Source organism: Sulfitobacter aestuariivivens (assembly GCF_014763045.1).
Lineage (GTDB): Bacteria > Pseudomonadota > Alphaproteobacteria > Rhodobacterales > Rhodobacteraceae > Sulfitobacter > Sulfitobacter aestuariivivens.
The window spans coordinates 55,636-110,370 of sequence record NZ_JACTAG010000003.1 but is presented as its reverse complement, the minus strand read 5'-3'; the positions used below and the strand labels follow the sequence as shown (position 1 = coordinate 110,370).

The 54,735-nt window shown below is 59.4% G+C and carries 59 protein-coding genes and 1 tRNA gene (2 of these 60 cut by a window edge); 28 read left to right on the top strand and 32 right to left on the bottom strand.

Features of this window, described 5'->3' with window-relative positions:
• The 5 genes from H9Q16_RS18445 to H9Q16_RS18425 all read left to right on the top strand — a co-directional run.
• Positions 1–342: the 3' portion of a hypothetical protein gene (locus tag H9Q16_RS18445; protein WP_191076951.1), read on the top strand. 153 nt of this gene lie to the left of the window's left edge; 342 of the gene's 495 nt are visible here — the last part of the coding sequence; its start codon lies beyond the left edge, outside the window; the stop codon is at positions 340–342.
• Complete coding sequence (locus H9Q16_RS18440; protein WP_191076950.1) at positions 335–730, top strand: phage holin family protein; 396 nt, start codon at positions 335–337, stop codon at positions 728–730. The genes H9Q16_RS18445 and H9Q16_RS18440 overlap by 8 nt, the downstream gene beginning before the upstream one ends.
• Positions 723–1,997, top strand: a complete 1,275-nt coding sequence (locus tag H9Q16_RS18435; protein ID WP_191076949.1) for a DUF3618 domain-containing protein — start codon at positions 723–725, stop codon at positions 1,995–1,997. The genes H9Q16_RS18440 and H9Q16_RS18435 overlap by 8 nt, the downstream gene beginning before the upstream one ends.
• Positions 1,998–2,061: 64 nt before the next feature.
• Positions 2,062–3,006 carry a YihY/virulence factor BrkB family protein gene (locus H9Q16_RS18430; RefSeq protein WP_191076948.1) on the top strand — a complete coding sequence of 315 codons (945 nt, stop codon included), beginning with the start codon at positions 2,062–2,064 and terminating at the stop codon, positions 3,004–3,006.
• Positions 3,007–3,133: 127 nt separating this feature from the next.
• Positions 3,134–4,834 carry an AMP-binding protein gene (locus tag H9Q16_RS18425; protein WP_191076947.1) on the top strand — a complete coding sequence of 567 codons (1,701 nt, stop codon included), beginning with the start codon at positions 3,134–3,136 and terminating at the stop codon, positions 4,832–4,834.
• Between the two features lie 733 nt (positions 4,835–5,567).
• Here H9Q16_RS18425 and H9Q16_RS18420 read toward each other — a convergent pair.
• The 3 genes from H9Q16_RS18420 to H9Q16_RS18410 all read right to left on the bottom strand — a co-directional run bounded on the left by H9Q16_RS18420 (position 5,568) and on the right by H9Q16_RS18410 (position 6,462).
• Positions 5,568–5,644 (bottom strand) — tRNA-Arg (locus H9Q16_RS18420).
• A gap of 54 nt (positions 5,645–5,698) precedes the next feature.
• Complete coding sequence (locus tag H9Q16_RS18415; RefSeq protein WP_191076946.1) at positions 5,699–6,163, bottom strand: GNAT family N-acetyltransferase; 465 nt, start codon at positions 6,161–6,163, stop codon at positions 5,699–5,701.
• Entirely contained in the window at positions 6,151–6,462 is a 312-nt protein-coding gene (locus H9Q16_RS18410; RefSeq protein WP_191076945.1) for an ETC complex I subunit, read from the bottom strand. Before H9Q16_RS18410 ends, H9Q16_RS18415 begins: the two co-directional genes overlap by 13 nt.
• A gap of 110 nt (positions 6,463–6,572) precedes the next feature.
• On the opposite strand from H9Q16_RS18410, the gene H9Q16_RS18405 reads away from it, so the two are divergent.
• Positions 6,573–6,857, top strand: a complete 285-nt coding sequence (locus H9Q16_RS18405) for an antifreeze protein (RefSeq protein ID WP_191076944.1) — start codon at positions 6,573–6,575, stop codon at positions 6,855–6,857.
• Here H9Q16_RS18405 and H9Q16_RS18400 read toward each other — a convergent pair.
• Positions 6,854–7,330 carry a YHS domain-containing (seleno)protein gene (locus H9Q16_RS18400; RefSeq protein ID WP_191076943.1) on the bottom strand — a complete coding sequence of 159 codons (477 nt, stop codon included), beginning with the start codon at positions 7,328–7,330 and terminating at the stop codon, positions 6,854–6,856. The genes H9Q16_RS18405 and H9Q16_RS18400 overlap by 4 nt on opposite strands.
• A gap of 193 nt (positions 7,331–7,523) precedes the next feature.
• Here H9Q16_RS18400 and uvrB point away from each other — a divergent pair, with 193 nt between their 5' ends.
• Both uvrB and H9Q16_RS18390 read left to right on the top strand, forming a co-directional pair.
• Entirely contained in the window at positions 7,524–9,728 is a 2,205-nt protein-coding gene (gene uvrB, locus H9Q16_RS18395) for an excinuclease ABC subunit UvrB (protein WP_281403166.1), read from the top strand.
• Positions 9,729–9,996: 268 nt separating this feature from the next.
• Positions 9,997–10,419 (top strand): hypothetical protein, encoded by a 423-nt coding sequence (locus H9Q16_RS18390; protein ID WP_246455865.1) that lies wholly within the window; start codon positions 9,997–9,999, stop codon positions 10,417–10,419.
• Here the strand turns inward: H9Q16_RS18390 and H9Q16_RS18385 are convergent.
• Both H9Q16_RS18385 and H9Q16_RS18380 read right to left on the bottom strand, forming a co-directional pair.
• Entirely contained in the window at positions 10,416–10,646 is a 231-nt protein-coding gene (locus H9Q16_RS18385) for a TFIIB-type zinc ribbon-containing protein (RefSeq protein WP_191076941.1), read from the bottom strand. The genes H9Q16_RS18390 and H9Q16_RS18385 overlap by 4 nt on opposite strands.
• 136 nt (positions 10,647–10,782) lie before the next feature.
• The gene (locus tag H9Q16_RS18380) at positions 10,783–11,064 is read right to left on the bottom strand and encodes a hypothetical protein (RefSeq protein ID WP_191076940.1); all 282 of its coding nucleotides are present in this window, start codon (positions 11,062–11,064) and stop codon (positions 10,783–10,785) included.
• Between the two features lie 154 nt (positions 11,065–11,218).
• Between H9Q16_RS18380 and H9Q16_RS18375 the strand changes: the two genes are divergently transcribed.
• Both H9Q16_RS18375 and H9Q16_RS18370 read left to right on the top strand, forming a co-directional pair.
• The gene (locus H9Q16_RS18375) at positions 11,219–11,404 is read left to right on the top strand and encodes a PLD nuclease N-terminal domain-containing protein (RefSeq protein WP_191076939.1); all 186 of its coding nucleotides are present in this window, start codon (positions 11,219–11,221) and stop codon (positions 11,402–11,404) included.
• A gap of 107 nt (positions 11,405–11,511) precedes the next feature.
• Positions 11,512–12,183: a hypothetical protein gene (locus tag H9Q16_RS18370; protein WP_191076938.1), complete on the top strand. Its 672-nt coding sequence runs from the start codon at positions 11,512–11,514 to the stop codon at positions 12,181–12,183.
• Positions 12,184–12,224: 41 nt separating this feature from the next.
• Here H9Q16_RS18370 and H9Q16_RS18365 read toward each other — a convergent pair whose 3' ends face one another.
• Entirely contained in the window at positions 12,225–14,513 is a 2,289-nt protein-coding gene (locus H9Q16_RS18365) for a glycosyl hydrolase family 28-related protein (protein WP_191076937.1), read from the bottom strand.
• A gap of 211 nt (positions 14,514–14,724) precedes the next feature.
• Between H9Q16_RS18365 and H9Q16_RS18360 the strand changes: the two genes are divergently transcribed.
• On the top strand, positions 14,725–15,780 hold the full coding sequence (locus H9Q16_RS18360; RefSeq protein ID WP_191076936.1) for a proline racemase family protein: 1,056 nt from the start codon (positions 14,725–14,727) through the stop codon (positions 15,778–15,780).
• 144 nt (positions 15,781–15,924) lie between these two features.
• On the opposite strand, the gene H9Q16_RS18355 is transcribed toward H9Q16_RS18360, so the two are convergent.
• Both H9Q16_RS18355 and H9Q16_RS18350 read right to left on the bottom strand, forming a co-directional pair.
• A complete protein-coding gene (locus H9Q16_RS18355) occupies positions 15,925–16,341 on the bottom strand; it encodes a DUF4864 domain-containing protein (protein WP_246455864.1) in 417 nt (138 codons plus the stop codon).
• Positions 16,342–16,400: 59 nt separating this feature from the next.
• Positions 16,401–17,981 carry a lysine--tRNA ligase gene (locus H9Q16_RS18350; RefSeq protein WP_191076934.1) on the bottom strand — a complete coding sequence of 527 codons (1,581 nt, stop codon included), beginning with the start codon at positions 17,979–17,981 and terminating at the stop codon, positions 16,401–16,403.
• A 117-nt stretch (positions 17,982–18,098) separates the two neighbouring features.
• On the opposite strand from H9Q16_RS18350, the gene H9Q16_RS18345 reads away from it, so the two are divergent.
• Positions 18,099–18,521 (top strand): tellurite resistance TerB family protein, encoded by a 423-nt coding sequence (locus tag H9Q16_RS18345; RefSeq protein WP_191076933.1) that lies wholly within the window; start codon positions 18,099–18,101, stop codon positions 18,519–18,521.
• A 30-nt stretch (positions 18,522–18,551) separates the two neighbouring features.
• Positions 18,552–20,366, top strand: a complete 1,815-nt coding sequence (locus H9Q16_RS18340; protein WP_191076932.1) for an adenylate/guanylate cyclase domain-containing protein — start codon at positions 18,552–18,554, stop codon at positions 20,364–20,366.
• A gap of 415 nt (positions 20,367–20,781) precedes the next feature.
• Here H9Q16_RS18340 and H9Q16_RS18335 read toward each other — a convergent pair whose 3' ends face one another.
• Genes H9Q16_RS18335 through dacB form a run of 3 tightly spaced genes read right to left on the bottom strand, consistent with a single transcriptional unit; the run spans position 20,782 to position 23,910 of the window.
• Positions 20,782–21,636 carry a GNAT family N-acetyltransferase gene (locus tag H9Q16_RS18335; protein WP_191076931.1) on the bottom strand — a complete coding sequence of 285 codons (855 nt, stop codon included), beginning with the start codon at positions 21,634–21,636 and terminating at the stop codon, positions 20,782–20,784.
• A 3-nt stretch (positions 21,637–21,639) separates the two neighbouring features.
• Entirely contained in the window at positions 21,640–22,401 is a 762-nt protein-coding gene (locus tag H9Q16_RS18330) for a polysaccharide deacetylase family protein (protein ID WP_191076930.1), read from the bottom strand.
• A gap of 3 nt (positions 22,402–22,404) precedes the next feature.
• Positions 22,405–23,910: a D-alanyl-D-alanine carboxypeptidase/D-alanyl-D-alanine endopeptidase gene (gene dacB, locus H9Q16_RS18325; protein ID WP_191077144.1), complete on the bottom strand. Its 1,506-nt coding sequence runs from the start codon at positions 23,908–23,910 to the stop codon at positions 22,405–22,407.
• 87 nt (positions 23,911–23,997) lie between these two features.
• On the opposite strand from dacB, the gene H9Q16_RS18320 reads away from it, so the two are divergent.
• Complete coding sequence (locus H9Q16_RS18320; protein WP_191076929.1) at positions 23,998–24,822, top strand: DMT family transporter; 825 nt, start codon at positions 23,998–24,000, stop codon at positions 24,820–24,822.
• On the opposite strand, the gene H9Q16_RS18315 is transcribed toward H9Q16_RS18320, so the two are convergent.
• The 3 genes from H9Q16_RS18315 to H9Q16_RS18305 form a co-directional block, all read right to left on the bottom strand.
• A complete protein-coding gene (locus H9Q16_RS18315; protein WP_191076928.1) occupies positions 24,805–25,419 on the bottom strand; it encodes a nicotinate-nucleotide adenylyltransferase in 615 nt (204 codons plus the stop codon). The genes H9Q16_RS18320 and H9Q16_RS18315 overlap by 18 nt on opposite strands.
• Before the next feature lie 158 nt (positions 25,420–25,577).
• Positions 25,578–26,027: an MOSC domain-containing protein gene (locus H9Q16_RS18310; protein ID WP_191076927.1), complete on the bottom strand. Its 450-nt coding sequence runs from the start codon at positions 26,025–26,027 to the stop codon at positions 25,578–25,580.
• 14 nt (positions 26,028–26,041) lie between these two features.
• Complete coding sequence (locus H9Q16_RS18305) at positions 26,042–27,352, bottom strand: alpha/beta hydrolase (RefSeq protein WP_246455863.1); 1,311 nt, start codon at positions 27,350–27,352, stop codon at positions 26,042–26,044.
• 50 nt (positions 27,353–27,402) lie between these two features.
• On the opposite strand from H9Q16_RS18305, the gene ettA reads away from it, so the two are divergent.
• The 5 genes from ettA to H9Q16_RS18280 all read left to right on the top strand — a co-directional run bounded on the left by ettA (position 27,403) and on the right by H9Q16_RS18280 (position 30,931).
• Positions 27,403–29,058 (top strand): energy-dependent translational throttle protein EttA, encoded by a 1,656-nt coding sequence (gene ettA, locus H9Q16_RS18300; RefSeq protein WP_191076926.1) that lies wholly within the window; start codon positions 27,403–27,405, stop codon positions 29,056–29,058.
• A 240-nt stretch (positions 29,059–29,298) separates the two neighbouring features.
• Positions 29,299–29,829 (top strand): DarT ssDNA thymidine ADP-ribosyltransferase family protein, encoded by a 531-nt coding sequence (locus H9Q16_RS18295; protein ID WP_191076925.1) that lies wholly within the window; start codon positions 29,299–29,301, stop codon positions 29,827–29,829.
• On the top strand, positions 29,830–30,492 hold the full coding sequence (locus H9Q16_RS18290; RefSeq protein ID WP_191076924.1) for a DarT1-associated NADAR antitoxin family protein: 663 nt from the start codon (positions 29,830–29,832) through the stop codon (positions 30,490–30,492). It abuts the gene before it with no gap.
• A 75-nt stretch (positions 30,493–30,567) separates the two neighbouring features.
• The gene (locus H9Q16_RS20930; protein WP_191077142.1) at positions 30,568–30,723 is read left to right on the top strand and encodes a BrnT family toxin; all 156 of its coding nucleotides are present in this window, start codon (positions 30,568–30,570) and stop codon (positions 30,721–30,723) included.
• Positions 30,713–30,931, top strand: a complete 219-nt coding sequence (locus tag H9Q16_RS18280; RefSeq protein WP_216859499.1) for a CopG family antitoxin — start codon at positions 30,713–30,715, stop codon at positions 30,929–30,931. Before H9Q16_RS20930 ends, H9Q16_RS18280 begins: the two co-directional genes overlap by 11 nt.
• Here H9Q16_RS18280 and H9Q16_RS18275 read toward each other — a convergent pair.
• Complete coding sequence (locus H9Q16_RS18275) at positions 30,928–31,269, bottom strand: BrnA antitoxin family protein (RefSeq protein ID WP_191076922.1); 342 nt, start codon at positions 31,267–31,269, stop codon at positions 30,928–30,930. The genes H9Q16_RS18280 and H9Q16_RS18275 overlap by 4 nt on opposite strands.
• 116 nt (positions 31,270–31,385) lie before the next feature.
• On the opposite strand from H9Q16_RS18275, the gene H9Q16_RS18270 reads away from it, so the two are divergent.
• The 4 genes from H9Q16_RS18270 to H9Q16_RS18255 all read left to right on the top strand — a co-directional run bounded on the left by H9Q16_RS18270 (position 31,386) and on the right by H9Q16_RS18255 (position 33,197).
• Positions 31,386–31,814, top strand: coding sequence for a hypothetical protein (locus tag H9Q16_RS18270; RefSeq protein WP_191076921.1), 429 nt, complete (start codon positions 31,386–31,388; stop codon positions 31,812–31,814).
• A 75-nt stretch (positions 31,815–31,889) separates the two neighbouring features.
• Positions 31,890–32,081 carry a hypothetical protein gene (locus H9Q16_RS18265; RefSeq protein WP_191076920.1) on the top strand — a complete coding sequence of 64 codons (192 nt, stop codon included), beginning with the start codon at positions 31,890–31,892 and terminating at the stop codon, positions 32,079–32,081.
• A 188-nt stretch (positions 32,082–32,269) separates the two neighbouring features.
• Entirely contained in the window at positions 32,270–32,476 is a 207-nt protein-coding gene (locus H9Q16_RS18260; protein ID WP_191076919.1) for a cold-shock protein, read from the top strand.
• A gap of 166 nt (positions 32,477–32,642) precedes the next feature.
• Entirely contained in the window at positions 32,643–33,197 is a 555-nt protein-coding gene (locus tag H9Q16_RS18255; protein ID WP_191077141.1) for a L,D-transpeptidase, read from the top strand.
• Between the two features lie 80 nt (positions 33,198–33,277).
• Here the strand turns inward: H9Q16_RS18255 and H9Q16_RS18250 are convergent, their stop codons facing one another.
• The 9 genes from H9Q16_RS18250 to H9Q16_RS18210 form a co-directional block, all read right to left on the bottom strand.
• Positions 33,278–34,651 (bottom strand): alpha/beta fold hydrolase, encoded by a 1,374-nt coding sequence (locus tag H9Q16_RS18250; RefSeq protein ID WP_191076918.1) that lies wholly within the window; start codon positions 34,649–34,651, stop codon positions 33,278–33,280.
• Positions 34,652–34,780: 129 nt separating this feature from the next.
• Positions 34,781–35,770, bottom strand: coding sequence for an ABC transporter substrate-binding protein (locus H9Q16_RS18245; RefSeq protein ID WP_191076917.1), 990 nt, complete (start codon positions 35,768–35,770; stop codon positions 34,781–34,783).
• 38 nt (positions 35,771–35,808) lie between these two features.
• The gene (locus tag H9Q16_RS18240; RefSeq protein ID WP_191076916.1) at positions 35,809–36,651 is read right to left on the bottom strand and encodes an ABC transporter permease; all 843 of its coding nucleotides are present in this window, start codon (positions 36,649–36,651) and stop codon (positions 35,809–35,811) included.
• Entirely contained in the window at positions 36,648–37,511 is an 864-nt protein-coding gene (locus tag H9Q16_RS18235; RefSeq protein WP_191076915.1) for an ABC transporter permease, read from the bottom strand. Before H9Q16_RS18235 ends, H9Q16_RS18240 begins: the two co-directional genes overlap by 4 nt.
• A gap of 237 nt (positions 37,512–37,748) precedes the next feature.
• The gene (locus H9Q16_RS18230; RefSeq protein ID WP_191076914.1) at positions 37,749–38,522 is read right to left on the bottom strand and encodes an ABC transporter ATP-binding protein; all 774 of its coding nucleotides are present in this window, start codon (positions 38,520–38,522) and stop codon (positions 37,749–37,751) included.
• Complete coding sequence (locus tag H9Q16_RS18225; protein WP_281403165.1) at positions 38,519–38,875, bottom strand: RidA family protein; 357 nt, start codon at positions 38,873–38,875, stop codon at positions 38,519–38,521. The genes H9Q16_RS18230 and H9Q16_RS18225 overlap by 4 nt, the downstream gene beginning before the upstream one ends.
• Positions 38,875–40,335: a dihydropyrimidinase gene (gene hydA / locus H9Q16_RS18220; protein WP_191076912.1), complete on the bottom strand. Its 1,461-nt coding sequence runs from the start codon at positions 40,333–40,335 to the stop codon at positions 38,875–38,877. The genes H9Q16_RS18225 and hydA overlap by 1 nt, the downstream gene beginning before the upstream one ends.
• Before the next feature lie 62 nt (positions 40,336–40,397).
• A complete protein-coding gene (locus tag H9Q16_RS18215) occupies positions 40,398–40,721 on the bottom strand; it encodes a hypothetical protein (protein WP_191076911.1) in 324 nt (107 codons plus the stop codon).
• Positions 40,722–40,782: 61 nt separating this feature from the next.
• Positions 40,783–42,033 (bottom strand): Zn-dependent hydrolase, encoded by a 1,251-nt coding sequence (locus tag H9Q16_RS18210; RefSeq protein ID WP_191076910.1) that lies wholly within the window; start codon positions 42,031–42,033, stop codon positions 40,783–40,785.
• A gap of 194 nt (positions 42,034–42,227) precedes the next feature.
• Between H9Q16_RS18210 and H9Q16_RS18205 the strand changes: the two genes are divergently transcribed.
• Both H9Q16_RS18205 and H9Q16_RS18200 read left to right on the top strand, forming a co-directional pair.
• Entirely contained in the window at positions 42,228–42,806 is a 579-nt protein-coding gene (locus H9Q16_RS18205; RefSeq protein WP_425507715.1) for a TetR family transcriptional regulator C-terminal domain-containing protein, read from the top strand.
• 194 nt (positions 42,807–43,000) lie between these two features.
• Positions 43,001–43,456, top strand: a complete 456-nt coding sequence (locus H9Q16_RS18200) for a hypothetical protein (RefSeq protein ID WP_191076908.1) — start codon at positions 43,001–43,003, stop codon at positions 43,454–43,456.
• A 3-nt stretch (positions 43,457–43,459) separates the two neighbouring features.
• On the opposite strand, the gene preA is transcribed toward H9Q16_RS18200, so the two are convergent.
• Together preA and H9Q16_RS18190 are read right to left on the bottom strand one after the other, a co-directional pair.
• Positions 43,460–44,764 (bottom strand): NAD-dependent dihydropyrimidine dehydrogenase subunit PreA, encoded by a 1,305-nt coding sequence (gene preA, locus H9Q16_RS18195; RefSeq protein WP_191076907.1) that lies wholly within the window; start codon positions 44,762–44,764, stop codon positions 43,460–43,462.
• A 27-nt stretch (positions 44,765–44,791) separates the two neighbouring features.
• Positions 44,792–46,123, bottom strand: a complete 1,332-nt coding sequence (locus H9Q16_RS18190) for an NAD(P)-dependent oxidoreductase (protein WP_191076906.1) — start codon at positions 46,121–46,123, stop codon at positions 44,792–44,794.
• A 278-nt stretch (positions 46,124–46,401) separates the two neighbouring features.
• On the opposite strand from H9Q16_RS18190, the gene H9Q16_RS18185 reads away from it, so the two are divergent.
• Positions 46,402–46,608: a cold-shock protein gene (locus H9Q16_RS18185; RefSeq protein WP_005851368.1), complete on the top strand. Its 207-nt coding sequence runs from the start codon at positions 46,402–46,404 to the stop codon at positions 46,606–46,608.
• A 98-nt stretch (positions 46,609–46,706) separates the two neighbouring features.
• On the opposite strand, the gene H9Q16_RS18180 is transcribed toward H9Q16_RS18185, so the two are convergent.
• Positions 46,707–47,324, bottom strand: coding sequence for an SOS response-associated peptidase (locus tag H9Q16_RS18180; RefSeq protein ID WP_191076905.1), 618 nt, complete (start codon positions 47,322–47,324; stop codon positions 46,707–46,709).
• Between the two features lie 4 nt (positions 47,325–47,328).
• Positions 47,329–47,970, bottom strand: coding sequence for an arylesterase (locus H9Q16_RS18175; protein WP_191076904.1), 642 nt, complete (start codon positions 47,968–47,970; stop codon positions 47,329–47,331).
• A gap of 51 nt (positions 47,971–48,021) precedes the next feature.
• Here H9Q16_RS18175 and H9Q16_RS18170 point away from each other — a divergent pair, with 51 nt between their 5' ends.
• Both H9Q16_RS18170 and H9Q16_RS18165 read left to right on the top strand, forming a co-directional pair.
• The gene (locus H9Q16_RS18170; protein WP_191076903.1) at positions 48,022–48,690 is read left to right on the top strand and encodes an ABC transporter ATP-binding protein; all 669 of its coding nucleotides are present in this window, start codon (positions 48,022–48,024) and stop codon (positions 48,688–48,690) included.
• Positions 48,687–51,203, top strand: coding sequence for an ABC transporter permease (locus H9Q16_RS18165; RefSeq protein WP_191076902.1), 2,517 nt, complete (start codon positions 48,687–48,689; stop codon positions 51,201–51,203). The genes H9Q16_RS18170 and H9Q16_RS18165 overlap by 4 nt, the downstream gene beginning before the upstream one ends.
• Positions 51,204–51,286: 83 nt before the next feature.
• Here the strand turns inward: H9Q16_RS18165 and gcvP are convergent, their stop codons facing one another.
• The 3 genes in view from gcvP to gcvT are tightly spaced (at most 56 nt apart) and all read right to left on the bottom strand, a layout consistent with a single transcriptional unit that may run on beyond the window.
• Complete coding sequence (gcvP, locus tag H9Q16_RS18160; RefSeq protein WP_191076901.1) at positions 51,287–54,133, bottom strand: aminomethyl-transferring glycine dehydrogenase; 2,847 nt, start codon at positions 54,131–54,133, stop codon at positions 51,287–51,289.
• A 56-nt stretch (positions 54,134–54,189) separates the two neighbouring features.
• Positions 54,190–54,549 (bottom strand): glycine cleavage system protein GcvH, encoded by a 360-nt coding sequence (gcvH, locus tag H9Q16_RS18155; RefSeq protein WP_191076900.1) that lies wholly within the window; start codon positions 54,547–54,549, stop codon positions 54,190–54,192.
• Between the two features lie 20 nt (positions 54,550–54,569).
• Positions 54,570–54,735, bottom strand: partial view of a glycine cleavage system aminomethyltransferase GcvT gene (gene gcvT / locus H9Q16_RS18150; RefSeq protein ID WP_191076899.1) — the end only. 959 nt of this gene lie beyond the right edge of the window; only the last 166 of its 1,125 coding nucleotides appear in the window; its start codon lies beyond the right edge, outside the window; it ends in the stop codon at positions 54,570–54,572.

Sequence of the window (54,735 nt, the reverse complement as noted above, 5' to 3'; positions counted from 1 at the left end):
GGTCTGGCCGGTGAGATGCATGACACCGCAGCCGCACTGCGCCGTGCCGCCCACGAGATGCGCGACGGATCCCCTCAGGGGAGCACCTTCAGCTATCTGGCCGATGGTCTTGCGGACATGGCCGACAGCGTCAAGGATCAGGACGTCTCAGATGTGCCCGGTATCGTGAACAACTTTGCCCGCAACAACCCGATGGCCTTTCTTGGCGGCGCTGCCCTGCTGGGCTTTGCTGCGACCCGCTTTGCCAAGGCATCAGAACCATCGCGTGACCCGGTGACGCCCGCACGTGCAACCCCGGCCTACCCGGCCCAAACCGCACCAATGGGGGTCGACTATGACTGATCGCACTCAAAAACCCGCGACAGAGCTTGTCGGCGACGCGCTGCAAAGCGTCAGTTCGCTGGTCCGCCAGGAAGTCGACCTTGCCCGCGCAGAGATCAACGAAAACGTCACCCGCGCCGCGGTTGCCGTCGGCCTGCTGGTCGGCGCCGTTGTTGTTGCTCTTGTGGCGCTGAACGTGCTGGCCGCAGCCCTTGTCGCCGCGCTGGCCGAAGCGGGCCTTGCCGCAGGCTGGGCCGCCGTGATTGTCGGCGGCATCCTTGGCTTGATCGCTTTTGGTATGATGGCCAAAGGCACAAACGACCTCAAACTCAGCAGTCTTGCCCCCACGCGCACCATGAAAAACGTGAAGCGGGACGCAAAGGCCGTAAAGGAGACGACCAATGTCTGATACACGCACTCCAGCAGAGATCGAGCGTGACATCGAACGTGAACGCAGCGAACTCACCGGTACCATCGACACCCTGCAAGAGCGTTTCTCGCTTGACGGGATGGCGCAGCAGGTGACCGATCATCTTAAGGAAAATGGCGGCGAGATTGCGCGCAATATCTCTGCCACCGTCAAGCAGAACCCACTGGGCGTGGCCCTTGTGGGCGCGGGTCTGGCGTGGCTTGCATTGGGCAGTGGCCCTTCTGCACGTAAATCCGATGCGCGCAAGAGCGACGATTATGACGTACCCCCACCCCAGCCGCGCGGCACCAACCACGAGCTGGATCGACCGGATCCGTCGACCTATCGCACGACCAACCCGACAGCGCATGAGCCCGCGTTCAGCACCGTTCGGGACGACGATCCGGACATGGATTGGTACTATGACGATCTGGACGACGAAGATCGCGGCGTTCTCGACAGCATGCGCGATGGTGCCAGCACCGCCGCCGGTGCGGTCGGTTCTGCCGCAAGTTCCGCCGGTCAAGGCGTCAAGGGCGCGGCCAAGAGCACCGCATATGGTGTGAGCGCTGCAGGCAGCAGCGTTGCCTCCGGTGCGAAATCCGCCGCAGACGCCGCCAAAGGCGCAGCTGGCACTGTCGCTGGCGGTGTGGCGTCGGCTGCTTCTGCCGTTGGCGGGGCTGCAAGTTCTGCCGCGGCAGGTGTTCGCGATGGTGCAGCAAGTGCTGCTGAGTCCGCGCGCCTGACTGCCATCCGCACGCGTGCGCGTCTGGCCCAGGGTACAGAAGCCCTGAGCGAAGAGGCACGTGAGCGCGTTATCCGCGCGCGGTACGCAGCGCTCAAGGCCCGCGACAAGGCCGCGTCATATTCGCAACGCGCCGCCGCGCACTCCAGCGAGGCCTATGATCGGCAACCCCTAGCCTTTGGCGCGCTTGCGTTTGCCATCGGCGCCGCTGCGGCTGCAACCCTGCCGGGCACCCGTCGCGAAGATGAAGCACTTGGCCCTCAAAGCGATCGCCTGATGCGGCGCGCGCGCCGCGTCTACGAGGACGAACGCCGCAAAGCCCAGGGCGTTGTCGCCGCCGTCAAGGATGAAGCGCGCCAGGTGGCGAAAGACGCCAAGTCGGAAATCGACAGCCGCGCCCCCGGCGACAAGACCGCCGTCGAAGCGGTGGTCGACAAGGCCGAAGCCTCAGCCAAGCGCGTCGCGGAACGTGCCAAGAGCGAAGCCAAGGAAAAAGACCTCGGCAAGTCTCTGCAAGACTGATCCGCAGTTAGACAGACAAGCCGCCCGGCCCTGACCGGGCGGCTTGCAATGAAAGGATATCCCCATGGCCAGAGGTCGCGAGGCAACGAACCCTGCACAGATCCCTGCTGCTGGCTGGAAAGACATCCTGTGGCGCGTCAAGGACGAGATCGCGTCGGACCATGTCGGGCTGATTGCAGCTGGCGTGGCGTTTTACGGTTTGATGGCGCTCTTCCCCGCGATCACGGCCTCGATGGCCATTGCGGGGCTTGTGGTTGAACCTCCGCAGGTCATCGACATGATGAACCAGCTCGAGGGGCTCGTGCCGCAGGAGGTCCTGACCATCATCACCGATCAGGCCACCAAGGTTGCTGGCTCTCGTGAAGGGGGGCTGGGGCTGACAGTGATCTTTGGTCTGCTGCTGGCAATCTATTCCGCATCAAAGGGTGTTGGCAGCCTGATGGAGGGAATGAATGTCGCCTATGACGAAGAAGAAGAGCGCGGGTTTTTCGTGCTGACCGCCGTCAAGCTGATCCTGACCGTTTTTGCGGTATTGGGCGCCCTCATCGGGCTGGTCGTGATAGGTGGTGGTCCTGCACTGATCGCGCTCGACAGTACCGGGTGGCTTGTCGATATCGCTATCGGCATCGGTGCCATCATTTTGGCACTGGTCTTGACCGTTCTCGGGCTCAGCGTGTTCTACCGCTATGGCCCGTCGCGGGATGATGCGGAGTGGATGTGGATCAGTCCGGGGGCTGTGCTGGCTTGCCTCGTTTGGGGTATAGGCTCAGCCGGGTTTGCTTTCTATGTGGGCAACTTTGGCAGCTACAACGAAACCTTCGGGGCAATGGCCGGGATCATCGTCCTGCTGATGTGGATGTGGCTGTCGGCGTTCATCATCATGCTGGGTGCCGAAATTAATGCCGAAATCGAAGCCCAGACACGGCACGACACCACCACCGGGCGTGCCGAACCAATGGGCGAACGTGGCGCCGAAAAAGCGGATAACCTCGGGCGCAGCACGGCATAACGCGGCCCAGACACAGCGCACTTCAACCCGCACGTGCATTTGCCGGCCCGGCCAAGATTATCTGAGACTCACATTCCCAAAAGCGCTAGCCTGCTGCCCATTGAAATAAATGCGATTGGGGGCAACGGTGGAACATCAGCCGTGGACAAGATATTTTTCGGACGAAGCCAAGAATTTCGATCTGGCGAACATGGGCACACATACCCTGTCAGCGATGCTGGACGCAGCAACAGATGAGTTTGGTCCGCGCAAGGCGCTATCGACCATTCTGTCGTCCGGCGCCGAAACCTCGATCACCTACGCCGATCTGCGCACCCACGCCGAACATTTTGCCGTCTTCCTGCGCGAGGTCGTTGGGCTGAAATCCGGTGACGCAGTTGCCGTGATGACGGCCAATTGCATCGGCTTTGGCGTCGCCTCGATGGGGATCGCCAAGGCCGGGTGCATCGGGACGAATGTGAACCCGCTTTATACCGCCCCCGAACTTGAGCATCAGCTGACTGACAGCAACGCGCAGGTGCTGGTGGTGATCGATCTGTTTGGCGACAAGGTGGACGCGGTGATCCAGAACACGTCGCTGCGTCAGGTCGTGACGATCTCATTGCTGGACTTCTTTCCGCCCCTGAAAAAGGCGTTCATGGGGTTTGTCCTCAAGCGCATCAAGAAATCCATTCCCGACATGCGATCCGATCACATGACCCTGGCCGCAGCGCTCTCTGCCGGACGCGCGCGGGCCGGATCCGCCGACATCGCCGCCTATACCGCCGACACCCATCCCGACGATACGGCGCTTTATCAGTACACCAGCGGCACGACCGGGCGCAGCAAGGGCGCGGAACTCAGCCATCGGGCCATCCTTGCCAATGCCTATCAGGCTGATCTGATGACGCGCAGCCTGCGCGGACCAGAGGGCGAGACGGCGTTGGTCGTCCTGCCGCTTTATCATATCACGGCCTACGCGCTGATCTTCATTGCGGGTCTGCGCACGGGCGGGCATGGCGTTCTCGCGCCCAGCCCGCGCCCGACCTCGAACCTCAAATCCGCCTTTGAGACCCACAAGATCACATGGTTCATTGGCATCAACACGCTCTTTGCCGCGTTGCTGACCGAGGATTGGTTCAAGAAAGAGATGGTGGAAAATCTGCGCTTTTGCGGCTCTGGCGGCGCGGCGCAGACCACCGGGGTCGCCGAGAAATTCAAGGAAATGACCGGTGTGGAAATCCGTCAGGGCTACGGCATGACGGAATGTGCGGGCATCATGACACTGACCCCGGCTGATGAGAACCGATTTGGATATGTGGGCATCCCTGCCCCCGGCACCGAGATACGTATCGTCGCGGACGACGGCACCGATGTGGGCCAGGGTCAACCCGGCGAAGTGATCTGCCGTGGCCCCACGGTGATGAAAGGCTACCTTAATCGCCCCGACGCCACCGCAGAGACGATCATCGACGGCTGGCTGCATTCGGGTGATATCGGCGTGATGGACGCTGACGGCTTTCTGGAGATCGTGGACCGCAAAAAAGACATGATCCTGGTCTCGGGCTTTAATGTGGCCCCGAACGAGATCGAGGATACGATTTCAAAGCTGCCTGGCGTCGCCCAGGTGGGTGTGGTGGGCATTCCCGATGACAAGACCGGGGAGACCCCCGCCGCCTTTGTCGTGCGCACCGATGAAACCGTGACCGAAGACACGATACTGGAGGCCTGCCGAAAGGGTCTGACCAACTACAAGATCCCCAAGCTGGTCAAATTCGTCGATGAAGTCCCGGTCACTCTGTCGGGCAAGGTTCTGCGACGTCAGCTGCGGGATGATCATTTGTCGTAAGTACCACCGCGTGGCAGAGCACGTGATTCTGAAAGGCGACCAGAGGGCGAATCTGGGTTGATTCCCACTGGTTTTTCGGAAATTTGGAGTCTTTCGACGTGATTTGAATCCGGAAATAGATTATTTCCAAAACGCGACGCAGGCCCATTTTTGCGCTGCACCGCAGCACAGAGTCACCCGTTATGCACGAAATCGGGCCTGATTAGGATGCAAAGTGCAGACAATACGGGTCAATTGGCACTACTGTCTCTGGTTGTGTGGCTAAACAAATCACCCGTAGATGGTGAATCTTTGTAACCAAAAGCGTGCAAATTCAATCAATTGTTTGAATCGCGTTTATCTCGCATCTTGTTCTCGATTAGCCCGATTAGCCGGTGTGTTGTTGTGCGCCGAATGAGTAAGTAACGAGTAACGGGCTGTTCGTGTTGTGTACTGAGTTGTCCTATTTAACGAGTTTTATGATGCAAAAATCACATGAGTTGAGTGAATTTTACGAGCGCACGAAGAGTGATCCTCTCACTCCGTTGCCTGCCGACGCTGCTCGGCGGCGCAAGGCCATGAGGATCAAAATCATTGATACGGCTGCTTTTGCGATCTGTATTATCCTGATCGCGCTGAACTTTATGTAGGCGCCAGTTTTCTGGTGCCTACATATTCCCAAACACGCCCTGGCCTGATTGTAGATCAGCATGGGGTGCGTTCGTTTCCAGGCCGCGGGTTTCACTGATTTGAGTGGCGATCCCTGAAGGACTCGAACCCTCAACCTGCTGATTAGAAGTCAGCTGCTCTATCCAGTTGAGCTAAGGGACCGCTACGAGTGGTTATGGTCCAAGGACGGGCCTGCTTCAAGGAAAATGGGGCGCGCTAAAGGCGGCGTGTCATGAAGGTGCTGAGCGGGTCATCCACATAGTCCCCGAAGGGCGCGCAGGTCTCGAACCCATGCCGCGTGTAAAGCGCGCGGGCGGGTGCAAACAACGGGTCTGTGCCCGTTTCAAGACTGATGTGCTGCATCCCCATCTGCCGTGCCGCCTCCATCAATGCCGTTAGCAGATACGCGCCAACGCCCTGACCCCGGGCAGCTTTGGTCGTGTGCATGGACTTGAGCTCTGCCAAGTTTGGCCCGATGGCCTTGAGCGCACCAATACCCAAAAGCAAACCTGCCCTGCGCGCGGCCAAGACCACATCCGCCTCGTCAAAAACGCTTTCAGGGGCCATTACATGACAGCTTTCGGCAGGCGAGGTTGACCGCATCAGGTCAAAATGGGCCTGCAGCAACGCCGCGATCTCAGCATCCGGGGCCGAGACAGTCTGGAGCGTCAGTGCGTCCATGCCCCACGGCGATTGGTGGCAAAGTTTTCGCCATAGCCGCCGGGGCGGATGTTGGCCTTGCGGGTCTGGGGCTGCTGCACGACGGCGTCGATGCCGTTCTCGCGCGCGTATTCAACCGCTTCTTCCTTGCTGTCAAAATTGAGCCGCACCTGGCTTTGCGTATCGGATGAAGAGGTCCAGCCCATCAACGGATCGACCTCGCGCGCCTCAGCCGGGGCGAATTCCAGCACCCATGATTTGGTCTTGGCGGTGCCCGATGACATGGCGGTCCGGGCAGGACGGAAGATGCGTGCGCGCATGGGCGGCCTCATTGGTTGCTGAGCACGCTTATGGTTTATTCACACGTCTGAAGCAAGATCACCCTTTCAATTGCTGCGCTGCGGAATAGATGTACCGCAGGAGGCACCAAATGACGCCCTTTCACCTTTTCGCCCTGCAGACGACCCTCACCACGCTGATGGTAGAGGCGCAGACTGTCATCGCGCTGCGCCTGATGGGGCTAAGCGGCGTCGTCCCGGCACGGCGTGGTGAAAACGCGCGGATGGTGACGGAAAAGTGGCCCGCAATGATGCATGCGGGCATCGCGGCAAATCAGGCCATGCTGGCAGGCAAAAGCCCGGACCAGGTGATGGAGGCCGGTTTGCGCCCCCTCAGCCGCAAGGTCCGCGCCAACCGTAAACGCTTGATGCGTTAGGATAATTTCGCGCGCACCTCGGGCCAGACCGCATCGCCGGTGGCGATGTAACCCTCTGGGTCTTCTTCCCAGGTCTGCTGTACCTGATCGTTGAAATTGAGATAGAGCTTGCCATCGCGCACCGACCAGTTTTCGGGCCGCGTTGAAAAGATCTCTTTTTTGGCGGCGACCGCCCAGGCGCAATAGCCGCCATATTGGGGCGCATAAGCGATCGGATCGGCGGCAAAAGCATCGCGATTTTCTGCAGTTGCGAAATGCCAGGTCACGCCAGACCATCGATGTGCATATTCGGGCATGCCGATGACTGCCGCGCCGTCAGTAAAATAGGCCACCACATCGGCCCCGCGCAGTGCCACGCCATCGGGGGCGAAATATGTCGCTGTTCCGGGGGTGTCCCGCAGGTACACCGCGCCAGCCCCGACCAATGCGGCAAGCGCGATGCCCCCGGTGATTACTTTACGTCTGCCGATCATGTTTCATATGCTCCTGTCTGTCAGGCTTACAGGTAGACCTCTGCGCGCGCCGCTCCAAGGGGACGAAACATTGCCAGCGATGTCGTGATCTACTGTGTGCGCTGCTGTCGGAATGTGGCAGCAAGACCTGCCGCTGCCCCTTGATCCCGGCGCCAAAAAGGACACCTATAAGGCTCCGCACCCGAGGACCCAAATGCCCTACGCCCAGACAGACAGCTCTGACGTCATGCCGATCATGGCGAACCCTGCGCCCGATGTGCGCAGCCGTCCCAAGCTGGAAGGCGGCAGGACATTCAAGCTGTCCACCGAATTCGAGCCCGCAGGCGATCAACCGACAGCCATCAAAGAGCTGAGCGGTGGCATCAACGAAGGTGAACGCAATCAGGTTTTGCTGGGGGCGACCGGGACAGGCAAGACATTCACCATGGCCAAGGTCATCGAAGAGACCCAGCGACCTGCGATCATCCTTGCCCCGAACAAAACGCTGGCGGCGCAGCTATACGGTGAATTCAAGGGCTTCTTTCCCGAAAACGCGGTGGAGTACTTTGTTTCCTACTACGACTACTACCAGCCCGAAGCCTATGTCGCCCGCTCGGACACCTATATCGAGAAAGAGAGCCAGATCAACGAACAGATCGACCGCATGCGCCATTCGGCCACCCGCGCGCTTCTAGAGCGCGACGATGTGATCATCGTGGCGTCGGTATCGTGCATCTACGGCATCGGGTCGGTGGAAACCTATGGCGCGATGACGCAGGACCTCAAGACCGGCCAGACATACGACCAGCGCCAGGTCATCGCAGACCTCGTGGCCCAACAGTACCGCCGCAACGATCAGGCCTTCCAGCGCGGCACCTTCCGGGTGCGCGGCGATTCTCTAGAGATCTTCCCGGCCCACCTCGACAGCCGGGCCTGGAAGCTGTCGTTCTTTGGCGAAGAGCTGGAGAGCATTACGGAATTCGACCCCCTCACGGGCGAAAAAACCGATACCTTTGACCAGATCAGGGTCTATGCAAACAGCCACTACGTCACCCCAAAACCCACGATGCAGCAGGCCATCATCGGCATCAAAAAAGAGCTGAAGACCCGGCTTGATCAGCTGGTGAACGATGGCAAGCTGCTCGAGGCTCAACGGCTTGAGCAGCGCACAAACTTTGATCTCGAAATGCTCGAGGCGACCGGCGTCTGCAACGGGATTGAGAACTATTCACGCTATCTCACAGGCCGCGCGCCCGGGGAGCCGCCGCCCACCCTGTTCGAATTCATCCCCGACCATGCCATTGTTTTCGCAGACGAATCTCACGTCTCCGTTCCCCAGATCGGTGGCATGTACAAGGGTGACTACCGACGCAAGTTCACGCTGGCCGAACACGGGTTCCGCCTGCCGTCCTGCATGGACAACCGCCCCCTCAAATTCGAGGAATGGGACGCCATGCGCCCGCAGTCTGTCTTTGTCTCGGCCACGCCCTCCAACTGGGAAATTGAGCAGGCAGGCGGCGTCTTCACCGAACAGGTAATCCGCCCCACCGGCCTGCTGGACCCGCAGGTGGAGATCCGCCCCGTTGAAATGCAGGTCGATGATCTGCTGGACGAGGTGCGCCGCGTCGCTGCCGATGGCTACCGGACGCTCTGCACGACGCTCACGAAACGCATGGCCGAGGATCTGACCGAATACATGCACGAACAGGGCATCCGCGTGCGCTACATGCACTCGGACATCGACACCATCGAACGGATAGAAATCCTGCGTGACTTGCGGCTGGGGGCCTTTGACGTGCTCATCGGGATCAACCTGCTGCGCGAGGGGCTGGATATTCCCGAATGCGGGCTGGTGGCGATTCTCGACGCGGACAAAGAAGGGTTCCTGCGCTCTGAAACCTCGCTGATCCAGACCATCGGCCGGGCCGCACGCAACGCCGACGGTCGTGTGATCATGTACGCCGACCGCATCACCGGCTCGATGGAGCGCGCATTGGGCGAAACCGACCGCCGCCGGGCCAAGCAGATCGCCTATAACGAGACGCACGGCATCACCCCCGAAACGGTCAAGAAAAACGTCGAGGACATCCTTGCCGGGCTCTACAAGGGTGACGTGGACATGGCGCGTGTCACCACGCAAGTGGACAAGAAGCTGGCGGGCTCCAATATGCAGGCCGTGCTGGACGGGCTGCGCACGGATATGCGCAAGGCCGCCGAAAATCTCGAGTTCGAAGAAGCCGCCCGCCTGCGGGACGAGGTCAGGCGTTTGGAGGCGGTCGATCTGGCCATTGCCGATGATCCCATGGCCCGGCAATACGCCGTTGAAAAGGCCGTGGAGGAAAGCTCCGCCAAGTCAGGCCGCAGCACCATGGGCCGCGGCGGCATGCGGGGTGGTGTGAAACGGCGGGGGCGGCGGTAGGCCAGGCAGTTTGCCGGACGACTCATATTTTGCGTTTCTGACCGGACCGACCCGGATGGCCCTGCTGATCTGTTTTTTGTCGGATCGCAAGGTCCCAGAACCACCCGCCAAAGCCCTGTTTCGCGTTGTGCCCCGTAGGCCGGGGTTCACCCCGGCACGCGTTCACAGGCCCCACTGTGGGCAGATGGTATGGCGGGGTGAACCCTGCCCCACGAATGTCCCCGGACTTGGTTAGGACGAAATGTACGCTATGTCCGGGGGCATGCGCATGTTGATCGCCCTTCTACTCCTCACCGGCCCCGCTCACGCCTGGACCTTCACGCCCGGCGCCATATGCACGCTGGAACATCAGACCACCGATGTCGCGGTCACCCTGACCTACGACCCCAGCGGTCCGCTTTACACGATCGCCTTTGAACGCACGGCCGCGTTCCCGGTCGCCCCCACATTCTCCATCCTGTTCGACGGCCCTGCCGCCTTGCAGATCGGCACGAATCGGCATGTTCTGTCTGGCAGCGACACCCGCCTGAGCGTGGCTGACAGTGGCTTTGGAAATGTCCTGAACGGGCTGCAATTCAACATCGAAATGCGCGCCTTGATTGGCAACGAAACACTGCGCATCCCATTGGTTGGCGCGGCGGAACCGGTCGCTGCGTTTCGCGCCTGCGAGGACGCTGTGCCGACAGCCTAGAAATCAAACAGATCTTCCAGAAATCCACCACGCTTCTTGCGCTTTTGATAGCCACCGGGCTGCGCCTGGACCTGCGACGGGGCGGCAGGCTGGCCCATGCTGCGGTCGATGATTTTGTCCAGCTCTCCGCGATCCAGCCATACACCACGACACTGCGGGCAATAGTCAATCTCGACCCCGCTTCGGTCTGAAATCACAAGCTCGGTTCCATCGATGGGGCATTTCATGGTGTTTCTCCTCGGTTAATCGCTTGCAGTAAAGATAGGTCACTGCTGTCCGCACGCCATCCGTAGTTCTGGGGAGCACAGCACAGCAAAAAGGCCCCGTACGGACGTACAGGGCCTTTGCATTAGTCACAGCGATTTAGCCGTCGTTCTTGGGCGGCTCAATGCTGATGCCGGGAACGGTCACAGTGGTCTCTTCCATGGTCACTTCGACCTCAGGCACTTCAACAGTGACCTCTTCTTCGCTCAGCTGGATCGTGCCAACTTCGGCGTCAAATGCGGGCAGCTGGCCCCCTTCCACGCTCACGTCGACGTCTGGAAGACGTGCTTCCTGTGTTTGGTCGATGTCGACCATGTAAATACCAGCGGCGATAACGGCAACAGCGGCGACGCCGCCCAGAATTGCAAGACCCGTTTTCATGTTAATTCCTTTCTATTTCAGATGCCTAAGCGGCAATGTTGGTGAAAAAACGCAACGCACCTGCAGAAAGTTCCGAGATTCTTTTGGGAACCCTGCAGCGGCTCAAACGGTTGAGCGGGCAGAAACGGAATCGAACCGATTTAGGAGAATTGACATGGAATATGGACTTTTTGGACTGCTCGTACTGGTCGCTGACATCTACGCGATCTATCAGGTCTTCACCTCAAGCGCGTCCACCGCCGCCAAGATCGGCTGGACCCTTGCGATCGTGCTGCTGCCGATCCTCGGCTTCCTTGCATGGCTGGTTGCAGGTCCGCGCGGCGCTTCCGCACACGCCTAAACCACGCTGACCACACCCAAAGCCCGGCTGGCAACAGCCGGGCTTTTCGCATCTTACCCTAACTTTTTATTAACCAGTGTTAACCATGATCGCCCTCGGGAGGTGACATGGGTCGCTGGATTGCTGTTTTTCTGGTCTGTACCATCTGCGGGACGCAGCCCGTTCATGCGGGGGCCTGGATGCGCGAAGGGGGCACGCGCTTCAGCTCGGTCGTCTTTACGGCCAACCAATATCGCGACACCGGCAATACCGCCTATCTGGAATTCGGCGTTCGCGACGATTTGACCTTTGGCGCGGATATCGGAAATTTCACCAGCCGTGGCGGTATGAAAAGTGGCTTTGCGCTCTTTTTTCTGCGCAAACCCCTTGGCGCGAATGCCGGCGCCCACAGATGGGCCTACGAGGTCGGCATTGGCACAGCTTGGCGCGGCGCTGAATTCTCACCGCAACTCAAAACCTCTCTGCTCTGGGGGCGAGGGATTTCATGGCGCAGCATGTCTGGCTGGATCGGGACAGACGCCGCCGTGATCTGGGATCTTGGGACAGCAGACCATGTCACAAAGTTCGACGCGACCCTCGGCCTGAACTTGAGCGACAGCGCCACCGGGATGCTGCAACTATACCTGACCCATCTGGACGGCAGGATGTTCACCAAACTTGCCCCGTCGGTGGTGATCAAGACACGACGGGGCAAAGCCAGATACCAGATCGGATTTGAAAGCCCGCTGGAGAGCGTCGGCGACACCTCTCTCAAGCTTGGTCTGTGGCGCGAATTCTAGGTGCCTCCCAACCGTCAGATCACGGAAAGGGGCCCAAAGAACTACCGGCTGTCCATGCGCACCTTGACCTGCACAGTACCCCGCACGGCCTCGGGCCAGCTAATGCGGACCTGATCGCGGTTCGCGCCTTGGATCAGCTGGGCGAAGGGCGCGTGATACACCGCAAAGTTGCCCCCATTTCGAATAGGTCCAAGCGGCACCACGGCATCCACGCTCAGCGCCTGCCCGCCAAACGGCAGCTTGTCCGAACAATCAATCATCCACCCGTTCGAATTGGAGTTCTGCGTAAACCTGATATCCGCCCCGTTCTCAACCTGCGCATCCACGTTGTGATAGGAATTGCCCGTCATCACCACATTCTTGGCCCGCGCCATGTCCAGATCCGAAAACGTCGTATCTACCCGCTCTGCCCGGTCGATGGCACCATTGATGCTGCGGAACCGGTTGCCCGTGATATTCACCCCGTTCAGGAAATGCCCCGCGCCATGAGGTTTGACGACAATATAGCTGAACCACGGCGCGACCTCGCCTGACAAAAAGATGTTGTCGGTGATACCCAGCGAACTGAACGAAAATCCGCCCGTAAACTGCGGGTTCGGATCATGCTCATTGGTCCACTCGATAAAGCAGTTGTCGACATAATTCTGCGACAGCACCGAACTTGTGTAGGTCTCGGTCAGAATGAGGCCGGCAGACCGGATGCCGTTGTCGATCGTGTCGCCCTGAAAGAAATGGTTCCCGGTCACGATGGCATTTTGTCCGGCGATCAGCCCGAAATGACGGAACTGCGTTGCACGGTTGTTGCGGACCTTGATGTCGTTTGCATTGGCATTGAACCCGATCGTGCTGCGGTTCGGCACGGTCAGCGCCTCTTCGGACGACAGAAACTGGCAGCGCTCGATAAACATCCCCTGATCGCCCGTCCCGATCGAGGTGATGCCCCGATCCAACGGACGGCTGATAAAGCAATCGCGCAGCTGAAATGTCACGCCAGAGGGGGCCAGATTGATGGCACTGCACCGACTGTTGCACTGAAATTCAACGTCATCCATGCCGAACTTGCCCAACTGACTGAAGCCGCCGAAATCGACCAGGTACTGAAACTTGCGGAACGTGAAATTCTGCGTCCCAGCGGCGTCATAGAGAGGCTGGTTCAGCGTAATCTCCTGCGTGGCCACGTTCTTGGACCGCACATAAACCTCGCGGCCCACGCCGTTGCCTTCCACAAGCGCGCCGACGGGTACGTTTGCCACATTGGTCACATTGCTCAGCGTACGCGCAGTGCCGGGCGCATAAGTCGCTTGCGAGGTCACAACAACAGTATCCCAATTCGCACTCGGCGCGGCCTCAAGCTGCCCGTTGCGGATCAGACGCCGCGTGGCATACGAGGTGCGGTTGGGAACAGCGGCCTGCATGTCCAGCGGCCCCGTGACCCAAACCTTGCGCCCGCCCATATCAAGGGAAGCGTGATCCGAATTGTTCAAAAGCGCCTGAAACGCCTTGAGAAAAGCGACCTCCTCGTCCTCGAACGCCTCGATATAGCTGGGCAAATCGTAGTTCCGGCGCAAAAACAGAATAGCGCTGGCGGGCATGCTCACACGGCCCTCGAATTTGACAGGCGTGTCAAAAGTTACGCTGCTGTTCAGCCGGAAATGCCCGGCGGGCACATAAACCGTGCGCCCGTCCGCATCCGCATTCGCGGCCTCAAAGGCTGCCGTATCATCCGTGGTGCCATTGCCCACAGCGCCGTAGTCGCGCACATCGACGACCGACAGCATGTCGCGCAGGAAAACCGACGTCACATCCTCGACAACCAGATCGTCGATCCGCAAAACACCGCCATTGGCCCCCACCAGATCAATGCCCAGATGGCCATAGATCGTCTCAGTGCCCCAGACCAGATCAACCCCGCCCCGCACACCGGCACCTATGATCGCGGACACCTCGACAACCTCTCCATAGGCGGTCAGTGGCGTCTCGGGCCCAAAGACAGGCACGCCCGGCGCTTGCGTCCCATTGGCCCGCGCGGGGTACCCCGAAATGCGCACCCGGGGCAGATTCCCACTGATCGCCTTGATGCGCGCCGTCACCCGCAGATAGCACCCCGGCAGCAGCGGGGTCTGCCCCATGTGCCGCACCCGCTGGGTGCCATTGGTTTTCAGAACCTCCAGCGCGCCCCCAAAATCCTGATCCGCAGGGACAAAGACACCGTTGGCCGAATTCTCGTATGTATCCGACCCCGGCGTGCCCAGGCCACTGGACCAGACATCCAGACCGTCAGCAAAAGGGGGCGGCATCAACAACACGCCATCGGTAACTGCCTTGTTCATTGCATATCCTTTCGTCGGGACCGCGCTCCGCTCTGCGGGGCTGGCTTCCCAGGTGAATTCTTCACGTACGGCTGAGGCCGCTGCGAAGCTGGGAAGTATCAAGGCGGTGTTAATCCCGACTGCCACAAGCGTTCGCTGCCCGCGCAACATCCCGCGTTTCCCATCGCCATGCGCTGTTGCTAGGCTGATCTTGGACAACAGGATCACGCCCATGCACACCACCCGAATGATCACCGCAGTCGAAGCCCACGCCGAAGGGGAAGGTGGCCGCGTCATCACGGGCGGCATGCCTCTCCTGCGGGGGGCTTCGGTTTTTGAAAAGATGCAGGACATGCAAATGCGTCATGACGATATCCGCACCCTCATGCTGCGCGAACCACGCGGCAATCCGGCGCTGTGCTGCAACGTGCTGGTGCCCCCGTCTGACCCATTGGCAGACGCCGGGTTCATCATCATGGAACAGACCGAATACCCACCCATGTCCGGCAGCAACCTGATCTGCGTCACCACGGTCCTGCTCGAAACCGGCATCCTGCCGATGACAGAGCCTGAAACCACATTGACACTGGAGGCGCCCGCAGGGCTGGTGACGGTCAAAGCCACCTGCGAGAACGGCAAGGTCACACGCGTCGCCTTTCGCAACGTGCCGGCCTTTGCACTGCACATCGGCGTGCCGCTGGAGGTTCCCGGCTATGGCCGGATCACGGTCGATATCGCCTGGGGCGGCATGTTCTTCGTTACCGCCGAGGCGGCCGCATTCGGCATTGATCCGGTGGCCCGAAACGGCAACGACATCGTGCGCGCCTCAGAGGCCATGCGCGCCGCTGCCGCAGCGCAATACCCGGTCAGCCACCCGGAAAACCCCGCCATCACCGGCCCGACCATCGCGCAACTGACAGCACCGCCTACAGACCCCGAAACCCACGGACGCGGGGCCATCACCGTGTCGTCCGGCACCTATGATCCGGCCCGACCCCACGCGCTGACCGGGGCACTTGACCGATCACCCTGCGGCACCGCCACCTGCGCAAAAATGGCCGTTCTGCATGCCAGAGGGCTGCTCGACATTGGCGCAGATTACGTCAACGCAGGCCCCCTTGGCACCACCTTCACCGGGCGTATCGAAAGCACCACCAAGGTGGGCCCCTATGACGCCATCATCCCAAGCCTCACAGGCCGCGGGTGGATCACCGGCATCAGCCAGCACATGCTCGACGCCACTGATCCCTTCCCCGCAGGGTTCACCGTCGGTGACATCTGGGGCTAATTAAGTGCGCGCATCCTTCCGTGCCGGAGCTCAAAGCCCGATCCCGCCGCAACAAACCCGACCGCCGATCCGGTGAAACCACATCACCCCAGACGTGCCCTAATAAATCGAATGCGGGCGCAGCCCGCTCAATCAGATCACGCCTCAGGCAGCCACACCCGCCGCGTCCAAGATCTGTACACCCCCGATGCGCCAACCTGCGTCGGTCTGCACCATCAGGTACGCCAGCAGGTGGGTGACCCCTTCGGCGTCCACCACCCGCACAGTCTGCACGGTCAAACCGTTTTCCTGCCGCAGGTCAAGAAACGTGACTTCGGAAAACCGCCACACCATCGGATAGCCTTGCGTGACCATGCGCTGAAAATTCTGCGGCGACTGAAACAGCCGCTGCAAACTGGGCGTGGCAAACGTGAATGCCGTCTCGAAATCATCCACCTCAAAAGCGTCGAACTGGTTCTGGATCGTGCCCTGAATATCGTCCTGTTGGGCCGCTGCACTGACCGTCAGAAAGATGGACACCACCAGCCCACCCAACGCCGCGAAAAACCCTGCCCGCATCATCTCTCTCCCTGCAGATTGCATGACCTATGGTAAGTCACGCATCCCCCGGGACAAGTTTTTCAGCGCGTCACCAGCTTTCCCGCCAAGGCGTCCTCAATCAATTGCACCGTCTCATCGACACCATAAAGGGCAATAAACCCACCAAAGCGCGGCCCCTGCGAGGCGCCCAGCAGCACCTCATACAGCGCCTTGAACCAGTCGCGGAGCGGATCGAAACGTTCTTTCCCGACAGCAAAAACCATGCTTTGCAGGGCCTCGGCATCCAGCCCGCCCTCCCAGGTCTTCAGGTTGTCGCGCAATTCCTCCAACGCCTCCCGCTCCAGATCACTGGGCGCGCGGAACACCTTGGCAGGCTTCACAAAGTCGTTGAAATACCGCACCGCATGGCCTGCCGCTGCATCCATGCCCGGGTTCGTCTCGGGCGAGGCCTCAGGCGCATAGCGCTGGATGAACCCCCACAATTGCGACTTGTCCTCGGCAGAGGAGACTGACGCAAGGTTCAGCAGCATCGAGAATGGCACCACCATATCCGACACCGGCACGTCGCCGCCGTGAATGTGCCAGACCGGGTTGTTCAGCCGCTGCACGGCATCCTGAGTCTCATAGGCGCGCAATTGCTGATGATACTCATCCACCGCCTTGGGGATGACATCGAAAAACATCCGCTTCGCCGTCTTCGGCTTCTGAAACATGAAATACGACAGCGATTCCGTGCTGGCATAGGTCAGCCACTGGTCAATCGAAATCCCGTTGCCGGACGACTTTGAAATCTTCTGGCCGTTCTCATCCAAAAACAGCTCATAGCTGAAGTGATTGGGCTTCCTGCCGCCCAATATCTCGCAAATCCGGTCGTAGATCGCGGTGTTGGTGGCATGTTCCTTGCCGTACATCTCGAAATCGACACCCAGTGCCGCCCAGCGCGCGCCAAAATCCGGCTTCCACTGCAACTTCACATTGCCACCCGTGACAGGCAGCGTCCATTCCTTGCCGTCCTCATCATCGAACGTGACGGTGTGGTTTACCCCATCCACATGCTTCATCGGCACATACAGCACCCGGCCTGTCTCGGGATGGATCGGCAAGAATATCGAGTAGGTCTGCTGCCGCTCTTCGCGCAGCGACTTCAGCATAACCTTCATCACCTCATCATAGCGCTCGGCAGCCCGCTTGAGGATTTCGTCAAACTGACCAGAGCGGTAAAACTCCCGCGCGGAATAAAATTCGTACTCGAACCCGAAGGTATCCAGAAACCGGCGCAGCATGGCGTTGTTGTGGTGCCCGAAACTCTCGTGCGTCCCAAAAGGGTCCGGCACCGACGTCAACGGCATGTGCATATGCTCCGCCAGCATCTCTTGCTGCGGCACATTCCCGGGTACTTTGCGCATCCCGTCCAGATCATCCGAGAAACAAATCAGCTTGGTCGGGATGTCCGAAATCTCTTCAAACGCGCGCTTGATCATCGTCGTGCGCAAGACTTCGCCGAAGGTCCCGATATGCGGCAGGCCGCTGGGCCCATAGCCCGTCTCAAACAGCACATGCCCCTTGTCCGGTGCCTTGCCCTCATAGCGTTTGAGCAGCGCGCGTGCCTCTTCAAAGGGCCACGCCTTGCTGGTCAGTGCCGCGTCACGCATCTGGGACATTGAAAAACTTCCTATCTCGCCGGCGCCCTATGCGCCCGGCCTCGGGCTACCTATTGCGTCGGCCCCACCCCGTCAATATTCTGCACCGCAACACAAGTCCCAAAGGATACCCCACCGATGACCGAAGAGATCACCCATGCACTCAGTGCACAGGACTGCCTTGTGGCGCTCATGGTTGCCGTTTCGGCATCGGACGAAGACATCCGCACCGCAGAGTTGATCAAGATCCAGTCCGCTGTGAACATGCTGCCCATCTTTGCCGGATACGACAACGACCGCCTGAGCATCATGAGCAAGACGGTCTTTGACCTCTTTGAACAGGAAGACGGGCTTGACGCCCTTTTTGGTCTTATCCGCGAAAGCCTGCCAGAGCGACTGTATGAGACCGCCTATGCTCTGGCCTGCGACGTCGCCGCCGCCGACGGCAGCCTGCTGGAAGCAGAACTGCGCCTGCTCGAAGAAATCCGCTACGAACTGGACCTGGACCGCCTCCACGCCGCTGCCATCGAACGCGGCGCCCGCGCAAGGCACCTGACCTGATCGCCTTGGGCTGGTAATGATGCGACGCGATTGAAGGACCAACTCTGCGGCACAGCCGATGCTTGCAAAGCGATTATCGATCATTCAGGCTATCAAGACGATTTCCGGGAGCGTGATATCAGACGTTTGACGACGATAGTCGCCGCCGATCTAGCGGCGTATTCTCGCTTGATCGCAGAGGATGAGGAAGGCGTGATTTCCAGGCTACACGTTGTCTGGAGCAAAGTGGTCAGCCCTCTGGTGCGAGACGCAGGAGGCCGTGTCATAAAAACGATGGGCGATGGTTTCCTGGCGGAGTTTCCATCCCCAATTGAAGCAGCCCGTTGCGCATTGGCCATCCAAGAGACGATGGCAGCCCAGGAAGCGGAGCGGGCAGAGCGCAATCAACTTCGATTTAGAATAGGCTTGCATCTTGGCGACGTTGTGGCTGTCGGCGATGATATATTCGGGGACGCTGTAAATGTCGCTGCCCGGCTTGAGGCAATCTCTCCTGTTGGAGGTCTGTGCATGTCACGCGCAATGCGGGATCAGGTGAAGGGTCGGATTGACGCCGATCTGAACTCTGTCGGGGAAGTTTCAGTCAAGAATTTGCCTGACCCGATAGAAGCATGGGTTGTCGGGGACGGTGTTATTCAGCCGGGCCAGGAAACCGAAGTGACCCCTGCCGTCGTGGTGCTGCCTTTCGACGAGATCGGGGCGGAGGACAGCTTCTTCGCGGATGGTATTGTCGACGAAATCACATCTGCATTGTCCAGTGTCAGCGACATCCTTGTTATTGCACGCCAATCCGCCTTTATCTTCAAGGGGCGCGTTGCAGAAATTCGCGAGGTAGGGCGGGAGCTGGGCGCCCGTTACGTCGTCACCGGATCAATACGAAGAGTGGGATCGCGGATCAGAATTTCGGTACAGCTCTCTTCAGCAAAATCAGGTGCAAACCTCTGGTCTCAGCGATATGACGATGACCTTGATGACCTTTTCGAGTTGCAGGATCGCGTCGCATCGCAAGTCGCAGGTGCAATTTCCCCCTCTATTCGGGCATCCGAAATCGCAGATGCACGTGCCGTCGCACCAAAAGACAGAAAGGCCTATGAGCTATACATGAGTGCCTTTCCCCATTTCTGGAAGCACCGGCGTGAAGAAAACGAACGCGCGATTGAGTTGTTATCTCTCGCGATCGCGCGCGACGGCGACAACATTCGGGCAAAGGCGCTCAGGGCTTGGGCCTATGCTCAGCAAGCAACCTATATGTGGAACGAAACACCGCTGTTATCACGCAAGAACGCACAAGCAGACGCTGAGGTGGCGATGCTTTCGGTGGATGACCATGCGCCATCATTGGTCGCCATCGCGGCGGCCTTGGGAATGACAGGCTTGGATCATGACCGCGCGGGACAATTGCTTGAACGGGCTTTGTCCCTCGATCCGAACTCCGCTTGGGGGTGGATGCGTCTGGGTTGGAACAACGTCTACCGCAAGGATATCGCGGCCGGCCTCGCCGCGTTTGATCGCGCAGAAGCACTGAGCCCGCGTGATCCGTTCTTTTTCAATTTTCAGTTTGGACGCGCGTATGCGATGGGGCTGGCCGAAAACTACGATGAAGCCATTCGGCTGGTGAAGCTGGGACTTACGGCGGGCCCCGGCGTAACCTGGGCTTACCGCGATCTTGCCAGTTTTTGTGCAAACGCGGGGCGAAAGATAGAAGCAGATGACGCGGCAGCTTCACTGATGCAATCTTACCCCGGCCTGACCATCAAGCGGGTGGTCGACAGCATGCCTCCCGCGACCCATGCGAGACACCAGATGTTCATAGATGGTCTGCGACAGGCAGGAGTTCCCGAAGACTGACAAGCAACCACGTCTTTCGATTGGCGCGGACAATGCCTTTGTCGAACGCGGTGCCGGTGTAAGACACCTGACCTGACCACTTGAAGTGGGCAAGCGGCGGGTGGATCAATGGCATATCGAAGATAGGTACATTCCAACTAATTTTCTGACCCAGTTACTTTGCGGCGCGAGATGTTACGAATGTCCATCGTCAGCGTTTTTGGAACCCGCCTGCCAGCGACGGAGCATCTCGTTAATGGCACCTACGTTCCGGCTCGCAACCTCCGGATCATCCTATGCCTTGAATGTCCGCAATGCGGGCTGCAACTGCAGTATGGCGAAAAAGGGCTGGATGTCGGCAATGGGCCGCAAGCGCCAAATGCGCAAAACCGGCTCACTGTCAGGAGAGTCTGCAGAGCCGCCCTCCCTGGCAACTTCAATGTATCTTGATATCCAGCAAGACACATTCCGAGTACAGCATGTCGATCTCCGAGAAATCCAGCAGGCCCTGCTGACAGAACCTCGGCGTGGCGAATTCCCTTACCTCGTCGGGTGTAATTCCTTCACGCGCGAAACGTCGATCCAACGATAGGATCGCTTCACGCGCGGGCAGCACGGTGGCAGCAATTGCCCCCGCGTGCGCCGCAAAGGCCCCCTGATTGCCGCAATACATCACTTCATGCGTGACGTATTCATCGTGCTTTTTTTGCGGATAGATCACCAGCGTACACAGCCCATCGGGCGTCTCCACTGCCAGATGACGCAGCTTGAGACCTTGGTGGTCGGCCACAATCCTGCGGTCCTTCTCCGGCAGACGGTCGCCCAGCGCCAAAGGATCGTCGTGCACAACCAGCGCGGCCGCGTCTCGCGGATGCCAGACCAACCGCTCCTTGTCCAAGACCACCAGCCCGGCCTTTTCCAGCACCTGCACCGCAGCCTTGGCGGACGAGAAATTCGTCACCGTCACGTCCGGGTCCGCCGTCGCCAGCCGCAGCATCTTTTGCCCCACGCCGCCGCCGCGATAGTCCTTCAGCACATACCAAGATGTCATGTCTGCCGTGGTGCGCGGCCCCTGGCTGGTCATCCTTTCGGCATAGACCAGCCCCAACACGCCGACCATCTCACCTTCATCGCGCACCGTGATCGCGTAGCGCCCCATCGGCCCGCACCAGCGCCCCGCTACCAGTCGCCGCCAGCCGTCGATGTCCCATTTGGCGCGGTGAAACACCCGATTCATGAACTGTGCGACTTCCTCGCGTTCGTCGGGTCCGGCATAGGCAATCTCAACCATCGTTCAGCCTTTCAACATCGCGCGCAGATCCAACCAACGGGTCCGCTGCCCGTGGGTCAGCCGCGCCATCAGCGCCTCACTGAAATCCCACGTGGCGTCGTCCGTCTGCAGATGGTGGGTGCAGAACCCGGTGGGTTCATCCTTGTCCGCAGCCCCGATGCGACGCATCTGCAAATGCTCAAGACACTGCTGCAGGGTCTTTTCGGTGCCCGCAAATTGCGCCCCCTCCTTCCACCGGATAGGGTCGATATGCGCGTTAAACTGCTTTAATCCTGCTGCAGGTTCGGGTGCGGGTCTGACGTCGAAATTCGACAGGCCCACATAGCCCCACTCGGGTAAATGCGGCACGACCTTTTCGCCGATCCGGTTCCACGGCGGCACCTGCACCGCCAGCAGATTCGGCAACTCTGCCGCCACCAGCCGCCGCCAGCCCTCTCGCAGATCAGCCTCCGTCGCGGCCAGATCACGCCCCTCGCCCATTTCCGAGGCGCGCAGGCCCTTGGGCTCGCCGTTCTTGTGCGCGAACCCGTGCTGCAAGGCAAAGACCGACGGAGACGCCTCCAGCCGGGGTTTCAGACCGGGATCAATCTCCGCTGGCACAACAGCCAGATGCAACGGCACGTCAAACCTTTCTGCCAGACCGATCAGCCGGTCCAGATCATCGCTCGGGCCCTGCGTGTCATCATCGCGCCACCAGAATGTGGGCACTTCGCCCGCATCCGCCCAAAGCGTCAGCTCAGCGTCCAGTTCTTCCCATGTGGCCACGCGCTATCCTTCGCCTTCCGCGCCATAAAGCGTCGCCCAGCGTTCGATCAACGCCTGCTGCACCCGCTTCGCGCGCCTGTTCCAGGTCCGCGTGCCGGGCGGCCTTTCGCGATCCGCACGCCTGATCTTGGCACGCTCTGCCGGGTTGGCCGCCAGGATTGCAAAGGCCAGCACCCGCCCGTCCGGCACCGTCATGTATCCTGCAAGCCCCGACACGAAATTGAGCGTGCCCGTCTTGGCATCCACTGTCACCGGGTGCTCTTTGACGGGACGGCCCTTGGTATCACGCATCGCGATCGGCTTCAGGATCGGCCGCAGCCCCCCTTCGTGCGCCTTCACAAGGGCCCTCGCCATATCCAGCGTCGTCATCGTACTGTCATCGCCCAGCCCCGAATGATCCACCAGTTTGGGTGCCGTCATCCCCAGCGCCGCAATCGCCCAGCGGTTCATCTCTGCCGCCGAGGCGCGCAGGTTGGGCACCGCACCCATCCGCTTGGTCGATGCCGCAAGCCCGACCATTTCAGCCGTCAGATTGGTCGAATATTTCAGCATCCCCCGCAGAATGCCGCGCAACGCGATGCTTTTGCGCGTCACGATCACCTCTCCGGGCGGCAGCGCATCGACGACCTGTGGCCGTCCCAGCCGGATGCCGTGCGATCCGGCCAACGTGGCAAAGACATCGCCCGCATAAAGTCCCGGCTTGCGCACAGGCAACCAGCGCGATCCCCCCTTGCCCAATGCGCCACGCGCCACGGTCCAGTTGTCGCGGCCCGCGCGGTCCTCATACGTATAGATCGGCGCCTTGCGATCCCGCACCTGCATGACCGCCATCGCAACCTCAGGGCGGTACTTCGCGGTCCGGCCATCCATGGTGACGGCATAACCGTTGTTGCCGCGCTTCCATTCGAAATGTACGCGGTTGAAATTCAGCGCCAGCCCGGAAACGCCGGGGTTGTACCCCACCTGATCCGGCTGTTCGGGATCGATCTGCCGCATCACCGGCAGGCTTGCCTCGAAGACCTTGAAATCACCTTTGACCGCACGCACACCCGCCGCCTTCAACTGCGCGGCCATCTCAGCGAGCCCATTGGTATCCAGCAGCGGATCCCCACCGCCAATCAGCACCAGATCCCCCTGAACCACACCGTCCTGAATGCCACCCGTGACACACAACCGCGTCTCGAACTGATGATCCGCGCCCAGCGTCTCAAGCGCATACAACGCCGTGATCGCCTTGGCCGTGCTGGCAGGCGGTGTGCCCATCTGCTCGTTCTCGCACTCAAGCCACGCCCCCGTGCGCGCATCCGCCACGGCAAAGGCCACGTTCCCGGTCAGCTTTTCTGCGCGGATGATGCTCTGCGCGTCGCGCACGGCGCGCTTGTAGAACCCCTTGCCGCGCAAAACAGGCCGCAGCGATATCTCCGGCGTCAGCGACTGGGCAAATGCACCAGACGCCACCGACGCGGCGGCGGAACCAAGGAAAAATCGTCGGGAAAACCTGTTGCGCATACCGACCATTTAAACCGCAGCGCGCAGCGGTCCACAACCACTACGATATCACATTTTCCACAATCAATTGATATGTTAAGCGCCCTCATGCAACGCGCCATCCTGATCATGTTTGTGGCCATGTCGCTGATCCCTGCGGGGGACAGCGCAGGCAAGCTGCTCAGCGGGGGCCAAGGCGTCGCCCCGGTCTTTGTGGCATGGTCGCGCTTTGCCCTTGGCACGCTGCTGGTGCTGCCCTTTCTCAAAACCGGCATGGGCCCTCTCTTTCGGGACTGGCGCATCTGGGCGCGGGCGATCATCCTGGCGGGCGGCATCACCTCGATCCAGACGGCCCTGCAAACGGCGGATGTGGCAACCGTCTTTGCCGCCTTCTTTGTCGGCCCCATCTTCAGCTACGTGCTGGCCGCAATCTTTCTGCGCGAACCCATCACAGGTCTGCGCACACTGATGATCCTGCTGGGGTTTGCGGGCGTGCTGGTCGTGGTGCGCCCCGGCATGGGTGGCGATCCGGGCGTGATCTGGGCGCTGATCGCGGGCTTGTTCTACGGCGCGTTCCTGACCATGTCCCGCTGGGTCAGTGGGGTGGCCACGCCCATGGCGCTGACCTTTTCCCAGCTTTCCATCGCTGCCGTGATTCTGCTGCCATGGGGCCTGATGCATTTCCCGCCCGTGACCCGCGACATCGCGGCGCTGACGGTGGCAAGTGCACTCTTTTCGGCCATGGGCAATCTGCTGTTGCTCTATGCCTACCGCCTTGCCCCGGCCACTCGCCTTGCACCGCTGATCTATCTGCAATTGCTGGCGGCCGTCCTGCTGGGCTGGTGGATCTTTGGCGACCTGCCGGATGTCTATACCTGGGCGGGGCTTGGGCTGATCCTTGGGGCAGGCCTGATCTCAACCCGTCTGCGCTGAGGTCCACGCGCCACTGGCCCTGATCGCGGTTGAGGACACATCCACCATCGGCACATTCACAAAAGACCACGCCGGGGCCTGCGCCCGCGCCAAAAGGCGGCTGTAGCGTCCCGGTATCCGGTACGGCGCATACAGCATTGCCGCCCGACTCATCCGCGCCGAAATCCGCTGGCCGGGTCGGGCCAGAACGCCCACGCACACCGTCTCCATGATCTGCCGCCAATCCTGCCAGAGGTGCAGTTGCGCCAGATTGTCCGCCCCCATCAGCCAGACAAACCGCACCCTCGGGTAACGCGCTACCAGTTTTGCCAGCGTCTGCGCGGTATAGCGCGTGCCCAGCTTTGCCTCGATATCCGTAACGGTGACATGCGGATGCTGCATCACGGCGCGGGCATGTCGCATACGCTTGTCCAACGGGGCCGGACCGCTGGCTTTCAACGGATTGCCGGGGCTCACCAACCACCAGACGTGATCCAGCCCAAACCGCTTGAGCGCCTCGCGGGTGATATGCGCGTGACCTGCATGGGCGGGATCGAAAGATCCGCCCAAAAGACCAATCACCTGTCCCGGCGCGGCAAAGGGAAAGTCCGCCCGCATGTTATATAACCCTCAGCGTCATGACGCCCTTTCAAAGGGGTATCGCCGATAGATGTCAATCAATCAACGAGCCCGGACTCAAGCCGCAGGCGCCGGGCCATCGACTGCCCACCCCGGGCAGGCGCTGACCCGCCGCGCGTCACTAATCGCAGCCCCCGTCACACCGGCAAGACCGCATCCCCCACCGCAATCTCCCCCGACCCGACAACAGACGCACACCACCCCCCATGCCCCCGCATGGCCGAATAGCCACCTGCGCCCAAAGCCGCCTCCATCCGCGAACAGGGCGCGCAGATCCCCGTGATCTCCAACACAGCGCCTCCCACGGCCACCTGCCGCCCCTTCAATGCCGACAGGTTCACCCCCGACACCACCAGATTGCGCCGCAGCACGGCAGGATCGATCGCGCCCTGCCCCAGCATCGCGCCAATCACCGGCAGATGTTCAGCCTGTATCAAAGTGACGGCACGCTTGCCCGCCCGCCCGTGGTCTCCCTCAAGGCCCGCGTCGACCACCACAGCGCTCCGGGCAACCACAGGCCGCTCTAGCCTTTCGGGCCGCAACCAGATCCCTTCAAGCCGCCCCGGCTGCGCAAAACGCGCAATCATGTCCTGAAACGCGCTCAGCGCTCTACCTCGACGATCAGATTTGGCAACCGCTCTAACGGATAGTTCGGCTGCAACCGCCAGATGGTATCCGGGTCCTCCTCCAGGGGCCGCAACGTGCCGCCCGGAAAGGCCCGCGTGCGCAGCGCCAGCACAATGTCAGACAACACCGCCGGGTTGTTGCGGAAATACGAATGGCTGCCAGACCCCGACGCGCCTTCGACCCGGATGAAATGCGTCAGCCCCTGCTTGCGCTCGACGGCCAGTTCATTGGGTTTAAAGTCATCCGCCCCCGCCACACCAACGCGCGGGTACTTGGTTAGGAAGGATGACAGCCGCAGCGCGACATCGTCCGGATTGACGTAAATATTGATCTGCTCGAACGCCTCGGACACCCGCTCAGACGCCAGCCGCTGGCGTACTACTCCGATGTCCAGATCTGCTGCTGCAAGGATCAGTGTGCCGGTCTTCATCGCCAGCTTGGGCCGCAGCCCCTTGCCGCGATTGTAGATCACCATTTCGCGCAACGCTTGGGTCATCACAGATGTCCCCCGCGAATGGGCAACGATATCAATGTCTTCAACCTCAGGTATCTCGGCCAGCATCCGCAGGAATTCCTTGGCGTGATACACGCTGAAATCCGCGGCCTCCCGGTCCCGGAAATATCCCAGCAACCCGGCATTCCCCGCAGGCCAGGTGAACGACACCGGAATGGACCGCCGCCCGGTAAAATGCCACAGATTGGCCAGCGTCTGCACCGAGTTGTCGAACTCATTGCTCACCCCATGCACATAGACCAGAATACGCCGGTTGCCGGTGCGCTGCACCTCAGCCCGAATGGCATTCTGAAACTCCCGCGTGATGGCCTCGTATTCCGATCGGGCCTCAGGTGTCACGCGCAATTCCCCGCTCTGGCGCCGCGCGGGCAAGGGAATGTCGGGAAACCGCGTGATCTCACGCAGGGCAACCAGATCAAGCCGCGATATCCGCCCGCCGCGATCCACATGCGTCCGCGCCACCAGATCCTCCCAGTCCACGGCGCCGAACCTGATCTGCGTCGCCCCAAAGGCCATCGCATCAGACCGGCCCGTCCCATAGCCGGTCACACGACCCTCGGTGCGCACCGGCGCGCGATCTGTGACATAAAAGATCGGCGCATCCACCACCTGTAACACCTCCGGCACCAGACTGGCCGGATAATTGCGCCCATCCAGATAGAGGTTCGGCGGCTGCGACAGCTGCACACCCATGCTGCACGCCGCCAGCCCGCAAGCCAGCACCACGCCCCAGATCCATCGCCGCAGAGGTGTCCGTTGATCTTGGCCCATGCGCGCGATATTGCGGTGCGAATCCGCATTTGACCAGAGAGGATGCGCGCATGGCCGCCTATCAGTTCGTCTACCACATGTCCGGCGTCTCAAAGACCTATCCGGGTGGCAAGAAAACGTTTGAAAACATCAACCTGAACTTCCTACCCGGCGTCAAAATCGGCGTCGTGGGCCCCAACGGCACGGGTAAATCGACCCTGCTCAAGATCATGGCAGGTCTCGACACCGAATTCTCCGGCGAAGCATGGGCCGCCGAAGGCGCGCGCGTGGGCTATCTGCCGCAGGAACCCAAGCTTGATGAAACAAAGACCGTCCGTGAAAACGTCATGGAAGGCGTGGCCGACAAAAAGGCCATCCTGGATCGCTACAACGAACTGGCGATGAACTATTCGGACGAAACCGCCGACGAAATGGCCAAACTGCAAGACGACATCGACGCCCAGAACCTCTGGGACCTCGATTCACAAATCGATGTCAGCATGGAAGCCCTCCGCTGCCCGCCCGATGACGCCGATGTTGCCAAACTTTCGGGCGGTGAAGCGCGCCGTGTGGCGCTCTGCAAACTCCTGCTCGAAGCGCCCGACATGCTGCTCTTGGACGAACCCACCAACCACCTCGATGCGGAAACCATCGCCTGGCTTCAACAACACCTGATCGACTACAAGGGCACTATCCTGATCGTCACCCACGACCGCTATTTCCTGGATGACATCACCGGCTGGATCCTTGAGTTGGACCGCGGCCGCGGCATCCCCTACGAGGGCAACTACTCCGACTGGCTGGAACAAAAAGCCAAACGGCTGGCCCAAGAGGCGCGCGAGGACAAGTCCAAGCAAAAGACCCTCGAACGCGAACTGGAATGGATGCGGCAGGGTGCCAAGGCCCGTCAGGCCAAATCCAAGGCCCGCATCAACGCCTACAACGAAATGGCCGAAACGTCAGAGCGCGAAAAGCTCAGCCGCGCCCAGATCGTCATCCCGTCGGGCCAGCGCCTTGGCAACAAGGTGATCGAGGTGGAGGGCCTCAAGAAAGCCATGGGCGACAAGCTCCTGATCGAAGGGCTTGATTTCAACCTGCCCCCCGGCGGGATCGTCGGCGTCATCGGCCCCAACGGTGCCGGTAAATCCACGCTCTTCAAGATGCTGACCGGCCAGGAACAGCCCGACGCCGGAACAATCGAATTCGGCGACACTGTCGATCTGAGCTATGTCGACCAGTCCCGCGATGATCTCGCCGCAGACGACACGGTATGGGAGGCCATCACCGGCGGTGCGGAACTGATCCAGCTGGGCGACGCCGAAGTCAACTCCCGCGCCTATTGCTCGTCCTTCAACTTCAAGGGCGGCGACCAGCAGAAAAAGGTCGGCCTGCTCTCCGGCGGCGAACGCAACCGCGTCCACATGGCGCGCCTGCTGAAATCCGGCGGCAACGTCCTGCTGCTCGACGAACCCACCAACGATCTGGACGTCGAAACGCTCCGCGCTTTGGAAGACGCGCTGGTTGACTTCGCCGGCTGCGCCGTGGTGATCAGCCACGACCGCTTCTTTCTCGACCGCATCTGCACGCATATTTTGGCCTTCGAAGGCGAAGCCCACGTCGAATGGTTCGAAGGCAATTTCGAGGACTACGAGGAAGACAAGAAACGGCGGTTGGGGGCGGATGCGCTGGAGCCGAAACGGCTAAAGCATAAGAAGTTTGTACGTTGAACTTTGCGGAGCAGATTCAACGGGTGCGAGGCAGCGCTTGCTTGCAAGCGCGTTCGCACTCAGGTGTTATGTGGCGGAACAGTTCCAGCCCAAGCGGGTGAAGCATAAAAAGTTTGTCCGGCAGGGCATTGTATGTTTTTGAATCCCGACCCGACATTGGGGCCATGAGCAAGAGTGTTGCGATGGCATGGGCTATGGTAAGAAGTGTTCGAGTTAAGCAGTCTCATAGTGAGGTGATCGATGACGGTAGAAAATTTCGTCCAGCGCATCAAGAAGAGTACGCACCACAGATTCATATATCACTTCACTGATGAGGCAAATTTTGAACTGATCAAAGAGCACGGATTGCTTTCAAAGACCGAGATGAGACGACGAGAGATTTGGCCCCCCGCTCCATCAGGTAACCAATGGAGTTGGGACGCTGATGACCACAAAGGAGTTTCCAACTACGTTTCGCTTTGCTTAACGATGAATCACCCAATGAAATTTGCAGCTCTTAAGGAAGAACGTATATCCAAGCCTCGATATCTCGGGATACAGCCTGAAGTGTTGCTCCGCGACGGTGTACTGTTCTCAGCCGACATTGCGAACAAAGCAGATGTCGCATTACGTCCACTTGACGAAGCTCTTGCAGAAATTGATGAACAGGTAATCTATACAAGGACTGATTGGCGAGATCCACAAGTAAAAGCGAGACTCGACGCCGCAGAGCGCTATGAAATTCTTGTTCCAAAGAGAGTTCCTCTTGGATTGATCTCACGGGTTTTCTAGATGGCGACTCGACCGATTTTCATTCCAAGGGGAAAGCGAGGTCCCCTAGTCGAAACGCTGCCAATTGAAATTCGTTGGCATGGGGGGTTTGCAGCCTCGCAAAAGCAGAAAAATATCGCAGAACTACATCGTAAGGCCGCGACTCATGGATATCAACCAGTCTTGGAAGTCTCTACCAAATCAACGCTGGAAGTCGGCAGAAGGTTAAGCGCATTCAATTTGAAGATAAAAGTCTTCGGCCAAATGAAATGCTTGGAAAGTGTATATCAGGGCTCAAAGGTTTTTAGCGAATCAGGTCAACATGAAGAATTGACAGATTTAAATCCGTTCGAAGCAAAAAAGAAGGTTAGGGAGCTTGGAAAAGGAAAAATTGTCTCCTTTTTTTTTGAGGGGTATGAATATCAAACAGAACCAAAGAATGCATTCTACGACTGGCTCTATTTACGGGCGATCACACCACACGAAGAGTGGATACGAGAGAATCTCGACTTTGTGGCTTACTCGGATATTGAGTTCAACCCGACGAAATCTATAAATTGTCAGGGAAGAGCAGTTGCAGTTTTTCATGCCCTCTCTATGCGAGGTTCGACATTGAAATGTGTAGAAAATTTTGAAGTTTTTAGGAGAATGCTGATGCTCTCTCAAAAAGACGAAGTAATTTGAATTCGGGATTTGCCAGTGCAAGGTATTGGCGCTAGAAAATCTTGGCCTTAAGCACTCACACCGGGAAAGCGTTTCATCGCCATCAGCCGCACCGCAACAGGTCGTCCGGTCTTCATCGCTTTCTGCTGGCGTGGCCAAAAACTCCGCCCGATCAGCGCCCGTTACATGCACGCCAAGGAGTCTGCCCGCTATGACCAAACCTTCCCTCAAGGTTCCAGCCATGACCACTGACGCCGAGGCCGAAGCCTTCCTCGATCAGGACCTGTCTGACCTCGACCTCACTCAGTTCAAACCCGCCGATTGGGAACGCCAGCCCAAGACCGCGCGCATCAACATGCGGGTGCCGCAGGCGTTGGTTGATGCGCTCAAGGCCAAGGCCGCCAAGCGCGGCATCCCCTATCAACGCCTGATCCGCGAAGCCATTGAACGGGCGATCTAGCGCTCTCTCCCGAACCCGTTCGCCAACCGGTCCACCAGCTTGCGTTCTCGTTCCTGCAACCCGGCCGCCCGGTGCTGGAGCCATGTCGCGAGGATCCGGTTGATCCGCGCCTGATACCCCTGGCCCATCGCACGGAAGACACGCGCCACAGAACGGTCCAGATAGAGGGACACCTTCACCTTGGGCTCGTGGCAATCCAGATCCGCCTCGATGGTGTGCCAGGCGTCCGGCACCTCCGCGCGCAGGGCCTGGTCGTCGAGATCATAGTCGATCTCCGCCAGCCACAAATGATAGATCAACCGTTCTCTGGCGATACGCTGGGTCTTGGTGACGGGCATTCTGGTCTCCGGAATCAGGGGTGTTCCAGCATTGTAAAAAGGTATTAACTGGCCGGCGACGCACCGAACGGTCGCACCGACGCGATACCGACGTGATACCGACAAAAGACCGACCCATGCACCGACGCACCTTTCTGACCACTCTGACGGCCCTTGTTGCCGCCCGTCCGCTGCCTGTGCTGGCAGGCCCCGCGATCACCCGGCACCTGCCCCGCGCGACGCTGCTGGCACGGACGCACAATCACTGTACCGCTGACATGCTGGCCCGGCATTTGCAGGTCACGCCCCGGATCGCTGCCAAAATCCAGACCCTGCTTGTCCAGCGCGGCATCCTCACCACCCCGGTGAACGGTGCGGCCATGGCCACCCATCCGCTCAACACCCACTGCGTCCCGAACGAGGCGCTCAAACACACCAACTGGCTACAGAAACTGAGCGACGCGAAAGCACGCCTGCAAGAGGTGCTGGATCAGGCCGCCGACCCGGAACCGGAACCTTTGGCACAAGACAGTACTCCCCCTTCCGATACAGCGGAAGCGCACTGAAATAGACGCAAAGCTGCCTCATTCCTGCCCCAATCTGATGGCTCATTGGATCAACCAGAGCGGGAGGATCAAACAATGGCTGCACTTTTGTTCGTACTGGCCGGATGCCTTGGCATCATGGCCTCGCTTTTCGGGGCCATCCTCTTTGATCTTAGCTGGAGCGCCGCGTTCACCCTATACATGACTTTGGGCATCGGTTTGCCGGCCCTGTGCTTTGCAATCCGGCTTCGCCCTACCCTCCAGCAAGCCGCGCCACAGTCGGCCTGACGTCTGTCCAAACCCTGCGGTTCACCCGCAAACCCTTGTAAGTAGTGTCATAAGGTGCCATATCCCCCCTGCTTACGTTATTCTTTTTCGACCCACTGTCTCCCTCACACGGCGCCACGGACGACACGAGACCGACCACGCCGGGCCATCGCACCTACGCGGATGGCACTACTTAAAGGAGACTACGGATGGCTAATGGCACCGTAAAATGGTTCAACACAACCAAAGGCTTCGGCTTTATCGCACCTGAAACTGGCGGCAAGGACGTGTTCGTGCACATCTCTGCAGTTGAGCGCGCTGGCCTGACCGGCCTCGCCGACGACCAGAAGGTGACATACGACGTGGAAGCAGGCCGTGACGGTCGCGAATCTGCGGTGAATATCGCAATCGCCTAAGGTCTTTGGCGGGCCTGTCCCGCGGGATCGGCAAAAAGCCACCGACCACACGCAAAATTGACCGACCGTTGTGCAACAACGGTCGGTTTTTTGCTCTACGCGCCTTGCACCAGACGAATCGCAAATGCGAAAACAGGGCACCCGCCACACACAGTTCATGGAGCATATGATGCGCCGCCGTACATTTCTCGCCAGTTCCCTTGCAGCCACGGCTCTGCCGCAGATTGCCTCTGCCCAGACCGCTGTTTTCGATGCGACCCCCCAAGAGGTTGGCATCAAGCGCCAGTATCAGCCCGGCCAGTTGCTGATCCTGCCGCGCAGCCACTATCTTTACTACGTGACCGAACCCGGCAAGGCGCTGCGCTATGGCGTTGGCGTTGGCAAGGCCGGTCTGGAGTTTACCGGAACTGCCACCATCGACGTCAAGAAAGAGTGGCCGACATGGCGCCCCACAGACGAGATGATCGAGCGGGAGCCAGAGAACTACAAGCGCTTCATCGGCAACACAGAAGCCCAGCCCGGTGGCCCCGGAAACCCGCTTGGCGCACGCGCGCTCTATCTCTTTCAGAACGGCAAAGACACGTATTTCCGGATCCATGGTACGACCCAGCCGGGATCGATCGGTCGGTCGGTGTCTAACGGTTGCATCCGGATGATGAACGAACATGTCATCGATCTTTATGCCCGCGTGCCTCTGGGCACGGTCGTAACTGTGCTCTGACGCGTGTACCAAATGGATGCAAAAGGGCCGGTCACTGAACCGGCCTTTTCTTTGGCCAGATCCTACCTGCTGAAATGAGATCAGCGGTTCACTTTCGCCAGAAACTCTTCGATAAGTGTCAGCGCCTGAGGCCACGCTGGATCGAAAGCTGGCATGACGTGATTGCGCGAAGGCAGTGCAACAAATCGGCTGTCTGAAATCCCGGCGGCAAAACTCCGCCCCTGCTCAACCGGATGCATCCTGTCGCCACGCGCATGCAGTACCAGCACGGGGCAGCGTACCTTGGGCAAGATATCCCGGACACTTAGGTGGCCGACGCTTTCGCGGAACTGCGCAAAGGCCTCTGCTGTGATGCTCTCCTGCATGATCGTCGCGAAACGCCTCTGGTCATCGGGGGATACATCCGGGGCCAGCACACTCGCAAAATGATCCCTCACTGAGGGGTAATCATCATCCCAACCGACCCGCGCCATCGCATCCAGCGCAGCGGTCAGTTCTACATGGCGCGGCTCAGCACGGACCAGAGGTCCTTCCCTGAAGGCCCCCATGGCGATGATCCCGCTTACCCGTTCGGGATACCGCGCCGCAAAAGCGGCCCCGATTGCCGCCCCTTGCGATTTGCAAAAAAGCGGCGCGCGCTCGATACCGGCGGCGTCATATATCGCTTTGAGATCGCTCACGAAATGATCAAGCGAAAGCGCGGGCACGTCCCGATCAGACAGGCCGTTGCCCCGTTGATCAAAGCGCACAACACGGTACCTATCGGCAAGTTCGGCCAGCCAACCGCCGTTGAGAGACTGCCAGTCAAGTTCAAGATGAGAGATCCAGTTCGGGGCCTTGACCAAGGGGGGCCCATCCCCCACCGCTGTCCACGCCAGCTTGACGCCATCGTGCGATGCAGCAAACCGGATGTCCTGCGCCCTTTGGTATGCGGCCAGTTTTTTCGCGGCGCGCCCTCCGCTTAGATCAAGGGAGAAGGCGTCAACCGCGTCCGCAATGCCTTTCAGCCTAAGCGCGCCTTCACGCTTGAGGGTGACATCCGCCCCCAGGCTGCCCCCAGCAAGATCAACAGCAAGCCGGCTGATCAATCCATTGCCGGGCTGTGCAGCAGATTGCAGGCGTGCCGCGATGTTGACGGCGTCGCCAAAGACGTCGTTTCCGGAAACGGTGATATCCCCGACATGCACACCTGCGCGCATCCGGACGGCATAGTCTCGCATCTGAACCTGAATGGACCGCGTTGCGCGGATCGCATCGCCCACAGCGGGAAACTCGGCCAGCAGTCCATCGCCCATCAGTTTGACGATACTGCCCCCCTGTTGCTTCACAACCGGCCTGACGACCTTGCGCAACACCTCGTTCAACTGCCGCATGGTCTGATCGCCATCGGTTTCCATCATCTGGCCAAAACCTGCGACGTCGAGGGAAAGGATGGCAGCGATGCGGCGGGTCATGGGTCTTCCATACAGGCTTTCCCAAAGGGTAGCGCATCAGACACACTCGTAACAGTCTGCGCGTGCCCGGAATGACAAAGGGCCGACGTCACGTGACATCGGCCCTTCCTTTTTCAGACGCCTGACTTTTTAGTTCAGCGCCTTGTCCGTGATCGCATGGGTCCAGGCCCCCTCGGGTGCCTTGGTGATGACCGGATCGGACCCCCCTGCCAGCAGCGAGTCAACCGTGCGCTGGTAGTCCGCTTCGATCAGGGCACCGTTGGACCCTGCCGTCAGCTTGGCAATCTCTCCCATCATCCGCTTCTGGTGCTTCTCGGTCTGCGCACCGGATGCGTCATTGTCGAGCACAATCTCAGCGGCCTCATCCGGGTTCTCTTCGGCGTACTTCCACCCTTTCATGGAGGCGCGCACAAAGCGGACCATTTTGTCCTCGAAAGCCGGGTCGGCAAGGTTCTCTTCAAGTGCGTAAAGCCCGTCTTCCAGCGTGGCGACGCCTTCATCTTCGTATTTGAACGTCACCAGATCATCCGGCGTCAGACCCGCATCAATGACCTGCCAATATTCATTGTAGGTCATGGTCGACACACACGCCGCCTGGTTCTGCAAAAGCGGATCAACGTTGAAACCCTGTTTGAGCACCTCGACACCGCCATCACTGCCATCTGTCGGAATGCCCAGTTGCGACATCCAGCTCAGGAAGGGGAATTCGTTGCCAAAGAACCAAACGCCCAGTGTCTTGCCCTTGAAGTCATCTGTGCTGGCAATGCCCGCATCCTTGCGGCAGGTCAGCATCATGCCGGATGATTTGAACGGCTGCGCGATATTGACCATATTGAGGCCCTTTTCGCGTGCCGCCAGCGCCGCCGGCATCCACTCAACCGTAACGTCTGCGCCACCGCCTGCAAGTACCTGCGTGGGCGCAATGTCCGGCCCGCCGGGCTTGATGGTGACGTTCAGGCCTTCTTCCTCGTAGAACCCCTTGTCGAGCGCAACATAATAGCCTGCAAACTGTGCTTGCGTGACCCACTTGAGCTGCAGCGTGACATCATCCGCAGCATGCGCGAGCGTCCCCCAAAGCCCCAGCGCGGCGCCTGCCGCGATCTTGGTGAATGTTTTCATTTTTGTTTACTCCCTATTGGTTAGTGGTTTTCAGTATATCAGGTTCGTTGGCTTGGGTGCCAGAAAGTGACCGATTTCTCGATCAACGCCATGACCCCGTAAAAGGTTGAGCCTGCAATCGCTGCCACGACAATCTCGGCCCAGACAAGATCAAGTGCAAGCTGCCCCACAGATGTGGAGATGCGAAAGCCCATGCCTTTGACCGGAGAGCCGAAAAATTCAGCAACGATTGCGCCGATCAGGGCCAGTGTCGTCCCGATCTTGAGACCGTTGAAGATGAACGGCATTGCTGCGGGCAGACGCAGTTTGAAAAGTGTTTGCCAATAGCTCGCCGCGTAGGTCCGCATCAGGTCGCGCTGCATGGCACCGGTGTCCTGCAGACCCTGTACCGTGTTCACCAGCATAGGAAAAAACACCATGACCACGACCACCGCCGCCTTTGATTGCCAATCAAACCCGAACCACATCACGAGGATGGGGGCCATACCGATAATGGGCAAGGCCGCGACGAAATTCCCCACCGGCAGCAGGCCGCGCTGCAAGAAAGGGTAGCGGTCAATGGCAACGGCAATCAAAAATGCGGCGCCGCATCCGATGAGATACCCTGACAGTGCGCCCTTGATGACCGTCTGGACAAAATCGACCCAAAGAATATCGAGCGAGGCGGCAAAGGTCGCCGCAATGACGGAAGGCGCAGGCAACAGGACCTCGCTGATGTCAAATCCACGGACAATACCTTCCCAAGCGGCGATCATGGTCGCGCCAAAAACGATGGGCGCTGCCAGGCGGCGCCATTGCACACCGGGGTCTCGCGCCAGCCAGGAATTTACCAGCATTCCGGCGAACCAGGCAAGAATCGCAAAGCCAATCCACCCGATCATGCCATTCCCATCCGCTTAAGCGTCACCCGTTGCACTGCGCCAATGAGCCCCACCATTGCCGCAGCGAGGGCCGCGGCCATGATCAGTGCCGACCAGATCTGAATGGTCTGCCCGTAATAACTGCCGGCAAGTAACCGCGCCCCAAGACCGGCCACAGCCCCTGTCGGCAATTCACCGACGATCGCGCCGACCAGGGACGCCGCCATCCCGATTTTCAGCGAGGTAAAGAAATAGGGCATAGAAGCGGGCAACCGCAACTTCCAGAACGTCTGGCTTGCGCTGGCGTGCCAGGTCCGCATCTGATCCAACTGCATCTGATCAGGGCTGCGTAAGCCTTTAACCATGCCCACAACCACGGGGAAGAATGACAGGTACATCGAAATCATCGCTTTCGGCAGCAGACCTGAAATTCCTACGGCATTCAGCACCACGATGATCATCGGCGCAATCGCCAGAATGGGAATGGTCTGACTGGCAATGACCCAGGGCATTACCGACATGTCCATGGTTCGGTTGAACACGATCCCGATCGCCAGCAAGACGCCGAGGCCAGTGCCCAGCAAAAACCCAAGCAAAGTGGCGCTCAGCGTGATCCATGAATGATAAATCAGTGACCGTTTGGAGGTAATCTTTTTCTCGACGGTCGTTTTCCAAAGCTCTGCCCCAACCTGATGCGGCGCTGGCAACTTGGGTTTCTCCTGAGACCAGGTATCCTCAACCAAGGCGGTAAAATGCATATCCGCCCCTGACCGCGTGGCCTTATCATAGGCCCAAGGCGCATTGAGCCATACAGCGGCCGCATACCACAGCACAAATATGATCCCGACCACGGTCAGAATCGGCAACACAGCGGCTCTCATTGTACAACCCCAGTTTCAATGTTCCCCAAATATGCAAACGCGATGGCGTGCGGCAGGCTCTGTCCTTTGCATATTTTAAGAACATTGAAAGGAATCCTGGATTTAATGGCAGAGCGGTACAGGCAGGCATGCCGATGGCCGTGAACGTTGAAAGGGGACCTCGCCTCCCCACACAAACGGCGGAGCGGACCCGGGCGGGTGAGACCTGTCTTGCCCAACCGGGCCGCTTTAGCGCCCCTATTCATCCAAATGCCCCGCACGCAGCCCATCGCGCACCCGATGCGCCACTTCCAGAAATTCGGGCGTGTCGCGAATATCCAAGGGGCGATCTTTTGGCAGCGGGCTGTCGATCACATCGGTAATCCGTCCGGGACGCGGCGACATCACCACGATTTTGGTGCTGAGATAAACAGCCTCCGGGATCGAATGCGTCACAAAAGCTATCGTCTTTCCGGTCTGATCCCACAGCTTGAGCAATTGCTCGTTCAGATGATCGCGAACAATCTCATCCAACGCGCCAAAGGGTTCGTCCATCAGCAGAATATCCGCGTCGAAGCTCAGCGCCCGAGCGATCGACGCCCGTTGTTGCATGCCCCCTGAAAGCTGCCAGGGGAACTTCTTTTCAAACCCCGCCAGTTCCACCAATTCCAGCACACGTGCCACTCGCTCGGTTTGCTCTGCTTTGGATATCCCCATGATCTCCAATGGCAGCCGGATATTGCCTCCAATCGTGCGCCACGGGTAAAGGCCCGCAGCCTGGAACACGTAGCCATACGCCCGCGCCTTGCGCGCATCCTCCGGCGCAACACCATTGACCGTCACGGACCCGCCTGTCGGCTGCTCAAGATCCGCCATCACCCTCAAAAAGGTCGTCTTGCCGCAGCCTGATGGCCCGATAAAGGAAATAAAGTCCCCTTTCTCGATATCGAGCGAAACGTCCTTCAGTGCATGGATCGGCCCATCGTTTGTCTGGAACGTCAGATCGAGGTTCTGCGCTTGAATAATCGTCATTTCACAGCCGCCGTCACCACAATCTCAAACAGGCATCCGGTGTCCAGAGCAACACCGACGCAGGCCCGCTGAGGCCAATTTTTCGCCGCGCCAATCCATAGATTCCAGATGGCATCCATTGCAGATTTATCGGCAATATCGGCAAGATACACCGTCGCCTGCAAGATCCTGTCTTTGCCGCTACCCGCCTCGTCCAATAGGCTTTCAAGTTCTCGCAACGCGCCTGTCGTTTGCGCGGCAATACCGTCAGCATTCTCCGGGTCGGTTGAAACCGCGTAGACCAATCCACCTGCCGTCACAGCACTGCAACGCCCCCGGGCACCGCCGGGTATTTTGCCCCATTGCTCTGACATCAAATCCCTGCCGGAATATTTAGCGGATCACGTTTGATCATTTTGGGGCTCGTCAGTTGTTTCCACTTGCTGAGCGCCACGTTCGCAGAAGGGAACGCAGGCCGTGGAATGAACTTGCCGCGCCCTGGGTTGGGCTGCGAATTCTGCCCCCAAGCCCAGATCACTTCGCCCCGGTTGAGCGTATAGCGCGATTGCGCCTTGACCTCGAACCCTTCAAAGACGTTGTAATCCAGCACCGAATGATGGTTCGCAGGCGAAATCGTCTTGGTGATCTTGGGGTCCCAAACGACAATATCCGCGTCCGCGCCTTCCACGATCGCCCCCTTGCGCGGGTAGATGTTTAGGATCTTGGCAACATTGGTCGATGTCGCCGCGACAAATTCATTGGGCGTCAGCCGCCCGGTCTCCACCCCTTCGGTCCAGAGCACGGCCAGCCGTTCCTCCAACCCGTTGGACCCGTTTGGAATGATCCGAAAATCATCCCGACCTGCGCGCTTTTGCTCGGTGTTGAACGCCGCGTGATCGGTCGCGACGACTTGCAGCGAACCCGCCTGCAAGCCTGCCCAAAGCGAATCCTGATGGTCCTTGGACCTGAAAGGCGGGGACATCACGCGACGTGCGGCATGATCCCAATCCTTGTTGAAATATTCGGACTCATCCAGTGTCAGGAATTGAATGAGTGGCTCTCCGTACACGCGCATGCCCTTTTGCCGCGCGCGCCGAATGGCTTCATGCGTCTGCTCGCAGGACACGTGCACGATGTAGAGTGGCACACCGGCCGTGTCGGCGATCGTGATCGCGCGGTTGGCGGCCTCTCCTTCCAACTCGGGGGGCCGCGAATAGGCATGGCCCTCTGGCCCTGTGATGCCCTGATTGAAGTATTTCTCCTGCAACTCGGCGACCAGATCGCCATTCTCGGCATGCACCATCGGCAGTGCACCCAGTTCAGCACAGCGCTTGAAAGAGGCGAACATTTCGTCATCCTCGATCATCAAGGCCCCCTTGTAGGCCATGAAATGCTTGAAGGAATTGACGCCCATCTCAACGGCATCCTTCATCTCGTTGAAAACTGTCTCGTCCCAACCGGTGATCGCCATGTGATAGCCGACGTCGGAGCAGATCTGAGGCGCAGACTTGCGGTGCCATTCGTTGATCGCGTTCTTGATGGATCCGTCGGCACCCGGCAGACAAAAATCCACCACCATGGTGGTACCGCCAGCCGCGGCCGCCCATGTACCGCTTTCGAAAGTTTCGGCGGCAGTGGTGCCCATAAAGGGCATCTCCAGATGCGTATGCGGGTCGATCCCGCCGGGGATCACGTAGGCGCCTTCAGCATCGATATACTCGTCGCCCGAAAGATCCTCACCAATCTGCTTGATGATTTCCCCCTCGATCAGCACATCAGCCTTCCATGTCCGGTCTGCGGTGCACACCTGCCCGCCTTTGATCACTTTGCTCATCGTGTCACTCCCATCTTCATCTTTCCGGATAAACTCCGGGGTCCGGGGCAGAGCCCCGAAAGTTAAACCGATCCAAAACACCCCAACGCAGGCCCATGCACACCAATGTCCAGTGGACCAAAGTCGCTCTCTACGCAGAGCGAAAAGTACTCTGCCGTAGGCAGGTAGACCACCCGATATGTGCCATCGCCTTTCGCCACGGACCAGCAGCGCTGCGTGATGCCACCGGAAAAGGTCACCGTCACCTCGCGCGGGATGCGCCGGACCAGGGCAAATTCCTGCGCTGTGCGTCGCGCTACAACGTCAGCACTCATCAACGCCTCGGACACCTCTGCATCTACCAAAGCATCAATGCGCCCGGCTATCGAATGGCCTTGCGCCGTCATGCACGCACCGGAATTTTTGAGAAATTCCGACCGTTTTCTTTCAAAGAAAACGCACCCAGCTTCACCCGACAACCTCCGCCGTTTCCACCACCGCATGCATCAGCACGTCCGCACCGGCTTGGGCCCATTCGCGGCTGATCTCTTCGGCCTCGTTATGCGAAAGTCCGTCGACACAAGGGCACATTACCATCGCTGTGGGGGCTACTCGGTTAATCCAGCAGGCATCATGCCCAGCACCCGAAATCAGGTTCATATGCGAGTATCCCAGCCGCTCTGCGGCAGCGCGCACGGCTGTGACGCATCCTTCATCAAAGGTCACCGGATCAAAACCGCCGACCTTTTCAAATTCAATCTCTAGGCCCATCTCGTCCGCGATTTTTCCGCCTTCAACGCGCAGCCGCGCTTCCATGTCTTCAATGACGCTCAGATCGGGCGATCGGAAATCGACCGTAAATACCACCTTGCCGGGGATCACATTGCGCGAGTTGGGATACACGTCGATATGCCCCGCCGCGCCGACCGCGTGAGGCTTGTGCGACCAGGCAATCTCATCCACTTTCTCAAGGATTCGCGCCATTCCCAATCCAGCGTTCTTGCGCATCGGCATCGGCGTCGAGCCGGTATGCGAATCCTTGCCTGTAACGGTCACCTGCGTCCAGCTTAACCCCTGACCATGTGTCACCACCCCGATGTCTTTTCCCTCAGCCTCGAGGATAGGACCCTGCTCAATGTGCAGCTCAAAAAACGCACGCATCTTACGCGCGCCGACCTCTTCATCGCCGCGCCAACCGATGCGACTGAGTTCGTCACCGAACTTTTTGCCGTCCGTATCTTCGCGGGCATAGGCCCAGTCCTGCGTGTGAATGCCCGCAAAGACCCCCGAAGAGAGCATGGCAGGCGCATAGCGAGTGCCTTCCTCGTTGGTAAAGTTTGTCACCACGATGGGATGACGGGTTTTGATGCCCAGATCGTTCAGCGTTCGAATAATCTCAAGCCCACCCAAGACACCAAGCACACCGTCATATTTTCCGCCCGTAGGCTGTGTGTCCAGATGCGAGCCCACGTAAACCGGCAGCGCGTCCGGGTCTTCCCCTTCACGGCGCGCAAACATGTTGCCCATCTGGTCCAGCCCCATGGTACAGCCAGCGTCCTCGCACCACCTTTGAAAAAGTGCACGGCCCTCGCCGTCTTCATCCGTCAAGGTCTGGCGGTTGTTCCCGCCTGCCACACCTGGGCCGATCTTGGCCATTTCCATAAGGCTGTCCCACAACCGATCCGGGTCGATTTTCAGGTTCTCTCCGGGTGCGGCCATGACATGCTCCTTGCAGGCGAGGGGATAAAAATTTTACCATTTGGTAAATCCACGATTACGGCTAGACTGGTGTCTGTCAAGGACTGCTTTTAAGAGGGCCGCTGAGGGGGAGAAAATTTGGTTCCCCTGCCCAAAAACCGACCCGGAGACCGCCGTTGCCCGATGGAGCGCCCAAGAAACCAAGTCGCATTCAATTGCGTAACCGTCGCACGATTCTGGATGCCGCGCTGGAAGTTTTTTCGCGCCATGGGTATCGCGGGTCGACGCTGGACCAGATTGCCGGTAGCGCCGGGCTGAGCAAGCCCAACATCCTTTATTACTTCGACGGAAAAGAGGACATTCATGTCACCTTGTTGAACCAGTTGATGGAAACCTGGCTGGACCCATTGCGCGCAATGAATGCGGCTGGCGACCCGCAGGCCGAGATTCTAGCTTACGTCCAACGCAAGGTCGATATGGCGCGGGATCTGCCACGTGAAAGTCGCCTTTTTGCGGGTGAAATCTTGCAAGGGGCGCCACGTATGCGGCCAGATCTTGAAACAGGTCTGCGTCCGCTCTTTGACGAGAAATGCAACGTCATCCAGGGATGGATTGACGCAGGCAGACTGCCGCCGCTGGACCCGCAGCACCTGATTTTCTCAATCTGGGCGACCACACAGCATTACGCTGACTTTGAGGTGCAGGTGAATGTGTTACTGCCAGGCGAGCAAGATCCGCACGCGCGCGCATCGGCACATTTGCAGACGATGTTTGGCAAATTGCTTGCCCTCTAAGGGACTGAAAATAGGTTCAAAACACAGATCGCAGCGAGTTCTTTGCCCTTCGCCCCTGACGTCAGGCGCTCATCCGGTGTCAGGTTGCGCGAGACCATTCTTCTTCGATTTTTCGCGTTAAATCCTTATTCATTTCTTCGTGGCACTACGTGAACTGGGTGTGGGCTCCTTTGACAGACAGCAAGGAGCGGGAAATGTCTTCTATTCTGCTTACAAATCCATTTGCGTCGGTGCCTTCAGCACCGCAGGCGGCCACGGAGGGGCCTGTTGCGCCTCTGACCATACACGCCGTAACACCGGCACAGACTGGTAGCACGGCACGGGGCGCGGGAAACGCAGCCTCCTATACCGGAACGGGTTCCGGTCAGGGGCGCAGTATAGGGTCGGCCAGCCAGCAAGCGGTGCTGAGCGACCGTCGCGATGCTCTCCGCACCGAACGCCCGCCAAATGCCACGGCCAATTCCGTAGTCGGCGCCCAATCACGCGAAAGCGACGCCTCAGCGACGGTTCAGCCCAACGACCAAGATAGCAGCCTGCGGTCCCCGGCCGGCCTTGTCCCCTCTGCCCCCGCAGCGCAGGCGATCGAAATACAAATGCCCGACCCGCTACCGACATCGCCCTTTCTCAAGATGATGTCGGGCCGTGGGTGACGCCTATTCTGCTGCTTTTGCTGCAGGATTGTTGGGATGGGTGGTCCAGTTTGCGTACTCCGGCTGGACCACGTCGCCTGTACGCGGATCCGTTTCGCCGGGCCTCATCGCTTCCATGGTAATGCAGTCTTCCACCGGGCAGACATTGACGCACAGGTTACAAGCCACGCATTCCTCATCGATTACGGTAAAGGTGCGGTCATTGGACATGGCAATCGCCTGATGGCTCGTATCCTCGCAAGCGGCGAAGCAACGGCCACATGAAATGCACAGTTCCTGATCAATCTTGGCTTTGGCGACGTAATTCAGGTTGAGGTACTGCCAATCCGTTACATTGGGCACGGCTGCGCCGCAGAAATCGTCAATGCTGGTGTGGCCTTTCTCGTCCATCCATTCGGACAGGCCGCTGATCATCTCTTGTACGATCTTAAAACCATAGGTCATGGCCGCCGTGCAGACCTGCACATTGCCACAGCCCAGTGTGATGAATTCTGCCGCGTCACGCCATGTGGTGATGCCCCCGATGCCCGAAATCGGCAGTCCGTGAGTTTCCGGATTGCGCGCAATTTCCGAAACCATGGACATTGCAATCGGTTTCACCGCAGGCCCGCAATAGCCACCGTGCGATCCCTTGCCGTCAATCGAAGGTTCCGGCGACATCGTGTCGAGGTTGACCGAGGTGATCGAATTGATCGTATTGATCAGTGAAACCGCATCCGCCCCACCGGCCTTGGCAGCGGCGGCGGGTTTGCGCACATCGGTGATGTTCGGTGTCAGTTTCACGATGACCGGCTTTGAATAATACTGCTTGCACCATCGGGTCACCATTTCGATGTATTCCGGCACCTGTCCGACAGCCGCACCCATGCCCCGCTCGCTCATCCCGTGGGGGCAGCCAAAGTTCAGTTCAATGCCATCTGCGCCGGTTTCCTCGACCAGCGGAAGGATAGCTTTCCACGCGCCCTCTTCACAGGGCACCATGATTGAGACGATGATTGCCCGGTCAGGATAGTCGGCTTTGACGCGCTTGATCTCTTCAAGATTGGTGTAAAGATCCCGGTCCGTGATCAATTCGATGTTGTTGAGCCCCAAAAGTCTCCGATCCGCACCATAGATTGCGCCATACCGGGGCCCATTGACGTTGACCACCGGCGGTCCTTCGGACCCGAGCGTTTTCCAGACAACCCCGCCCCAGCCAGCCTCAAACGCGCGGCGAACGTTGTATTCCTTGTCTGTCGGTGGCGCGGAAGCCAGCCAAAATGGATTGGGGGATGTGATCCCCAGGAAATTGCTCGTCAGATCAGCCATATTACGTCTCCCGTAGGATGGGCGGTGTTACCCATCGTCCCCCATCAAAGTGTTATGCATGTCTTCGGCCGCATCGCGCCCTTCGGCCACCGCCGTCACCGTGAGATCATCGCCGCCAGAGGCACAATCCCCGCCGGCCCAAACACCCTGAAGTGATGTCTGCCCGGCGCTTGCGACCTTGATCTTGCGTCCCTCCAGATCAGGCAGGTCGTCGCCTTTCAGCGTCTGGCCAATTGCCCTGAAAATCTGATCCGCCGGCAACCTTAGTGTCTGCCCCGTACCGCGCATCTGGTTGTCGACATACTCGAATTCGATCTCGCGGACCGCACCGTTGCCATGCATCGCAGTGGGTACCGCATGGGTCACAATCCGCACGCCTTTTGAAGCGGCCAGGTCCTGCTCGAACACGGAGGCGTTCATGCGGTCGCGGCCCCGGCGATAGACCAGCGTCACGTTCAAGGCGCCCAGCAACTTGGCCTGCACAGCGGCATCCACCGCCGTCATTCCGCCGCCGATGACAACAACATCGCGACCGATCGGGACCTGCGCCAGATCGCTGGCTTGCCGCAACTCAGCGATGAAATCCACCGCGTCTGTCACACCTTCCTTGTCATCCCCGTCGATCCCAAGCGCATTGACCCCGCCCAGGCCCGTGGCAAGAAAAACCGCGTCAAAGCCTTCGCGCAATGCGGCAAGGGTCATGTCCTTGCCCAGCGCTGTCTCGTGACGGATTTCGATGCCACCGATTTGCAACAGCCACGCCACTTCGGCCTGGGCGAATTGGTTCGGCGTCTTGTATGCGGCAATGCCGTATTCATTAAGCCCACCGGGTTTGGGGGCTGCGTCCATGACGACCACGTCATGCCCGTGCATTGCCAGACGGTGCGCGCAGGAAAGCCCGGCCGGACCCGCACCAACCACGGCCACCGTTTTGCCAGTAGACGCAGAACGCACGAACGGATGGGTGCCCTGACGTTGCAGATGGTCCGTGGCATAGCGTTGCAACTGGCCAATCAGCACCGGCTTGCCCTCGGCCACCTCACGCACGCAAACCTCTTCGCACAGTGTTTCGGTAGGGCAGACACGGGCGCACATTCCGCCCATGATGTTTTGTGTCAGGATCGTCTTAGCGGCCGCATCCGGCGTGCCCGTTGCGATTTGGCGGATGAACAGCGGAATATCGATGTCGGTCGGACAGGCTGTGATACATGGGGCATCATGGCAAAAGTAGCAGCGATCAGCAGCAACCAGCGCCTCGTGGTCATCAAGTGGCGGATGCAAATCCTCGAAGTGTGTCTCATAGGCGGCAGGTTCCAGCCGTGCACTCTTGATTCCGGGCTCAAAGACGTCTGCTGGCATGGGCGGCCTTTCACTGGTGTGTGTATCGATATCAAAACGCTCTCACGGATCAGAAATTTTATCAACTGGTAAAATTCTGCCTGCTCAATTTTCATGCGCGGACCCCCGCCTGTTGATCGGTGTGGTTGAAAATTGCTTGCTTTAGACTTTGGGCGTCGCAATATCGACCGTGCTACGCGTAAGACTTGCGATGACTGCTCCATACGGCTCAGCACGACAATCTTCCAAGAGCCGCGCTGCCGCATTCCGTGGGCAGGAACAAATAGGAGAATGGGGTCATGGCAACTGGCACCGTAAAATGGTTCAACACAACAAAGGGCTATGGCTTTATCGCCCCGGATGGCGGCGGCAAAGATATCTTTGTCCACATTTCGGCAGTCGAACGTGCGGGGCTGACCGGGCTGGCCGACAACCAGAAAGTTACATTTGACGTGGAAGCGGGCCGTGATGGCCGTGAAAGCGCGGCGAATATCGCACTGGCCTGACGCGCCTTTGAGAGATTTGAGAAAGCGGGGACTGCGGTTCCCGCTTTTTTTGGTGGCTCAGCATCCACGAGCCCGGGCAACCCGCCCAACGGGTCTGGCTACGCCCCCTCCCAATCGACCCCGGTTGCCTCTTCGATCACCAACCGCCCTTCTGGCCAAGGCGTCATCAAAGAGGTCACCTCTTGCTCGTTCCCTTCCAGCCAAAACGGGATATCGCCCTGCTCCAACAGAACCCCCATGCGATGATGGATCGGCGCGACGTCTGCATTTGGCGGGCATGTCACCGTTGCCACCTGCGCCACGTGCAAGCCGCCCGGTGCTTTCCAAACATCCGTGATGGCCGCAAACCACAAAAAAACTGCGTCAGATGGCCGGATCCGCCAAGCGGTCTTGCGCCGCTTCTCACCGGTCCATTCATACCAGCCATTTGCAGGAACAACGGCACGCCCGACACCAGCGAAAGCGGTTTTGGCAAACACGGTTTCTGATCGGGCGTTGATCAGTGTTTCCATGACCGGACGTCCGCGCGCATTAACGCGGCCTACCGGAATGATCCCCCAGCGCATCTGCTGGAACCCCTCCGATGTGAGGGTGACGATCTGCTCGCCGGGGGCGATGTTCTGGCGCGGCACCTGCGCGTCCAAATCGCCCATATCCTGTCCCAGCACCGCACCAAGCGCTGCCATTTCAGAGGTCAGGAACAAGCGGCCCGGCATAATATCACTCCTTTATTGCCTCGGTCAGTTGCAGGACGTAAGGCCCCAGCCCCGCAACGATCTGTGCGACACCTTCTGCGTTGGGATGCAAACGATCCGCCTGCAAGAGCGGCAATAGGGCCCCGAACTCGGGTAATGATCCATTCTCATGCAATCCGACAAAGAAGCTTTCGGCGAAGTGCACGTCATAGGCCGCCGCGAGATCTGGATAGATCGCATCGAACTGCGTTTTGTAGGCCGGTCCAAAATTGCCACCAGCCTGCATGCCCACCAGCAGCACCACGACATCTGCGGCCTTCGCCGCCTTTAGAATGCCATCCAGGTTTTGCCGCGCCTCTTCGGGTGGCAAGCCGCGCAGCACATCGTTTCCGCCCAGCGCGACGATCATACCATCGACGTCCGGCGTCAGCGTCCACTCTACCCGCGCCAATCCGCCCGCGGTCGTGTCCCCTGAGACCCCCGCATTGATCAGCCGAACGTCTGCCCCCTGGGCATCAAGCCAGCCTTGCATTTGCGGCACAAATCCCTGTTCGGCAGGCAGCCCATAACCCTGCGTCAGGCTGTCTCCAAGCGCAACGATCACAGACTGATCCGCCTGAACCGCCCCCGCGTATAGAACAACAAACCCAATCAACGCCTTGCGCATGCTTTCAGAACCTCCATATCGAACGACAACCCTAGCAAAAGGCCGCACCGCATGACGACCCCTGTGTTTCATCTTGAAGATGTGGTTCTTTCGCTCAAGGGCAATGCCGGGGCGGTTGAGATCCTGCGTGGTATTTCCATGACGGTAGACGCAGGCGAGACGGTGGCGCTGACGGGACCGTCCGGGTCGGGAAAGTCGTCGCTGCTGATGGTTCTGGGTGGGTTGGAGCAAGCCACAGGCGGCACTGTCGAGGCGTTGGGCCAAAACCTAACCTTAATGAGCGAAGATGCATTGTCGCGATTCCGGCGAGGGCGGATGGGGATCGTGTTTCAATCCTTTCATCTGATCCCCACCATGACGGCGCTTGAGAATGTGGCGACGCCGCTGGAAATAGAGGGCAACACCGATGCTTTTGACCAAGCCGAAGAAGCGCTGAAAAACGTTGGACTGGGCCACCGGCTTGCACACTATCCCGCGCAACTTTCCGGAGGCGAACAGCAGCGGGTCGCGCTTGCCCGGGCCTGTGCGCCCCAGCCTGCCATTCTGTTGGCGGATGAGCCGACGGGCAATTTGGACAGCTCCAACGGGGCGACGGTGATGGATTTGCTCTTCGACATGCGCGACCGCTTTGGCGCGACGCTGGTACTGGTGACGCATGATCCAACGCTGGCTGACCGGTGTGACAGGGTAATCAGGCTTTCCGACGGGCGGGTCGCATGAGCCTTGTGCTGGCCGCTCGCTTTGCCCGTCGCGAGATGCGCGGGGGGCTGAGAGGGTTTCGCTTGTTTCTCGCGTGCCTTGCGCTGGGTGTCGCGGCGATCGCGGCTGTGGGGTCCGTACGCGCGGCGATCGATGCCGGACTGAAGCGGGAAGGTGCCGCACTGCTGGGCGGAGATGCAGAGCTGGAACTGACCTATCGCTTTGCCACGGCGCAGGAACTTGAATGGATGGCCGCGCAATCCCAAGCGGTGAGCGAGATTGTCGAGTTTCGTTCCATGGCTGTGGTGGGGGAAGACCGTGCGTTAACCCAAATCAAGGGGATCGATGACGCCTACCCCCTTGTAGGCCAAATGGCGTTAGCACCGGATATCCCGCTGGCTGATGCCCTGGCTGAGGTGGATGGCACCCCCGGCGCGGTGATGGAACGCGCATTGATTGACCGGTTGGGTCTTGAACTGGGGGATACCTTTTCGTTGGGCACCAAGGCGTTCCGTTTATCCGCGCGCATTGTAAACGAACCGGATTCAGCGGCCAGCGGCTTTGCTCTTGGCCCACGCACGATGGTACCACGCAGCGCACTTGACGGATCGGGATTGCTGTCTGCCGGCACGCTTTTCAACAGCAAATATCGTCTTGATCTGGCATCAGACGCCCCGCTCGCTGATATCGAGGCGGCGGCTGAGACAAGGTTTGAGGGCAGCGGCATGCGCTGGACCGATGCGCGCAACGGGGCGCCGGGAATAGCGACCTTTGTGGATCGCCTCAGCGCGTTCCTGATCCTCGTAGGGCTTTCGGGCCTGGCCGTGGGGGGCGTGGGCGTCTCGGCTGCGGTGCGGTCTTATCTCGCCCGCAAGACCGAAGTCATCGCCACCCTGCGCGCCCTTGGCGCGGTCCGTGCCACGATCTTTCAGACATATTTTCTGCAGATCGGGGTGCTGTCACTGGTTGGTGTCGCGCTTGGTGTTGTCATCGGCGCCATGGCGCCCTTGATACTGGCCCCGCTGATAGAGGCGCGTTTGCCGATTCCGGCCTCCTTTGCGCTGTATCCTGCGCCGTTGGCAGAGGCGGCAATATACGGCCTGCTCACAGCATTGCTTTTCACGCTATGGCCACTGGCGCGCAGCGAAGACGTGCGCGCGGCAACATTGTTCCGCGATGCCTGGGACGGCGCGCGCGCCTTGCCCGCGTGGCGCTACATTGCGCTGACGGTCCTGATCGCGGCCGTGCTCGTCGGTCTTGCGGGCTGGTTCAATGGCTCTTGGTGGCTGACGCTCTGGACCCTGGGGGGGATCTCTGGCGCGCTTGTTCTGCTTGCGGTGACCGCCGTACTCATCCGCATTCTGTCACGCCGCGCGGCGCGGATCGCGCGTGGGCGGCCGCGATTACGATGGGCGCTCAGCGCGATCAGCGGCTCGGGCGAAGGGGCAGGCGCGGTGGTGCTGTCGCTGGGGCTGGGCCTGTCCGTTCTTGCCGCCGTAGGCCAGATCGACGGCAACCTGCGCAAGGCCATCACCGGCAACCTGCCTGACATTGCGCCCTCATACTTCTTCGTGGATATCCAGAAAGACCAGATGCCTGGCTATACCGAACGTCTGGAAAACGATTCCGCCGTCAGCAGGATCGAAAGCGCGCCAATGCTGCGCGGTGTCATAACCCAGATCAATGACCAGCCGGCGCAGGATTTGGCGGGTGATCATTGGGTCCTTAGCGGCGATCGGGGCGTGACCTATGCAGCCACACCCGGCCCGCGCACGAAGCTGACACGCGGAGAATGGTGGCCCGAGGATTACAGCGGCACGCCATTGATCAGCTTTGCCGCGGAAGAAGCCGAAGAAATGGGGCTGAACCTGGGCGATGCCCTGACGATCAACATCCTGGGCCGCGACATCACCGGGACCATCGTGAACTTTCAGGAAGTCGACTATTCCGGCGCGGCGATGGGTTTCATTCTGACCATGAACCCCTCAGCACTGGCGGGTGCACCGCACAGCTTCATCTCTACCGTCTATGCAGAGGAAGATGCCGAAGCCGCAATCCTGCGCGATCTGGCGCAGGCCTATCCCAACATTACCGCCATTCGCGTGCGCGATGCCATAGACCGCGTGTCCGGGGTATTGTCAGGTCTGGCGGCGGCAACCTCCTATGGTGCACTGGCGACGCTGCTGACCGGTTTCCTTGTGCTAATTGGGGCGGCTGCTGCCGGAACGAACGCGCGAACCTACGAGGCCGCGGTTCTAAAAACGCTTGGGGCCTCCCGCCGCGCTATCGCCGCCAGCTTTCTGATCCGGGCCGGGCTGATGGGGCTTTTTGCCGGGATGGTTGCCTTGCTCAGCGGTATTTTGGCCGGATGGGCGGTCAGTACCTTTGTGATGGAGACCGCGTATACCGTGATCTGGCCCTCAGCGCTGCTGATCATCGCTGGCGGGATCCTCGCAACCGTTCTGGCCGGAATCGGCTTCGCCTGGCGGGCCCTCAACGCGCGCCCTGCACAGGTGCTGCGCGCACGCGAGTAGGCTCGCATGTCAAATGGAGGAACCCCTTGCGGCCAGCCACAAAGATGTCCTCAAGGGTGCCCGCAGTTCTAAAATCGCCCACGCTACTCCGCCGCTTCGGCGTAGTCCTCCATTGGGGGACATGTGCAGATCAGGTTCCGGTCGCCATGCACGTTGTCCACCCGGTTGACCGGTGGCCAATACTTGTCAACGCGAAATGCCCCGGGCGGGAAACACCCTTGCTCGCGGGTGTAGGGCCGGTCACCCCAGTTCGTCACCAAGTCCTCGACCGTATGTGGCGCATTCTTGAGCGGGTTGTTTTCCCGATCCATATCGCCCTTTTCGATCTGCGCAATCTCGGCGCGGATCGCGAGCATTGCATCGCAGAACCGATCCAGTTCCGCTTTTGTCTCGCTCTCGGTCGGTTCAACCATCAGCGTCCCCGCCACAGGGAACGACATGGTGGGCGCGTGAAAACCACAATCGATCAAGCGCTTTGCCACATCATCGACCGTCACGCCTGCGGTCTTCTCGAAGGGCCGGATGTCAAAGATACACTCATGCGCGACGCGGCCCGTGGGACCCTTGTAAAGCACGTCATAGGCCCCTTCGAGACGCTTGGCGATATAGTTGGCATTCAAAATCGCCACCCGCGTCGCCTGCGTCAGACCCTCGCCCCCCATCATCAGACAATAGGCCCAAGAGATCGGCAGCAGCGAAGGCGAACCGTAAGGGGCCGCCGACACCGCGGCGCCCTCTTGATTGGGATGCCCCGGCAAATGCGGCACCAGATGCGCCTTCACGCCGATGGGGCCCATTCCCGGCCCGCCACCGCCATGCGGAATGCAGAAAGTCTTGTGCAGGTTGAGATGGCTCACATCGCCGCCAATGTCACCGGGTCGCGACAGGCCGACCATGGCGTTCATATTGGCCCCGTCAATGTAGACCTGTCCACCATGGTCGTGCACGATTTTGGTCACTTCGGTGACCGTTTCTTCAAACACACCATGGGTCGATGGATAGGTGATCATGCAGCCTGCAAGGTTTTCGCCATGCTGCTCTGCCTTGGCGCGGAAGTCTTCCAGGTCGATATCGCCGTTGTCCGCCGATTTCACGACGACAACCTTCCATCCCACCATCTGAGCCGAGGCAGGGTTGGTGCCATGTGCGGACATCGGGATAAGGCAGATGTTGCGATGATCCTCGCCGTTCGCACGATGATAGCCCGCGATAGACAACAGCCCGGCGTATTCCCCCTGCGCGCCGGAATTCGGCTGCATGGAGATGGCGTCATACCCGGTGATGTCACACAGTTTTGACGATAAATCGTCAATCAGTTCCTTATACCCCAGCGCCTGATCGCTGGGCGCATAAGGGTGCATCAGCGAAAACTCTCGCCAACTGACCGGCATCATCTCGGCTGCTGAATTGAGCTTCATCGTACACGATCCAAGAGGGATCATTGCCCGGTCCAACGCCAGATCACGGTCCGCCAATCGACGCATGTAGCGCATCATTTCGGTTTCGGCGCGGTTCATGTGGAAAATTGGATGAGTCAGGAAATCTGTCTGCCGGATCAGCTTTTCCGGCATGTGGTAATGCGGCGTGTAATCCTTGTCTTCGCGGTCAATGCCAAAGGCCCGCCAGACGGCTTCGATCGTGGCGGGCTTGGACCGTTCATCCAGGCTGATCCCCACCTTGGTCTTGCCCACTTTGCGCAGGTTCACCCCTTCGCGAACCGCCGCCGCCAGCACGCCACGCTGCAACAATCCCACGTCAACGGTAATCGTGTCAAAATAGGTCGCGGGACGCACGTCGAAGCCGGCCTGCTTTAGCCCTTCCGCCAAGCGCGCCGTCTTGCGGTGGATCCGCTGCGCAATCGCCTTGAGACCTTCCGGCCCATGAAAGACCGCATACATCGACGCCATGACGGCCAGCAATGCCTGCGCGGTACAGACGTTCGACGTGGCCTTCTCGCGCCGGATATGCTGCTCGCGGGTTTGCAGCGAAAGCCGGTATGCCCGGTTTCCGTGCGCATCAATCGACACGCCCACAATCCGACCCGGCATGGCACGTTTCATCGCGTCCTTGCACGCCATATAGGCCGCGTGCGGCCCGCCATAGCCTTCCGGCACACCAAACCGCTGGGTAGAACCGACAGCAATATCCGCGCCCATGGCGCCGGGCTCTTTGAGCAGCGTAAGCGCCAGCGGATCTGCAGAAACGATGCCGACCCCCTGGTGGGCATGCAATGCGGCAATCGGGTCGGAAAAGTCGCGCACATGTCCATTTGTGCCCGGATACTGAAAGATCGCGCCAAAAACGGCACTCGCATCCATTTCCCTGGGGTCCCCGACAATTACCTCAATCCCCAAGGGTGCCGCGCGCGTCTTCATCACGGCGATGTTCTGCGGATGACAATCCTGATCGACAAAGAACGCGGTCATCTTGGACTTTGACACCCGCTGCGCCATTGTCATCGCCTCGGCGCAGGCTGTGGCCTCGTCCAGGAGAGACGCGTTCGCAACCTCCAACCCAGTCAAATCGGAAATCATCGTCTGGAAGTTCAGCAGCGCTTCAAGACGGCCCTGCGATATCTCCGGCTGATACGGTGTATAGGCCGTATACCATGCAGGATTCTCCAGAATATTGCGCTGTATCGCTGGCGGGGTGACGGTGCCGTAGTACCCTTGTCCGATAAGCGACGTCAGAACCGTGTTCTTTGCCGCTGTCTTGCGCATGTGTTCCAACACTTCGCGCTCAGATTTGGCACGCCCGAAATCCAGCGGTGCCTTGGCGCGAATGGCTTTTGGCACCGTGTCATCAATCAGCGCCTCAAGATCGTCTACGCCCACAACCTCAAGCATGTCGTCCATTTCAGCCGGCGACGGGCCGATGTGACGGCGGTTCGCAAAATCATAAGGCAGATAGTCCGTTGGCTTGAAGGTCATATCACCCCCCATTTCAATGTTCCGAAAATATGCAAATCCAGCAGGCTGATCAGGGCTCAGCCGATGAACTTCTGGTATCCCGCCTCATCCATGAAGTCGTCCATCTGGCTTGCATCACTAATCTTCATCTTGAAGAACCACGCTTCGCCCTGAGGGTCGTCATTGACCATAGACGGATTGTCCGTCAGCGCGGAATTCACTTCCGTGATCTCGCCATCTACGGGCGCAAGAATGTCTGAAGCTGCCTTTACGCTTTCGATCACGACGACTTCGTCATCCTTGCTGACGGTCGTGCCTTCATCCGGAAGCTCGACAAAGACCACATCGCCAAGCTGCTCAGCCGCGTGGGTGGTGATGCCAACAACCATTTCGCCATCTTCCTCGCGCAGCCATTCGTGTTCTTCTGTGAATTTCATTGGTCTCTCCTCATGTCTGATTATCTTTTGAAGTTTGCCGTCACGAAAGGCAGGTTTGCAACGCTCAATCGCATCCGCTTACCGCGCACCTCGCCCCACAACGAGGTGCCAGTCGCGGCATGATCCGTGGCGACATAGCCCATGGCGACAGGTCCACCGACCGTTGGCCCAAAGCTGCCCGAGGTG

Excerpts from the sequence above, each read along its gene's own strand:
- H9Q16_RS18295 (WP_191076925.1), top strand. The coding sequence starts at position 29,299 with ATGACGGTAGAAAATTTCGTCCAGCGCATCAAGAAGAGTACGCACCAC.
- H9Q16_RS18415 (WP_191076946.1), bottom strand. The coding sequence starts at position 6,163 with ATGGACGCACTGACGCTCCAGACTGTCTCGGCCCCGGATGCTGAGATC.
- H9Q16_RS18290 (WP_191076924.1), top strand. The coding sequence starts at position 29,830 with ATGGCGACTCGACCGATTTTCATTCCAAGGGGAAAGCGAGGTCCCCTA.
- H9Q16_RS18245 (WP_191076917.1), bottom strand. The coding sequence starts at position 35,770 with ATGAAAACATTCACCAAGATCGCGGCAGGCGCCGCGCTGGGGCTTTGG.
- H9Q16_RS18435 (WP_191076949.1), top strand. The coding sequence starts at position 723 with ATGTCTGATACACGCACTCCAGCAGAGATCGAGCGTGACATCGAACGT.
- H9Q16_RS18305 (WP_246455863.1), bottom strand. The coding sequence starts at position 27,352 with ATGGGCCAAGATCAACGGACACCTCTGCGGCGATGGATCTGGGGCGTG.
- H9Q16_RS18265 (WP_191076920.1), top strand. The coding sequence starts at position 31,890 with ATGGCTGCACTTTTGTTCGTACTGGCCGGATGCCTTGGCATCATGGCC.
- H9Q16_RS18210 (WP_191076910.1), bottom strand. The coding sequence starts at position 42,033 with ATGGCCGCACCCGGAGAGAACCTGAAAATCGACCCGGATCGGTTGTGG.
- H9Q16_RS18215 (WP_191076911.1), bottom strand. The coding sequence starts at position 40,721 with ATGACGGCGCAAGGCCATTCGATAGCCGGGCGCATTGATGCTTTGGTA.
- H9Q16_RS18175 (WP_191076904.1), bottom strand. The coding sequence starts at position 47,970 with ATGCGCAAGGCGTTGATTGGGTTTGTTGTTCTATACGCGGGGGCGGTT.
- H9Q16_RS18310 (WP_191076927.1), bottom strand. The coding sequence starts at position 26,027 with ATGATTGCGCGTTTTGCGCAGCCGGGGCGGCTTGAAGGGATCTGGTTG.
- H9Q16_RS18440 (WP_191076950.1), top strand. The coding sequence starts at position 335 with ATGACTGATCGCACTCAAAAACCCGCGACAGAGCTTGTCGGCGACGCG.
- H9Q16_RS18320 (WP_191076929.1), top strand. The coding sequence starts at position 23,998 with ATGCAACGCGCCATCCTGATCATGTTTGTGGCCATGTCGCTGATCCCT.
- H9Q16_RS18365 (WP_191076937.1), bottom strand. The coding sequence starts at position 14,513 with ATGAACAAGGCAGTTACCGATGGCGTGTTGTTGATGCCGCCCCCTTTT.
- H9Q16_RS18270 (WP_191076921.1), top strand. The coding sequence starts at position 31,386 with ATGCACCGACGCACCTTTCTGACCACTCTGACGGCCCTTGTTGCCGCC.
- gcvP (WP_191076901.1), bottom strand. The coding sequence starts at position 54,133 with ATGACCTTCAAGCCAACGGACTATCTGCCTTATGATTTTGCGAACCGC.
- H9Q16_RS18375 (WP_191076939.1), top strand. The coding sequence starts at position 11,219 with ATGGAATATGGACTTTTTGGACTGCTCGTACTGGTCGCTGACATCTAC.
- H9Q16_RS18280 (WP_216859499.1), top strand. The coding sequence starts at position 30,713 with ATGACCACTGACGCCGAGGCCGAAGCCTTCCTCGATCAGGACCTGTCT.
- H9Q16_RS18230 (WP_191076914.1), bottom strand. The coding sequence starts at position 38,522 with ATGACGATTATTCAAGCGCAGAACCTCGATCTGACGTTCCAGACAAAC.
- ettA (WP_191076926.1), top strand. The coding sequence starts at position 27,403 with ATGGCCGCCTATCAGTTCGTCTACCACATGTCCGGCGTCTCAAAGACC.
- H9Q16_RS18315 (WP_191076928.1), bottom strand. The coding sequence starts at position 25,419 with ATGCGGGCGGACTTTCCCTTTGCCGCGCCGGGACAGGTGATTGGTCTT.
- preA (WP_191076907.1), bottom strand. The coding sequence starts at position 44,764 with ATGGCTGATCTGACGAGCAATTTCCTGGGGATCACATCCCCCAATCCA.
- H9Q16_RS18235 (WP_191076915.1), bottom strand. The coding sequence starts at position 37,511 with ATGAGAGCCGCTGTGTTGCCGATTCTGACCGTGGTCGGGATCATATTT.
- H9Q16_RS18250 (WP_191076918.1), bottom strand. The coding sequence starts at position 34,651 with ATGACCCGCCGCATCGCTGCCATCCTTTCCCTCGACGTCGCAGGTTTT.
- H9Q16_RS18165 (WP_191076902.1), top strand. The coding sequence starts at position 48,687 with ATGAGCCTTGTGCTGGCCGCTCGCTTTGCCCGTCGCGAGATGCGCGGG.
- H9Q16_RS18190 (WP_191076906.1), bottom strand. The coding sequence starts at position 46,123 with ATGCCAGCAGACGTCTTTGAGCCCGGAATCAAGAGTGCACGGCTGGAA.
- H9Q16_RS18240 (WP_191076916.1), bottom strand. The coding sequence starts at position 36,651 with ATGATCGGGTGGATTGGCTTTGCGATTCTTGCCTGGTTCGCCGGAATG.
- H9Q16_RS18170 (WP_191076903.1), top strand. The coding sequence starts at position 48,022 with ATGACGACCCCTGTGTTTCATCTTGAAGATGTGGTTCTTTCGCTCAAG.
- H9Q16_RS18200 (WP_191076908.1), top strand. The coding sequence starts at position 43,001 with ATGTCTTCTATTCTGCTTACAAATCCATTTGCGTCGGTGCCTTCAGCA.
- H9Q16_RS18225 (WP_281403165.1), bottom strand. The coding sequence starts at position 38,875 with ATGTCAGAGCAATGGGGCAAAATACCCGGCGGTGCCCGGGGGCGTTGC.
- H9Q16_RS18360 (WP_191076936.1), top strand. The coding sequence starts at position 14,725 with ATGCACACCACCCGAATGATCACCGCAGTCGAAGCCCACGCCGAAGGG.
- H9Q16_RS18355 (WP_246455864.1), bottom strand. The coding sequence starts at position 16,341 with ATGATGCGGGCAGGGTTTTTCGCGGCGTTGGGTGGGCTGGTGGTGTCC.
- H9Q16_RS18275 (WP_191076922.1), bottom strand. The coding sequence starts at position 31,269 with ATGCCCGTCACCAAGACCCAGCGTATCGCCAGAGAACGGTTGATCTAT.
- H9Q16_RS18390 (WP_246455865.1), top strand. The coding sequence starts at position 9,997 with ATGTTGATCGCCCTTCTACTCCTCACCGGCCCCGCTCACGCCTGGACC.
- H9Q16_RS18255 (WP_191077141.1), top strand. The coding sequence starts at position 32,643 with ATGATGCGCCGCCGTACATTTCTCGCCAGTTCCCTTGCAGCCACGGCT.
- H9Q16_RS18380 (WP_191076940.1), bottom strand. The coding sequence starts at position 11,064 with ATGAAAACGGGTCTTGCAATTCTGGGCGGCGTCGCCGCTGTTGCCGTT.
- gcvH (WP_191076900.1), bottom strand. The coding sequence starts at position 54,549 with ATGAAATTCACAGAAGAACACGAATGGCTGCGCGAGGAAGATGGCGAA.
- H9Q16_RS18345 (WP_191076933.1), top strand. The coding sequence starts at position 18,099 with ATGACCGAAGAGATCACCCATGCACTCAGTGCACAGGACTGCCTTGTG.
- H9Q16_RS18385 (WP_191076941.1), bottom strand. The coding sequence starts at position 10,646 with ATGAAATGCCCCATCGATGGAACCGAGCTTGTGATTTCAGACCGAAGC.
- H9Q16_RS18185 (WP_005851368.1), top strand. The coding sequence starts at position 46,402 with ATGGCAACTGGCACCGTAAAATGGTTCAACACAACAAAGGGCTATGGC.
- H9Q16_RS18410 (WP_191076945.1), bottom strand. The coding sequence starts at position 6,462 with ATGCGCGCACGCATCTTCCGTCCTGCCCGGACCGCCATGTCATCGGGC.
- H9Q16_RS18400 (WP_191076943.1), bottom strand. The coding sequence starts at position 7,330 with ATGATCGGCAGACGTAAAGTAATCACCGGGGGCATCGCGCTTGCCGCA.
- H9Q16_RS18180 (WP_191076905.1), bottom strand. The coding sequence starts at position 47,324 with ATGCCGGGCCGCTTGTTCCTGACCTCTGAAATGGCAGCGCTTGGTGCG.
- H9Q16_RS18405 (WP_191076944.1), top strand. The coding sequence starts at position 6,573 with ATGACGCCCTTTCACCTTTTCGCCCTGCAGACGACCCTCACCACGCTG.
- dacB (WP_191077144.1), bottom strand. The coding sequence starts at position 23,910 with ATGCGCAACAGGTTTTCCCGACGATTTTTCCTTGGTTCCGCCGCCGCG.
- hydA (WP_191076912.1), bottom strand. The coding sequence starts at position 40,335 with ATGAGCAAAGTGATCAAAGGCGGGCAGGTGTGCACCGCAGACCGGACA.
- H9Q16_RS18335 (WP_191076931.1), bottom strand. The coding sequence starts at position 21,636 with ATGGTTGAGATTGCCTATGCCGGACCCGACGAACGCGAGGAAGTCGCA.
- H9Q16_RS18350 (WP_191076934.1), bottom strand. The coding sequence starts at position 17,981 with ATGTCCCAGATGCGTGACGCGGCACTGACCAGCAAGGCGTGGCCCTTT.
- H9Q16_RS18260 (WP_191076919.1), top strand. The coding sequence starts at position 32,270 with ATGGCTAATGGCACCGTAAAATGGTTCAACACAACCAAAGGCTTCGGC.
- uvrB (WP_281403166.1), top strand. The coding sequence starts at position 7,524 with ATGCCCTACGCCCAGACAGACAGCTCTGACGTCATGCCGATCATGGCG.
- H9Q16_RS18430 (WP_191076948.1), top strand. The coding sequence starts at position 2,062 with ATGGCCAGAGGTCGCGAGGCAACGAACCCTGCACAGATCCCTGCTGCT.
- H9Q16_RS18370 (WP_191076938.1), top strand. The coding sequence starts at position 11,512 with ATGGGTCGCTGGATTGCTGTTTTTCTGGTCTGTACCATCTGCGGGACG.